Annotated in this window: 52 protein-coding genes and 2 pseudogenes (2 of these 54 running past the window's edge); 29 read left to right on the plus strand and 25 right to left on the minus strand. The window is 70.7% G+C overall.

All coding sequences use genetic code 11. The features are described from left to right. On the plus strand, positions 1-888 hold the 3' portion of the coding sequence (locus ACIBK4_RS30180) for a homoserine O-acetyltransferase (protein WP_399000081.1). The gene continues 258 nt to the left of window position 1, outside the view; the window shows 888 of its 1,146 coding nt (coding positions 259-1,146); its start codon lies off the left edge, out of view; the stop codon is at positions 886-888. Positions 889-909: 21 nt separating this feature from the next. Here the strand turns inward: ACIBK4_RS30180 and ACIBK4_RS30185 are convergent, their stop codons facing one another. Beyond that, positions 910-1,416 carry a MarR family winged helix-turn-helix transcriptional regulator gene (locus tag ACIBK4_RS30185; RefSeq protein WP_398999586.1) on the minus strand — a complete coding sequence of 169 codons (507 nt, stop codon included), beginning with the start codon at positions 1,414-1,416 and terminating at the stop codon, positions 910-912. A 31-nt stretch (positions 1,417-1,447) separates the two neighbouring features. Beyond that, positions 1,448-1,924, minus strand: coding sequence for a hypothetical protein (locus ACIBK4_RS30190; protein WP_398999588.1), 477 nt, complete (start codon positions 1,922-1,924; stop codon positions 1,448-1,450). A gap of 137 nt (positions 1,925-2,061) precedes the next feature. Between ACIBK4_RS30190 and ACIBK4_RS30195 the strand changes: the two genes are divergently transcribed. Then, the gene (locus tag ACIBK4_RS30195) at positions 2,062-2,616 is read left to right on the plus strand and encodes a VOC family protein (RefSeq protein WP_398999590.1); all 555 of its coding nucleotides are present in this window, start codon (positions 2,062-2,064) and stop codon (positions 2,614-2,616) included. Between the two features lie 40 nt (positions 2,617-2,656). Beyond that, positions 2,657-4,246: an FAD-dependent oxidoreductase gene (locus ACIBK4_RS30200; protein ID WP_398999592.1), complete on the plus strand. Its 1,590-nt coding sequence runs from the start codon at positions 2,657-2,659 to the stop codon at positions 4,244-4,246. Positions 4,247-4,303: 57 nt separating this feature from the next. On the opposite strand, the gene ACIBK4_RS30205 is transcribed toward ACIBK4_RS30200, so the two are convergent. Beyond that, the gene (locus tag ACIBK4_RS30205; protein WP_398999594.1) at positions 4,304-5,287 is read right to left on the minus strand and encodes an NAD(P)/FAD-dependent oxidoreductase; all 984 of its coding nucleotides are present in this window, start codon (positions 5,285-5,287) and stop codon (positions 4,304-4,306) included. Between the two features lie 240 nt (positions 5,288-5,527). Here ACIBK4_RS30205 and ACIBK4_RS30210 point away from each other — a divergent pair, with 240 nt between their 5' ends. Together ACIBK4_RS30210 and ACIBK4_RS30215 are read left to right on the plus strand one after the other, a co-directional pair. Continuing rightward, positions 5,528-5,833, plus strand: a complete 306-nt coding sequence (locus tag ACIBK4_RS30210) for a ferredoxin (RefSeq protein WP_398999596.1) — start codon at positions 5,528-5,530, stop codon at positions 5,831-5,833. Between the two features lie 58 nt (positions 5,834-5,891). Beyond that, the gene (locus ACIBK4_RS30215; protein ID WP_398999598.1) at positions 5,892-7,319 is read left to right on the plus strand and encodes an SRPBCC family protein; all 1,428 of its coding nucleotides are present in this window, start codon (positions 5,892-5,894) and stop codon (positions 7,317-7,319) included. A 55-nt stretch (positions 7,320-7,374) separates the two neighbouring features. Here ACIBK4_RS30215 and ACIBK4_RS30220 read toward each other — a convergent pair whose 3' ends face one another. Continuing rightward, complete coding sequence (locus ACIBK4_RS30220; protein ID WP_398999600.1) at positions 7,375-7,845, minus strand: cupin domain-containing protein; 471 nt, start codon at positions 7,843-7,845, stop codon at positions 7,375-7,377. Between the two features lie 99 nt (positions 7,846-7,944). Here ACIBK4_RS30220 and ACIBK4_RS30225 point away from each other — a divergent pair, with 99 nt between their 5' ends. The 4 genes from ACIBK4_RS30225 (at position 7,945) to ACIBK4_RS30240 (ending at position 13,600) form a co-directional block, all read left to right on the plus strand. After that, positions 7,945-8,412: a hypothetical protein gene (locus ACIBK4_RS30225; RefSeq protein ID WP_398999602.1), complete on the plus strand. Its 468-nt coding sequence runs from the start codon at positions 7,945-7,947 to the stop codon at positions 8,410-8,412. Positions 8,413-8,792: 380 nt separating this feature from the next. Next, the gene (locus tag ACIBK4_RS30230; protein WP_398999604.1) at positions 8,793-10,064 is read left to right on the plus strand and encodes an ABC transporter substrate-binding protein; all 1,272 of its coding nucleotides are present in this window, start codon (positions 8,793-8,795) and stop codon (positions 10,062-10,064) included. Between the two features lie 30 nt (positions 10,065-10,094). Beyond that, the gene (locus ACIBK4_RS30235) at positions 10,095-12,872 is read left to right on the plus strand and encodes an ATP-binding cassette domain-containing protein (protein WP_398999607.1); all 2,778 of its coding nucleotides are present in this window, start codon (positions 10,095-10,097) and stop codon (positions 12,870-12,872) included. Further along, a complete protein-coding gene (locus ACIBK4_RS30240) occupies positions 12,869-13,600 on the plus strand; it encodes an ABC transporter ATP-binding protein (protein WP_398999609.1) in 732 nt (243 codons plus the stop codon). Before ACIBK4_RS30235 ends, ACIBK4_RS30240 begins: the two co-directional genes overlap by 4 nt. Here the strand turns inward: ACIBK4_RS30240 and ACIBK4_RS30245 are convergent. Continuing rightward, on the minus strand, positions 13,564-16,503 hold the full coding sequence (locus tag ACIBK4_RS30245; RefSeq protein ID WP_398999611.1) for an AAA family ATPase: 2,940 nt from the start codon (positions 16,501-16,503) through the stop codon (positions 13,564-13,566). The two genes, ACIBK4_RS30240 and ACIBK4_RS30245, sit on opposite strands and share 37 nt — an antisense overlap. Before the next feature lie 223 nt (positions 16,504-16,726). Between ACIBK4_RS30245 and ACIBK4_RS30250 the strand changes: the two genes are divergently transcribed. Beyond that, a complete protein-coding gene (locus tag ACIBK4_RS30250; RefSeq protein ID WP_398999613.1) occupies positions 16,727-19,585 on the plus strand; it encodes an AAA family ATPase in 2,859 nt (952 codons plus the stop codon). 45 nt (positions 19,586-19,630) lie between these two features. On the opposite strand, the gene ACIBK4_RS30255 is transcribed toward ACIBK4_RS30250, so the two are convergent. Next, entirely contained in the window at positions 19,631-20,566 is a 936-nt protein-coding gene (locus ACIBK4_RS30255; protein ID WP_398999615.1) for a hypothetical protein, read from the minus strand. 379 nt (positions 20,567-20,945) lie between these two features. On the opposite strand from ACIBK4_RS30255, the gene ACIBK4_RS30260 reads away from it, so the two are divergent. Together ACIBK4_RS30260 and ACIBK4_RS30265 are read left to right on the plus strand one after the other, a co-directional pair. Further along, entirely contained in the window at positions 20,946-21,545 is a 600-nt protein-coding gene (locus tag ACIBK4_RS30260; protein WP_398999617.1) for a response regulator transcription factor, read from the plus strand. Between the two features lie 49 nt (positions 21,546-21,594). Continuing rightward, positions 21,595-23,280 (plus strand): CocE/NonD family hydrolase, encoded by a 1,686-nt coding sequence (locus ACIBK4_RS30265; protein ID WP_398999619.1) that lies wholly within the window; start codon positions 21,595-21,597, stop codon positions 23,278-23,280. Between the two features lie 128 nt (positions 23,281-23,408). On the opposite strand, the gene ACIBK4_RS30270 is transcribed toward ACIBK4_RS30265, so the two are convergent. Then, positions 23,409-23,774, minus strand: a complete 366-nt coding sequence (locus ACIBK4_RS30270) for a hypothetical protein (protein WP_398999621.1) — start codon at positions 23,772-23,774, stop codon at positions 23,409-23,411. A 161-nt stretch (positions 23,775-23,935) separates the two neighbouring features. Between ACIBK4_RS30270 and ACIBK4_RS30275 the strand changes: the two genes are divergently transcribed. The 4 genes from ACIBK4_RS30275 (at position 23,936) to ACIBK4_RS30290 (ending at position 26,282) form a co-directional block, all read left to right on the plus strand. Continuing rightward, positions 23,936-24,286 (plus strand): hypothetical protein, encoded by a 351-nt coding sequence (locus ACIBK4_RS30275; protein WP_398999623.1) that lies wholly within the window; start codon positions 23,936-23,938, stop codon positions 24,284-24,286. Beyond that, positions 24,283-25,125, plus strand: coding sequence for a hypothetical protein (locus ACIBK4_RS30280; protein WP_398999625.1), 843 nt, complete (start codon positions 24,283-24,285; stop codon positions 25,123-25,125). The genes ACIBK4_RS30275 and ACIBK4_RS30280 overlap by 4 nt, the downstream gene beginning before the upstream one ends. Positions 25,126-25,210: 85 nt before the next feature. After that, complete coding sequence (locus ACIBK4_RS30285) at positions 25,211-25,579, plus strand: roadblock/LC7 domain-containing protein (protein ID WP_366432822.1); 369 nt, start codon at positions 25,211-25,213, stop codon at positions 25,577-25,579. Between the two features lie 79 nt (positions 25,580-25,658). Next, entirely contained in the window at positions 25,659-26,282 is a 624-nt protein-coding gene (locus ACIBK4_RS30290; RefSeq protein ID WP_398999628.1) for a dihydrofolate reductase family protein, read from the plus strand. Positions 26,283-26,300: 18 nt separating this feature from the next. Here the strand turns inward: ACIBK4_RS30290 and ACIBK4_RS30295 are convergent, their stop codons facing one another. From ACIBK4_RS30295 to ACIBK4_RS30310, 4 genes and pseudogenes are all read right to left on the minus strand, one after another. Next, entirely contained in the window at positions 26,301-27,149 is an 849-nt protein-coding gene (locus ACIBK4_RS30295) for an MOSC domain-containing protein (RefSeq protein WP_398999630.1), read from the minus strand. Between the two features lie 28 nt (positions 27,150-27,177). Then, complete coding sequence (locus tag ACIBK4_RS30300) at positions 27,178-27,867, minus strand: M24 family metallopeptidase (RefSeq protein ID WP_398999632.1); 690 nt, start codon at positions 27,865-27,867, stop codon at positions 27,178-27,180. Positions 27,868-27,876: 9 nt separating this feature from the next. Continuing rightward, positions 27,877-28,558, minus strand: a pseudogene (locus tag ACIBK4_RS30305) (class I SAM-dependent methyltransferase). Positions 28,559-28,732: 174 nt separating this feature from the next. Then, a pseudogene (locus ACIBK4_RS30310) lies at positions 28,733-29,053 on the minus strand (gamma-glutamyl-gamma-aminobutyrate hydrolase family protein); the annotation flags it as partial. A gap of 467 nt (positions 29,054-29,520) precedes the next feature. Between ACIBK4_RS30310 and ACIBK4_RS30315 the strand changes: the two are divergent. From ACIBK4_RS30315 to ACIBK4_RS30330, 4 genes are all read left to right on the plus strand, one after another. Further along, the gene (locus tag ACIBK4_RS30315) at positions 29,521-29,940 is read left to right on the plus strand and encodes a molybdopterin-binding protein (protein ID WP_398999634.1); all 420 of its coding nucleotides are present in this window, start codon (positions 29,521-29,523) and stop codon (positions 29,938-29,940) included. Positions 29,941-30,074: 134 nt separating this feature from the next. Next, the gene (locus ACIBK4_RS30320; RefSeq protein WP_398999636.1) at positions 30,075-30,719 is read left to right on the plus strand and encodes a molybdopterin-dependent oxidoreductase; all 645 of its coding nucleotides are present in this window, start codon (positions 30,075-30,077) and stop codon (positions 30,717-30,719) included. Between the two features lie 50 nt (positions 30,720-30,769). Further along, entirely contained in the window at positions 30,770-31,741 is a 972-nt protein-coding gene (locus tag ACIBK4_RS30325; protein ID WP_398999638.1) for an alpha/beta fold hydrolase, read from the plus strand. Positions 31,742-31,825: 84 nt separating this feature from the next. After that, positions 31,826-32,371: a YciI family protein gene (locus ACIBK4_RS30330; RefSeq protein ID WP_398999640.1), complete on the plus strand. Its 546-nt coding sequence runs from the start codon at positions 31,826-31,828 to the stop codon at positions 32,369-32,371. A gap of 73 nt (positions 32,372-32,444) precedes the next feature. On the opposite strand, the gene ACIBK4_RS30335 is transcribed toward ACIBK4_RS30330, so the two are convergent. The 5 genes from ACIBK4_RS30335 to ACIBK4_RS30355 are packed head-to-tail and all read right to left on the minus strand — an operon-like array spanning position 32,445 to position 35,892. After that, positions 32,445-33,452, minus strand: coding sequence for a toluene hydroxylase (locus ACIBK4_RS30335; protein ID WP_398999642.1), 1,008 nt, complete (start codon positions 33,450-33,452; stop codon positions 32,445-32,447). A gap of 32 nt (positions 33,453-33,484) precedes the next feature. Continuing rightward, positions 33,485-33,799, minus strand: coding sequence for an MmoB/DmpM family protein (locus tag ACIBK4_RS30340; protein WP_398999644.1), 315 nt, complete (start codon positions 33,797-33,799; stop codon positions 33,485-33,487). Then, on the minus strand, positions 33,796-34,146 hold the full coding sequence (locus ACIBK4_RS30345; protein WP_398999646.1) for a Rieske 2Fe-2S domain-containing protein: 351 nt from the start codon (positions 34,144-34,146) through the stop codon (positions 33,796-33,798). Before ACIBK4_RS30345 ends, ACIBK4_RS30340 begins: the two co-directional genes overlap by 4 nt. Then, on the minus strand, positions 34,139-34,393 hold the full coding sequence (locus ACIBK4_RS30350) for a toluene-4-monooxygenase system B family protein (RefSeq protein WP_398999648.1): 255 nt from the start codon (positions 34,391-34,393) through the stop codon (positions 34,139-34,141). The genes ACIBK4_RS30345 and ACIBK4_RS30350 overlap by 8 nt, the downstream gene beginning before the upstream one ends. A 14-nt stretch (positions 34,394-34,407) precedes the next feature. After that, complete coding sequence (locus ACIBK4_RS30355; RefSeq protein ID WP_398999651.1) at positions 34,408-35,892, minus strand: toluene monooxygenase; 1,485 nt, start codon at positions 35,890-35,892, stop codon at positions 34,408-34,410. A gap of 277 nt (positions 35,893-36,169) precedes the next feature. Here ACIBK4_RS30355 and ACIBK4_RS30360 point away from each other — a divergent pair, with 277 nt between their 5' ends. Both ACIBK4_RS30360 and ACIBK4_RS30365 read left to right on the plus strand, forming a co-directional pair. Continuing rightward, the gene (locus tag ACIBK4_RS30360; protein ID WP_399000083.1) at positions 36,170-38,062 is read left to right on the plus strand and encodes a Xaa-Pro dipeptidyl-peptidase; all 1,893 of its coding nucleotides are present in this window, start codon (positions 36,170-36,172) and stop codon (positions 38,060-38,062) included. A 201-nt stretch (positions 38,063-38,263) separates the two neighbouring features. Next, positions 38,264-38,812 (plus strand): DUF6884 domain-containing protein, encoded by a 549-nt coding sequence (locus ACIBK4_RS30365; RefSeq protein ID WP_398999653.1) that lies wholly within the window; start codon positions 38,264-38,266, stop codon positions 38,810-38,812. On the opposite strand, the gene ACIBK4_RS30370 is transcribed toward ACIBK4_RS30365, so the two are convergent. From ACIBK4_RS30370 to ACIBK4_RS30385, 4 genes are all read right to left on the minus strand, one after another. After that, positions 38,719-39,150 carry a hypothetical protein gene (locus ACIBK4_RS30370; protein WP_398999655.1) on the minus strand — a complete coding sequence of 144 codons (432 nt, stop codon included), beginning with the start codon at positions 39,148-39,150 and terminating at the stop codon, positions 38,719-38,721. The two genes, ACIBK4_RS30365 and ACIBK4_RS30370, sit on opposite strands and share 94 nt — an antisense overlap. Positions 39,151-39,226: 76 nt before the next feature. Then, a complete protein-coding gene (locus ACIBK4_RS30375; RefSeq protein WP_398999657.1) occupies positions 39,227-40,366 on the minus strand; it encodes an AAA family ATPase in 1,140 nt (379 codons plus the stop codon). Beyond that, positions 40,363-41,346, minus strand: coding sequence for an NAD-dependent epimerase/dehydratase family protein (locus tag ACIBK4_RS30380; RefSeq protein WP_398999659.1), 984 nt, complete (start codon positions 41,344-41,346; stop codon positions 40,363-40,365). Before ACIBK4_RS30380 ends, ACIBK4_RS30375 begins: the two co-directional genes overlap by 4 nt. After that, a complete protein-coding gene (locus ACIBK4_RS30385; protein WP_398999661.1) occupies positions 41,343-43,532 on the minus strand; it encodes an ATP-binding protein in 2,190 nt (729 codons plus the stop codon). The genes ACIBK4_RS30380 and ACIBK4_RS30385 overlap by 4 nt, the downstream gene beginning before the upstream one ends. A gap of 322 nt (positions 43,533-43,854) precedes the next feature. Here ACIBK4_RS30385 and ACIBK4_RS30390 point away from each other — a divergent pair, with 322 nt between their 5' ends. Next, the gene (locus tag ACIBK4_RS30390) at positions 43,855-44,223 is read left to right on the plus strand and encodes an NUDIX hydrolase (protein ID WP_398999663.1); all 369 of its coding nucleotides are present in this window, start codon (positions 43,855-43,857) and stop codon (positions 44,221-44,223) included. A 91-nt stretch (positions 44,224-44,314) separates the two neighbouring features. Here the strand turns inward: ACIBK4_RS30390 and ACIBK4_RS30395 are convergent, their stop codons facing one another. Further along, the gene (locus ACIBK4_RS30395; RefSeq protein WP_398999666.1) at positions 44,315-44,746 is read right to left on the minus strand and encodes a MarR family winged helix-turn-helix transcriptional regulator; all 432 of its coding nucleotides are present in this window, start codon (positions 44,744-44,746) and stop codon (positions 44,315-44,317) included. Between the two features lie 184 nt (positions 44,747-44,930). Here ACIBK4_RS30395 and ACIBK4_RS30400 point away from each other — a divergent pair, with 184 nt between their 5' ends. The 5 genes from ACIBK4_RS30400 (at position 44,931) to ACIBK4_RS30420 (ending at position 50,544) form a co-directional block, all read left to right on the plus strand. After that, on the plus strand, positions 44,931-46,337 hold the full coding sequence (locus ACIBK4_RS30400; RefSeq protein ID WP_399000085.1) for a DHA2 family efflux MFS transporter permease subunit: 1,407 nt from the start codon (positions 44,931-44,933) through the stop codon (positions 46,335-46,337). 227 nt (positions 46,338-46,564) lie between these two features. Next, entirely contained in the window at positions 46,565-47,989 is a 1,425-nt protein-coding gene (gene dctA, locus ACIBK4_RS30405) for a C4-dicarboxylate transporter DctA (RefSeq protein WP_398999669.1), read from the plus strand. Continuing rightward, positions 47,989-48,405, plus strand: a complete 417-nt coding sequence (locus ACIBK4_RS30410) for a glycerate kinase (RefSeq protein ID WP_398999672.1) — start codon at positions 47,989-47,991, stop codon at positions 48,403-48,405. The genes dctA and ACIBK4_RS30410 overlap by 1 nt, the downstream gene beginning before the upstream one ends. A 38-nt stretch (positions 48,406-48,443) precedes the next feature. After that, entirely contained in the window at positions 48,444-49,346 is a 903-nt protein-coding gene (locus ACIBK4_RS30415; RefSeq protein WP_398999674.1) for a LysR family transcriptional regulator, read from the plus strand. A 112-nt stretch (positions 49,347-49,458) separates the two neighbouring features. Further along, positions 49,459-50,544 carry a tartrate dehydrogenase gene (locus ACIBK4_RS30420; RefSeq protein ID WP_398999676.1) on the plus strand — a complete coding sequence of 362 codons (1,086 nt, stop codon included), beginning with the start codon at positions 49,459-49,461 and terminating at the stop codon, positions 50,542-50,544. Between the two features lie 227 nt (positions 50,545-50,771). Here the strand turns inward: ACIBK4_RS30420 and ACIBK4_RS30425 are convergent, their stop codons facing one another. From ACIBK4_RS30425 to ACIBK4_RS30440, 4 genes are all read right to left on the minus strand, one after another. After that, positions 50,772-52,151, minus strand: a complete 1,380-nt coding sequence (locus ACIBK4_RS30425; RefSeq protein ID WP_398999678.1) for an acyl-CoA reductase — start codon at positions 52,149-52,151, stop codon at positions 50,772-50,774. Further along, complete coding sequence (locus tag ACIBK4_RS30430; protein WP_398999680.1) at positions 52,148-53,491, minus strand: hypothetical protein; 1,344 nt, start codon at positions 53,489-53,491, stop codon at positions 52,148-52,150. Before ACIBK4_RS30430 ends, ACIBK4_RS30425 begins: the two co-directional genes overlap by 4 nt. Positions 53,492-53,509: 18 nt before the next feature. Further along, positions 53,510-54,214, minus strand: a complete 705-nt coding sequence (locus ACIBK4_RS30435) for an ABC transporter ATP-binding protein (protein ID WP_398999682.1) — start codon at positions 54,212-54,214, stop codon at positions 53,510-53,512. Positions 54,215-54,285: 71 nt separating this feature from the next. Next, positions 54,286-55,521, minus strand: coding sequence for an ABC transporter substrate-binding protein (locus ACIBK4_RS30440; protein ID WP_398999684.1), 1,236 nt, complete (start codon positions 55,519-55,521; stop codon positions 54,286-54,288). A gap of 142 nt (positions 55,522-55,663) precedes the next feature. On the opposite strand from ACIBK4_RS30440, the gene ACIBK4_RS30445 reads away from it, so the two are divergent. Then, a protein-coding gene (locus ACIBK4_RS30445; RefSeq protein ID WP_398999686.1) for an ATP-binding cassette domain-containing protein crosses the window boundary here: on the plus strand, positions 55,664-56,435 show its start. 1,925 nt of this gene lie beyond the right edge of the window; only the first 772 of its 2,697 coding nucleotides appear in the window; it begins with the start codon at positions 55,664-55,666; its stop codon lies beyond the right edge, outside the window.

The following is a 56,435-nucleotide window of genomic DNA, read 5'->3' on the forward strand; positions in this document are numbered from 1 at the left end:
CCCACCGCCGGCTGGTGGGACGCGCTCGTCGGCCCCGGCCAAGTCCTCGACACGGAACGGTGGTTCGTCGTCGCGCCGAACGTCCTCGGCGGCTGCCAGGGCAGCACCGGGCCCTCCTCGCTCCGCCCGGGCGGGCGGCGGTGGGGCGGGGGCTTCCCGTTTCTGACACAGCGCGACCAGGTCGCCGTAGAAGCCGGTCTCGCGGATGAACTCGGCGTCGAGCGTTGGGCGTTGGTGGTCGGTGGGTCCATGGGTGGGATGCGGGCGCTGGAGTGGGCCGTGATGTATCCGGAGCGGACGGGGGCGCTGCTGCTGCTCGCCACGACCGCCGCGGCGAGCGCCGAACAGATCGCGTGGGCCAACGTCCAGCTCCACGCCGTCCGTTCGGACCCGCACTGGTACGGCGGCGACTATCACGACACCGGCCGGGGTCCGCACGCCGGACTCGGGCTCGCCCGGCGACTGGCTCATGTCACCTACCGCAGCGAGCCGGAGTTGGCGGTCCGCTTCGGGCGTGCGGCACAGGGATCCGAGGAACCGTGGAACGGCGGCCGGTACCAGGTCGAGTCGTATCTCGACCATCACGCCGCCAAGTTGGTGCGCCGTTTCGACGCGGGCAGCTATGTCACCCTCTCCGAGGCCATGAACAGTCACGACGTCGGCCGCGAAAGGGGTGGCACGCGTGCCGCGCTGCGCCGGGTGACGGCCCGCACCCTGGTCGCCGGGGTCGACTCCGACCGGCTCTATCCGCCGTACCAGCAGGCCGAGTTGGCGGCGGGGATCCCGGCCGCGGACCGTCCCCGGGTGATCGAGTCGCCGTACGGGCACGACGGGTTTCTGATCGAGACGGAGCAGGTGGCCGGGCTCGTGCGTGAACTGGTTGGCTAGCGGCCCGAGTTCACAGCCGCCCTATCGTCGACGCCACGGCAACGACTCCTGGTCGTCCCCGGCGTCCTCCTCGCGATGGAGCGCCGCGTTGATGGCCTCGCCGATCTCCGCGAACTGGCGTACCTGCTCGGGTGTGAGCGCGTCGAAGACGGCGCGGCGGACGGCCTCGACGTGGCCGGGGGCCGCGCGTTCCAGGAACTCGCGTCCTTGTGCGGTGAGCACGGCGAGTTGGCTGCGCCGGTTCTCGGGGTCCTCGTGGCGGTCCAGGTAGCCGGCCTCCTGGAGGCGGGTCACGGCGTGGGTCAGCCGGCTGCGGGTGATCTTGAGGCGCTCGGCCAGCTCCGACATGGTCAGCCTGCCCTGCGGAATCGAGGAGAGGTGCGCCAGCAGGATGTAGTCGGCGTGCGTCATTCCCGCGTCGCGCCGCAGCTGACGGTTCAGGTGGTCGGACAGGAGCGTGGAGAACTCGACGTAGGCGAGCCAGGCCCGCATCTCCTCGGCATCCAGCCAGCGTGGCGTCGTGGTCATGGTCGCACTTTAGTCACCGCCGTTTGAACCTTCATACCGCCCGGCCGGGCGTGCCCGCGCTGATCCAGTCGGTGACCTGCCGCACGTACTCCCGGTAGCCGGACCGCGCGGCGGCCACGACGGCGGCGACCTCCTCGGGTTCCGCGTCCAGACACAGCTGCACCAGGACGTGGTGCGGTCCGTCCTCCGGCGCGAGGGCGGCCGCCAGTTCGGCGTCGATCAGCCCGGCCCGCTCGGCCACGCCGAACGAGGCGGCGGGTGTCTGCGGCGGCGCTTCGCCCAACTCCCCTTCGCAGACATGCCGGTTGATGGCGAAGGCGAGGTCGTTGAGAAGGGCCAGCACGCGCTCGACGGCCAGTCCGGTGCCCGGGTCGTCCGCCAGGCGCGCGCTGTCCAGCCGTCCGAGCGAGTCGAGTTGGACGACCGACTTGCGCATCGTGATCACCCGGTGCTCGATCGCCGCCCGGTCCACGGTCACCGGCACCGCCCCCGCACTCGATGTGGTCATCGCCGCAGCGTGCCACTCCGCAGCCGTGCCCACGCGGCCGATTCCGTCTGGTGGGACACGCGATGGACGACCGCCAAGGGCGGCGGGACAGTCGTTCCCCGTGGCCCATCGGCCCGATCAGGACAAGGGGGTGCCGAGTGCGATCGTTGAGTGACCTCTTCCGCAACTTCATGCAGCTCGGATACGTGACCGACGACATCGACGCCGCGGCCGCGTTCCTGGAGTCGAGGCTGGGGACGGTCGAGTGCGTCAAGCACTTCAAGTCCTCGCTCGGCGGCGGTCTGCCGCCCACCGGTGCCGACGACCCGCGCGGCACCTTCGTCGTGGTGGACGGGGTGCCCGCCGACGAGTGGGTCATCGACGTCGCCCTGGTCAACGCCGGTCCGACCAACCTGGAGATCATCCGCCCGGTCGGCGGCATGGTCGACCTCTATCGCGGCGCCGTCAGGCCCGGGGAGCCGGCGACGCTGCATCATCTGGGCTTCCGCGTCGACGACTTCGACGAGGCGTCCGCGATCGTCGCCGCGAGCGGCAGGTCGTGGAAGCAGTACGGGGACAGCGGTGCCATCCGGTTCGGATACCTCGACATGACGGCCGAGTTGGGGCACTTCGTCGAGGTCATGGAGCTCGACGAGGAGGCCGCCCGGGGGTTCGCGCACCTTGAGGCGGCGTCGAACGCGGCCCGGCACTGAGCATGCGCGCGATGCCCGACACTTCACGAGAGGGACCCTCATGAGCGGCGAAGGCACAGCTGATTCCTACGACGTCATCGTCGTCGGCTCGGGCGCGGGGCTGGTCGGCGCGTACGCCGCGGCCTCCCGTGGGCTGCGCACGCTGGTGATCGAGAAGACGGAGTACGTCGGCGGGACCACGGCCTATTCGGGCGCCGGGATCTGGCTGCCCGGCAACGCGGCCGAGCTGAGGGCCGGTGTGGAGGACGGCCCCGACGTCGCCCGCCCCTACCTCGACGCGATCGTTGGCGACGACTCACCGGCCGCGCTGCGGGAGGCATTCCTCCAGGCCGGTCCCACCCTGATCGACGAGTTGGAGAAGAACCCGCGGTTCGGCCGCTTCTTCTGGCAGGGCGTGCCCGACTACTTCGCGGGGCGCCCCGGGAGTCTGCCCCAGGGCCGCACGATCTTCCCCGAGAACCTCGACCGGTCCGAACTAGGCGACCTGGAACCGCTGGTGCGCAGGCCGCTGTGGACGGAGCGCTGGGGAGTGGGGGTCCCGGCGGAGATGATCGGCGGGCAGGCCCTCATCGGCCGCGCCCTGCTTGCGTTCATGGAGACCGGCAACGGCACCGTGCGCACGAACACCGCGCTGAAGCGCCTGCTCGTCGAGGACGGCGCGGTCGTCGGGGTCGAGGCTCTGAGCGAGGGCGAGCCGGTGACCTTCCGTGCCGGACGGGGCGTCCTGCTCGCCGCCGGCGGCTACGAGCGGAACGGCGCGCTGCGTCAGCAGTTCCAGCCCGGAGTCACCGACGAGTGGACCCAGGGCTGCGAAGGCAACACCGGCGACGCCCTCACCGCGGGCATCGACATCGGCGCCGCGACGGACCTGCTCGACGAGTCGTGGTTCGCGCCGGGCCTCGTCGTACCCGACACGCGCCCGGTGTTCTACACGTCGGTGTGGAGCGGCATCTGGGTCAATGCCGCCGGACAGCGCTACCTCAACGAACGTCTCCCCTACGACCGCGCCGGTCACGAGATGCTCAGGGCGCACCGGTCCTCGCACGTGTCGCACCTGCCCACGCACTGGGTGTTCGACCAGCGCCAGCTCGACAACAAGCGGGCGTTCGCGGGGCTGCCGGTCGCACCGCAGGTGCCCGGCTGGTTCGACGTGGAGAAGTTCCTCGCCGCCGGTGTGCTGAAGCGGGCCGACACGCTGGAGGAACTGGCGGAGCTGATCGGCCTGCCCAAGGGCGCGCTGACGGAGAGCGTCGAGCAGTTCAACGGGTACGCCCGCAACGGCAAGGACGAGCAGTTCGGCCGGGGTGAGGATCCCTGGGACCTGATGATCACGCACATGGCGGGGACCCACACCGACGGGCCCAACCCCTGCCTGGGTGTGATCGACAAGCCGCCGTTCTACGCGGCCACGATCGTGCTGTCCGACCTGGGGACCAAGGGGGGCCTGAAGACGGACGAGCACGCGCGCGTGCTGCGGCCCGACGGTTCGGTGATCTCCGGTCTGTACGCGTCGGGGAACACGATGGCGCCGATGTCCGGCCGGATCTACCCGGGCGCGGGCGGTCCCGTGGGTTCGTCGATGGCGTTCTCCTACATCGCCGTCGTCGACATGGCCGACGCGAGCCGGTAGGTCCAACGCTCCTCAACTCCCTCTCGGAGAAAGCCTCTTCGAGAGGGACCCGGGCGTTCAGGCGGACTCGGTCGAGTGACCGGGGAACAGGGACAGCGCGGGGTCCAGGGCGACGGCGGCGTTGTTGACGGCGGTCGCCACCTCGCCGAAGCCGACGGACATCAGACGGACCTTGCCGGGGTACGCGGTGACGTCGCCGGCCGCGTAGACCCGGTCGACCGTGGTGCGCATCCTCGTGTCGACGACGATCGTGCGCCGCTCCAGTTCGACGCCCCAGTCGGCCAATGGTCCGAGGTTGCTGATGAAGCCGAGCGCGGCCACGACCGCGTCCACCTTCACCACCCGGGGCTCGTCCTCCCCGTCGACCCGCAGGTGCGCTTGGCGCAGCAGATCGTCGCCGACCAGGGTCGCCACCTGCGCGTTGGTGACGATGTCGACTCCGCGGGCGCGCAGTTCGCGCACGCTCGCCGCGTGGGCCCGGAACGTGCCGCGCCGGTGCACGAGGGTCACCGAGCGGGCGATCGGGTGCAGGGCGAGGGCCCAGTCGACGGCGCTGTCCCCGCCGCCGACGACGAGGACGTCACGGTCGGCGTGCTCGGCCGGGTCCGGGACGAAGTAGCTCAGCCCGCGCCCCAGGAACTCCTCCCCCGCCGGGAGGGTGCGCGGGGTGAACGTGCCGATCCCGGCGGTCAGTACGACCGCTCCGGCGTCGACCGTGATGCCGTCGGAGAGGGTGACCTGGGGGCGTCCCTCGGGCGAGTGGGTGAGATCGACGGCCTGGCGGCCCAGGAGGTAGGCCGGGTCGAACGCGTCGGCCTGGTCCTTGAGAGCGGTGACGACGTCACGGCCACGCGTACCGGGGACGGCCGCGATGTCGCGGATCTCCTTCTCCGGGTAGAGCGCGGTGATCTGGCCGCCGCACTGCGGCAACGCGTCGACCAGGACGGTCCGCAGTCCGCGGAAGCCCGCGCAGTAGGCGCCGTAGAGCCCGATCGGGCCGGCGCCGACGATGAGGATGTCTGTGGTCACGGTCTCGGCCACGGGCCGGCCTCCTGGGGAGAGTGGATCGGGGCGTGCCGCCTGCGGTTCCGTCCCGCCGTGGCGCACGGATGAGGGCGGCACGGCGATGGGCACGGCTCGGCGGGGGCGGCCGGCCGAGTGTAGGGCCGGTCCGAGCAGGGCTGTTGGCGCAGGTCCCGGCTGATGGGACGGCCGGTGGACGACCCCGGACGCCGAGTGGAGAGTCGTTCTCACCGCCACCGCGATGACGGCACGGCGTCCATGGGGACGAGGAGGGTGACACGCGTGAGCGATGAGGTGCGGGTGTGGATCGATCAGAAACTGTGCACGGGTGACGGTCTGTGCACCCAGTACGCCCCCGATGTCTTCGAGTTCGGCGACGACGGACTGGCCTACGTCAAGAACGGCGAGGACGGCGAACTGCTGACGCCCGAGGGCGCGCAGGCCGATGTGGCGGACCGGCTGCGTCTCGACGTGATCGACGCCGCCGACGAGTGCCCGGGCAACTGCATCCACGTGGTGCGGCGCGCCGACGGGACCGAGGTCGCCGGCCCCGACGCCGGCTGACCTCACCTTGCGGCCGCCTGGAGCCGTACCCGCATGTCGAGTGGAGGAGTGGTTGTCGGTGTCTGCAGTGGTTGAGCCCCGAGTGGACCGTCGAGTGCCCTGGTTCGAGGGCGATGTGCCCGCCGAGAAGGTGCCGGAGAAGTACCGGCTTTCGCGTGCGTTCGTGCCCAAGGGCCGTTATCTGGATGCCGAGTTCCTCAAGCTGGAACTGGAAAAGGTGTTCACGCGCACGTGGTTGCTGGCCTGCCGCCTTGAAGAACTGCCGGGTGTCGGGTGTTTCGTCGAGTACGAGATCGGTGGTCATTCGATCCTGATCGTGCGGGAGGGCAAGGACTCGATCCGCGCCTACTTCAACGCGTGCCGGCATCGCGGTACCCGGCTGGCGCGGGGCCGGGGGCGGGTCGGCTCGCTCATCTGCCCCTTCCACGGCTGGCGTTGGAACCTGGACGGTTCGATCAGGCTGGTGCTCGACCGTGAGGAGTTCGTGCCGCGCTCGGACGACGACCTCGGTCTGGTGCAGGTGCGGGCGGAGCAGTGGGGCGGGTTCGTGTTCATCAACATGGACCCGGACGCGAAGCCGCTCCTCGAATATCTCGACCCGATCCCGCGGATCTTCGCGCCGTTCCAGTTCGAGAACATGCGCTACCGATGGCACAAGAGCGTGCTGCTGCCGTGCAACTGGAAGACCGCGCTGGACGGATTCCTCGAGGCCTATCACGTGGCGGGAACGCATCCGCAGCTCTACCGCTTCGACAAGTCGAACACGAACATCGCCTCGATGAAGGAACTCGAGAACCGGATGTGGGCTCCCACGACGGTGTACGAGCGGCACGCCCACTATTCGAGCGTCGGCCCGAAGAAGAAGGACACCGCCAAGGACCCGGCCAACCGGGGCACGGGAGGCGTCACCGACGAACGGCTCAGCGTGGCGCTGAGCGTGCAGTACATCGCCGACGACATGCGGGGCCTGGAGAACGAGCGGAGCTGGCGGGCCGCCGAGGCGCTGAAGACGGCGGAGGTGCCGGAGGGGATGACCGCCGGTCAGTACTACCTCCAGCTGTACAAGGAGTTGTCGCTCGCGGAGGGCTACGACTGGCCGGACATCACGCCCCAGCAGTGGGCGGAGGCCGGTACGGCGTGGAACGTGTTCCCGAACACGATCCTGCTGCCCAACCAGGGTTCGGTCTTCGGCTACCGGGCGCGGCCCGACGGCCTGGACCCGGACAGCTGCCTGTTCGAGATCTTCAGCCTGGACCAGGTCCCCGTCGCCGACTACGACAAGAAGCGGGACTTCCAGCCCCAGTTCTTCGAGGACTTCCGTGAGGCCGACCTGGGCGAGATCTTCACCCAGGACCTGACGAACGCCAAGGAGGTGACCGTGGGCATGCACTCCCCCAGCTTCGACGGCCACCGGCTGAGCGAGGAGCAGGAGATGACCGTCTACAACCACCACCGGGTCGCCGACCGGTACCTCTGGACCGACTGACCCGTCCGATCCGTGTCCCGGCCCCCAGGGGCCGGGACACGATCGTGTCGAGGCCCTACCGCCGGACCCAGCCGACGTCGTGCCAGTGCGTCTCCAGCTCCCGCACCGGCTTCGGCCAGGTCTCGATGTAGGTGACACCCTCGGGCCCCGCCGTCATCGTGTACGGCGTGCCGGCCCGGCTGAGGAAGATGTCCCCCGGGCCGACCCGCACGGTCTGCGGCTCGCCCGACTCGTAGTGCTCGATGTGGTATTCGCCGGCGAAGACGAACAGCATCTCGTCGACGTTGTGATGGTGCCGGGGCACCGTGAAGTCCGGGCGCACGCGCAGCGGGTTGCGGTTGAAGCGCGCCACCTCGATCGGCTTGGTGGTCACCCACATCGCCCCGTCGAACGTCGCCGCGAAGTCCACGGGCGCGTCCCGCAGCAGGCCGCCGTCGTTCCAGAAGTACTGGGGATGGCCCTGCTGCTCCAGGCCCATCGGAACCCAGTCCGCGTCTTCCACCAGATCACCGAATGTAAGAGTCACGCGGCGACGGTACGCACGGCCGGACACCGTGTCGTCGAGAGGTTCCGCTCATCGGGATTCACGCATGACACGTCCCGGCCCGGTCCCCACTATCGGGGCATGGGAATCGAGTTCTTCAATCTGCTGTCGGACGAGGGCTGGATCGAGCTGCCGGTCGACCAGTCCGCTCCCACGTATCTGTGGCACGAGGGCGGTCTCCTGGCCGACGCTCCGGTCGACATGGAGCAGACCTTCAAAGGGAACATGTGGTGGTCGACGAAGGTGGACCCGTCGTTCAACCTGAACGGCCTGCGGTGCGCGCCGAACTTCGCGGTCCCCCGCCACCATCACAACCTCGACGAGTTGATCATCGTCTTCGGCGGCGCGTTCCATGTCACCTGGGGCAAGGACGGGGAGGAGGGCAGCCGGACTGTCGGTCCGGGCGAGTTCTGGATCAGCGAGGCGGGGACCCCCTACCTCATGACGGCCGGACCGGAGGGCGTCACCTACGTCGAGACCTGGCCCGAGCCGATGGAGAACCTTGAGACCTACTGGCACGACGCGGGCTGGATCCATCGCGATCACTGACCGGACCGCCTCTAAATTTCGGCCCCTCATTCCAGGCGCGATGCCGAATGAGGGGCTTTCATCATGGACAGATCGCGCACGACCCATTCCAGGGTGCCTCAATTACGTATACTCTTCTTCCTTGCGGGCCACTGCTTCCGGGGATCGGCTGCCCCTCTCCCTTCGTCGGAGCAGGTCCGTCTCGTCGCCGGTCGTGAAGTCCTCGGCAAGCCCTCGGCACGCCGGCCGGCATGGTCTGCCGCGGCGCCCGGCCCTCGTGCCGTTCGACCTCCACGCGCGGCTCTCTCCTCACTTTCTCGGACGGCAGCGTCGCCGCACGGCGCCGCCGGTCGCTGATCGCAGCGAGTGCCGGGCACTCGCCGACACGTTGGGACGCAGACATGATCGAGTCGGTCGGACGAGCCCTCTCCTCACCCCGGTCGCGCGCGGCGGTCGCGCTGGTGTCGACCACGGTCCTGCTCGCGGGATGCGGCGGCAGCGGGGGTGGTTCAACCACCGCTGCCGGCACGGAAGTACCGGCCGCCCTGGCGAGCTCGTTCCCCGGCACGAAAGCCACCGGCGCGCCGGTGAAGATAGGCCTCATCACCAATGAGGGCGGCTCCGCGATCAGCCAGCCCGAGACCAGGGAATCCGCCCAGGCGGCCATGAAGTACGCCAACGCCAACCTCGGCGGAATCGCCGGCAGACCGATCGAGTTGGTCATCTGCAAGACCAAGGAGGAGCCGGCGACGGCACGGGACTGCGCGAACCAGATGGTCGAGCAGAAGGTCGACGCGGTCGTCCTGACCAGCAGCGGCCTGGGTGACTCCATGGTGCCGATCGTGACCGGGGCCGGGATTCCCTGGACGACCTCCATCGCCGCCAGCAACTCCGAGGGCACCACCGCCAACGCCTTCTCCTGGACGGGAGGATTCCCGACGACCATGACGTCGATGGCCGCGTACGCCAAGGAGAAGGGCTACAAGAAGGTCGCCGCTTTCGTGATCGACGCGCCCGCCGCGGTCAGCGGTGTCGAGGCCATCGGCAAGCCCGTCTTCGCCAAGGCCGGTGTCGGCCTGCAGATCGTGACCATAGCGGCGGGCACACCGGACGCGTCACCTCAGGTGAGTGCCGCGCTGCGGAACAAGCCCGACGCCGTCGCCATCGTCGGAGAGTCGACCGTGTGCACCTCCGTGCTCCAGGCGATGGGCACGCTCGGGGCCGGCATCGCGCGGATGTCCGTCCAGTCGTGCGTGGCCCCCGAGGTCGTCGACGCGGTGGGCCCGGGCATGGACGGACTCCAGGTGTTCAGCAGCTTCGACGTGGCGAGCGACGACATCGAGGCCCAGCTGTACCGCCAGGTGATGAAGGAGTACAGCCCCAGCACACCGACCCAGGGGTACGCGGCCATCGGCTACCAGGGCGTGCTCGGTCTGGTGCGCGCCCTGCACGGTCTGACGGGCACGGTCTCGTCGAAGACGATCACCGCGGCTCTGCACTCGGCGAAGAACGTCGTCCTGCCCGCCGGCCACGGCATCACCTTCACCTGTGACTCCAAGGCGGTACCGGGGCTGCCGTCGGCCTGCTCGGCGAAGGAGGTCACCGGCACCATGTCCGGCGGAAAGCTGGGCAAAATGGGGGTCGTCGATCCCAGCCCGTTGTTCGCACGGTAGTCGGAGCAACCGGAAGGGACGGTCTCGCCGATGAGCCAGTACGTCGTGTTTCTGTTGCTGGGGCTGGGAAGCGGTGCGGTGTTCGGTGCCCTCGCGCTGGCACTCGTGCTCACCTTCCGCAGTTCCGGGGTCGTCAACTTCGCCACCGGGGCGACCGCGTTGTACAGCGCGTACACCTACGCGTTCCTGCGCCAGGGCGAGTTGCTGGTGCCGCTGCCCGGTGTGCCGAAGAAGGTCGGCCTCGGCGGTCCGCTCGGCCTCTTCCCGGCAATGGTCATCTCCGTTGCCCTGACTGCCGTGTTGGGGATCGCGCTGTACGGGCTGGTGTTCCGGCCGCTGCGGACCGCGCCGCCGGTGGCCAAGGCCGTCGCCTCGATCGGGGTGATGCTGGTGATCCAGGCCGTGCTCGCCGCGGCGGTGGGCACGGGGGCCGTTTCGGTCAAGGCCATCCTGCCCAACGACCCGGTGTCCTGGGGCGGTTCGCTCATCCCCGGCGACCGGCTGTGGTTCGCGGCGGTGATCGTCGTACTGACCGTCGTCCTGGCCCTGGTGTTCCGGCTGACCCGCTTCGGTCTCACGGCCCGGGCGGCGGCGGAGTCGGAGAAGGGCGCGCTGGTCAGCGGGTTGTCGCCGGAGCGGATCGCGGTGGCGAACTGGGCGCTCAGCTCGGCCGTCGCCGGGCTGTCCGGCATCCTGATCGCCCCGATCGTGCCGTTGGTCCCGGTCTCCTACACCCTGTTCATCGTGCCGGCCCTGGCAGCAGCCCTGGTCGGCAACTTCACCGCGCTGATCCCCGCCGTGGGAGCGGGTCTGGTCATCGGGATGCTTCAGTCGGAACTGCAGTTCCTTCAGGGGAAGTGGTCGTGGCTGCCCCAGGCCGGTCTGGCCCAACTCGTGCCGCTGGCCGTCATTTTGGCCTACCTCGTAGTCCGCGGCCGGCCGCTGCCCAGCCGCGGCTCGCTGATCCAGCAGGCGTTGGGCCGGGCACCGCGACCCGACCGCGTCCTGGTCCCGGCGGTCGTGAGTACGGCCCTGGCCGTCGTCGTCCTCTTCGCCACCACCGGGAGCATCCGCGCGGCCGTGATCACCTCGCTGACCCTGGCGGTGATCTCGCTGTCACTGGTGGTCGTCACCGGGTTCGCCGGCCAGGTCTCACTGGCTCAGCTGACCCTGGCCGGGGTCGGCGCGTTCAGCCTGAGCAGGCTGAGCGTCGAGTGGGGTGTCCCCTTTCCGTTCGCTCCGTTGCTGGCGGCCTTGGCGGCGACGGTGATCGGGGTGGTGATCGGGCTGCCCGCGCTGCGGATCCGTGGCCTGCCGGCGGCTGTGGTCACGGTCGCGCTGGCCGTGGCCCTGGAGGCCTTCTGGTTCCGCAACACCCAGCTCAACGGCGGCCTGGGCGGCTCGAAGGTGCCCTCGCCCCGCCTGTTCGGGATCGACCTGGGCATCGGAGCGGGCGACGACTATCCACGCATCCCGTTCGCGTTGCTGTGTCTGGTGGTGCTGCTGCTCGTCGGCCTGGGTGTGGCGTGGCTGCGCCGCAGCAGGCTCGGCGCCGCGATGCTCGCCGTGCGTGCCAACGAACGGTCGGCCGCGGCGGCGGGCATCGACGTCGCCCGTACGAAGATCGTCGCCTTCGCGATCGGGGCGTTCATCGCCGGGCTCGGGGGCGCCCTGCTGGGCTACCAACAGACCGTCGCCGACGCCGAGATGTTCACCGCGATCGGAGGCCTGGGCCTGTTCGCCACCGCGTACCTGGCGGGCATCACCGCCCTGTCCGGCGGCCTCGTGGCCGGGGTGATGGGAGCCGGGGGCCTGCTGCCCGTCCTCCTGGACCGGGCCCTGTCCCTGGGCGAGTGGTACGACGTGATCATGGGCATCGGTCTCGTCCTCACCGTGATCACGAACCCGGAAGGCCTTGTCGGCCCGGCGCACGAACTGTCGGCCCGGCTTCGGCGCAAGCGCCGCCCCTCCGCCCTCGGCCAGGACGCCGACATCCTGGCCGAGTCGGCGCCGTCCTCCCGCCCACCCGTTCCCGAGCCGGGCGAGGTGCTCCTCGCGGTACGCGATGTCGGGGTCCGCTACGGCGGCGTGGTCGCCGTCGACGCGGTCTCCTTCGACGTGCGCTCGGGCGAGATCGTCGGCGTGATCGGCCCGAACGGTGCCGGGAAGACCACCCTCCTCGACGCGATCAGCGGATACAACCGCAGTACGGGAACAGTCGAGTTCGACGGCCGGACGATCTCCTCGCTGAAGCCGCACCAGCGGGGCCGGGCGGGCCTGGGACGCACCTTCCAGGGCATCGAGCTCTACGAAGACCTCAGCGTGGAGGAGAACGTGCTCGTCGGGGAGGCGGCCGCCCTGCACGGCGGCGACCATGTCGGCTCCGCGCAGGGGCTGGAGCTGCGGAACCGGCTGTTCGAGACGCTGCACCTGAGCCGGTTCCGGAACCAGCCGGCACGTGAACTGTCCCAGGGCAGACGGCAGTTGGTGTCCATCGCACGCGCCCTGGCCGGCCGCCCCCGGATGCTGCTGCTCGACGAGCCCGCGGCCGGCCTGGACAGCGCCGAGAGCCGCTGGCTGGGCGACCGGCTGCGGGCCGTGCGGGCCGACGGCGTGACGGTCCTGCTCATCGACCACGACATGGGGCTGGTGCTCGACGTGTGCGACCGCATCGTGGTACTGGACATCGGGAAGGTGATCGCGGACGGAACTCCCGCCGAGATCAAGGCGGATCCGCGGGTCACGACCGCCTACCTCGGTGCGACGCACGTCGATATGGACCAGGTGCGCGGGGAGGTTGTCCAGTGACCGGGCGGGAACTGCTGACGTGCGAGGGCGTGGACGCGGGCTACACGAAGGGCCGGCCGGTGGTACGCGGCTTCGACCTGAAGCTGCCGCCCGGTGAGGTCACGGCCCTGCTGGGGCCCAACGGGGCGGGAAAGACAACGCTGTTGATGACGCTCGCCGGGCTGCTGCCGCGCCTGGGCGGGGCGGTCGCCCTGGGCGGGCGGGAGATCCGTGGCGGGCGGGCGCGTGAGGTCGCCAGGCGGGGACTGGTCCTGGTACCCGACGACCGGTCCCTGTTCACCCAGCTCACCGTGCGGGACAACCTGACCCTCGCACGGCGGCGTCGGGGCAGCAGTGTGGACCAGGTGCTCGACTTCTTCCCGGCGCTGGGAAAACGGCTGAAGGTCGCGGCCGGGCTGCTCTCCGGTGGGGAGCAGCAGATGCTGGCGCTGGGGCGGGCCATGATCCAGGACCCCCGGGTGCTGCTCGTCGACGAGTTGAGCATGGGGCTGGCGCCGGTGATCGTCGAGGAGTTGCTGCCGGTCGTCCGGCGGATCGCCGAGGACACCGGCACGGCGGTCGTGCTGGTCGAGCAGCACGTCCGGCTGGCCCTCGGCGTGGCGGACCGGGCGGTGGTCCTGGTGCACGGCGAAACGGTGTTGAGCGGGTCCGCCGCGCGGCTCGCGGCGGACCCCGGTCTGCTGGAGCGCGCTTACCTCGGCGAGCAGGCACCGGAGCCTGTCTCGTGACTGTGCTCGTGGTCCTCCCTGATCGGGACGACGAATGGGCCTGCGGACCCGTCCGGCCGCCTCACGCCCCGGTGGCGAGCCCCGTACCCGGTGAGGACGGCCGTGACCACTTCCGTGCGAGACCGCAGCCCGGTGCGGGCGAACAGCCGGGACAGCCGGTTGGCGACCGCGTCCTCGCTGAGCCGCAGGACCGCGGCGATCTGCCGGTTGGTCAGGCCTTCGGCGATCAGGGTCGCGAGCAACTGTTCGCTTTCGACGGTGGCTTGCCTGCGGCCGGGCACGGCGATCCCGGCCGCGCGCAGGGCGGCCCGGGCGTGGAACCGCTCCAGTACGGCACCGCACTCCCCGAAGAGTTCGTACGCCTCGCGCAGGAGCGTGGTCGGGGCGCCACCTGTGTCTGCGGCGGCTACGAAGGTCACTGCCATCTCGAACGGCTGGTTGCGCGAGCGTGCCAGTGCTACGGCCTCTCGCACGTTCTCCCCGACGGTGACGGGACTGTCCAGCCGTAGCACCTGGGCCGACGCCAGCAGGTATCTCAGCCGGGTCCTTCCGGTGTCCATCCGGTCGGAGATCCGTTCCAGGCGTCCCAGGCAGCTCATCGCCTCGGCCGTGCGTCCCGCGTCCGCGAGCAACTCGGCGAGGGCGGCCCAGAGTTCATCGGTTCCGGCGATCTGGTCGTGTGCGTCCGCCGCGTCCAGGCCGCGCCGCAGTGTCTTCTCGGCGCCGGCCGGATCGCCGAGAGTCCGCAGCAGCTCGGCTTCGCAGGCGTCCAGTGAGTACTCCGGCGGACCCTCTCCCTCGGCGCGCACGCTGTCGATCAGGCGACGGGCGCTGGTGACGCGGCCCCGGGCGAGCAGGATCGCGGCGGTCCGTGCGGGAACGACATAGTGGTCGATCGCCGCCGTATGGATGCCGTTGTTCGCCAGCATCCAGCGCGCGGGTTCCAGTGCCGCGTCCCACTCGCCCCGGAGGTGGTGGTGGAGGAACTGGCTGTGCCGGGGCAGCAGTTGGGGCGCCAGGCGCTGAGTCGCCAGGAGGGTCTCGCCCGCGTGCAGGTCACCGGCGTTGAGCAACTCGTCGAACTTGGCGACGGTCAGTGTGTACGCGTGGTCGGGGCCGATGTGCGGTGCTTCCGGAAGGGCCAGTGAGTGCCGGAACCGCTCCGGTCGACCGAGGGCCAGTTCCGCGGCGGCCCGGAAGCAACCGGGGTTGGCGGCCGCGCGGACGTCGGTGCTCCATACCGGTTCCGTCCGCACCAGGAGGTCCAGTGCCTCACGCCATCTCGCCAGCAGACACAGGGCCAGCGCCCGGCCGGTGGTGGCGGCCAGGACGGGCAACCGCAGCTCCTCCCACCACTGTTCCGTGGCCAGTCGCGAAAGTGCCCGCCAGTCAAGGGCGTTGGCCGTCGCGACCGTGAACAGGGTGGCGGTCTCCTGCAGTTCAAGTCGGCCGAGGATGTCCGGACGGTCGCGCAGGATCGACTCGGCGATGGTCCGCGCGGTCCGGAAGTCCCCCGCGAAATAGGCGGCGACGGCGTACCGCTGAAGCGCCGGAACACGGTCGGCGGGACGCTCGACGAGATGGCCGGCCGCCCGGCACCACCGGAGCATTCCCCTGCCCTCGGAATCGGGATGCAGACGCTCCGCCGCAGCCGTCAACTCCCTTACCGCACGCTCCCGTTCGACCAGGGTCCCCGCTTCCGCGATCCGGTCCGCGAGGTAGACCACCGCGTCCACGTCGTCGAGCGCGGACGTCGCCGACCGTGTCGCCCCGGACGCGGGGACCGCCGCATCCGCGTCCGCCCACAGTGTCCGCACGGCGGTTGCGGAGAGCCGGCTGCGTTCCAGCGGCCCGAGCCGCTCACGCACGGCATGTGCCGCCAGCGGAACACGGAACGTCCAGCCTCCCGCCGTACCGCCCGGCCCCGTCAACTCTTCGACGATCTCGGCGTCGATCAGCTCGCGGATAGCGTCGCGGACCTCGTCGGCGGACAGTCCGACCGACGCCGTGATCAGCTCTACGACCTGCTCGCCGAGCGGCCACAGGATGCTCAGCGCCCCCGCCACCGCACGACACGGCTCGCTCAGCACGTCAAAAGCCCGCATGAACCGGTCGCTCTCCGGCAAGACCGGTGTCGGCGTCCGCACCCCGACGAAGGCGTGACCGTCCGCGACCTTGATCGCTCCTTGCCGTGACCACGCGGCGAGCAGGGCGTCGACCGCCCCGGGCACTCCACGTGTCAGTTCGTGCACGCGCCGGGCCAGACCGGTGTCGGGAGTCGCCCCCAACTGCCGTGCCATCAGGGCGATTACCTGCTCCGGCCCGAGGCGGGGCAACACGATCGCGCGGGCTCCCCGAACCTCCTCCAACCCTTCCACAGCCGCACCGGCACCGGCACCGGCACCAGACCGCCGTAACGTCGGGCTGTCCGCCTCCCGCCCGCCGCGCCCCACCACCGACGCCACCAGCCGGACCCCGGACGGCACCCCTGCGAAGTCGGTTCCGCCGAGCAGCGCAAGCGATTCGGCGTCGGCGTGCTGGAGGTCGTCCAGCACCAGGACCACGGACGCGGACCGGGCCAGAGCGACGCGCAGCAGTCCGGCCATCGCCGTCCCGTCACCCCGCCCGGCCGCCCGCAGCGCCTCCGCGGACCGGCGTTCCTCCAGCACCATGACCAGCCGCAGCGCGAGGAGGAACGGCCGTGTGCCGTCACCCGGGACACAGCCCATCGTGCGGACCAACATCCCCTCAGCGCGCAGCCGTTCACTGACGCCACGCATGAACTCGGTTCGCCCTACGCCCAGTTCACCTCGCACCAGCACCAGACGCGGCCCACCGGGATCCCGCAACCAGCCATGAACCTCGCCCAACTCCCTTTCACGACCGGTTAGATGAGCAGTCACAGTCCCCCGCGCTCTCCTCGACGACTTGTGCTGGGCGAACGGTGACGAGCCCGCAAATTCTCGGCGTCCCCGGTCGGCTCTGTGTCCGGAACCTGGACGCGCATCCACATTATGATCACATTCACACCGCCCTTTCCGTCGGACAGCAGGAACGGGAAGGAACGTGCGGGAACGGGAAGCACACCGCCACCCGGAAGGGGTGAACATGCGGGAAGGGGGACCTGTGATCGGCAGGGACAACGAGATCCGGGTCGTGGCGGAGACCCTGCTCTCCACCGGCACCTCGGCCCGCACCCTGCTGGTCGTCGGAGGCCCCGGCTCGGGCAAGACCGCCGTGGTGGAACAGGCCCGGCGCGAAGCGACCGAGCAAGGCGCCCGGGTCCTACGGATGCGCTGTCACGACGGCGAGAACCCGCCCGGTGCGGCCGCGCTGGCCGACGGGGTCCATTCGGTGCTGGCCAAGTTCCATGACCGTCGCAGCCCGGTCCGGGTCGGTGCGGTGCGTCGGATCCGGCTCCAAAGCAGCGGCCAGGACGGCGAGTTGGCCCTGTTGTCCGTGCTGGGCGAGATACTCACGGACGCGGCGGCGCACATCCCCTTTGCCGTGGTGGTCGACGACGTCGAACGGATGCCGCGCCCGACGGCATCCGCCCTCGGCCTGCTGCTGCGCGTCTTCCGCCCGGCCGGGGTGCCGATGGTGCTGGCCGGACGACCGATCCGGCCCGGAGCCGACGGCTCCTCGCCGCTGACGGCGGCAGCCGACCGGCTGCTCGAACTGCCGCCACTGCGGCCTTCCGACATCGAGGCCCTCGTCGTACGGCGGCTCGGCCGCCCGGTCGAACCCGCCCTCGTGACAGCGGTGTTGGGCGCGCTGGGCCCGATGGCGGGCACCCCCGAGGCCGTGCTGTCGGTGCTCGACGCGCTGCGCGAACAGGGCGACCTCCTGGAACTCGACGGCCATGTCTGCCTGACCGAACCGGAGTTGGCCCTGCGCCTTACCACCGACGTGACCGAACTGACCCGGCTCTGCTGGCCGGGTCCGCCGCCGGACGCCGCCGGTCTGGACGCCGCCGCAGCGGTGGCCCGCAACCTCGAACACGCGGAGATACGGCTGGACGAGCTGCTCCGGCTGAAGCCGGGCGGCCCGCGCCGGGCCGGCCTCGTCGACCGGGCGCTCACCCCGCTGGTCAGGGACGGAATTCTGACCGTCGACGGGGACGGCCGGATCGCGTTCGCCGTTCCGGCCCTCGCGGCGGCACTGCGCGCCCTGCCCACCCACCATGACGTGTCGTCGCTGCACGCCCTGATCACCAGGTCGTTGACCGATCGGCTCGGCGCGGTGACGGCGGGCAGCTGCTACCCGCGCCTGGCCGAACACGTGACGGCCGCCGGGGCCGAACTCGACGACGCCCTCGCGGTCGACGTGCTCCTCGCGGCGGCGCGCACGGACGCCAGATCGGACTGGCCCCGATCGGTGCGCGCCTACTCCTCGGCCCTCGGGCGCCTCACCCCGCACGATCGCCGGACGCCTGAAGTGCTGCGCGAGTCAGCCGAGTTGAGCCTGCGCCACGCCGACCACACCGGTGCGCTGGCACTGGGCGCACCACTGCTCGCCCGACTGACCGCGTCCCCGGCCGAGGAGCGGGACCGGGAGTGCCTGGACTTCGTCGCCGGGGTGTGGGCGCTGGCGTCCCTGCACGAGCACCGGCCGCCCGACCTCCGCGACGCCGACGCCCAGGCCGGTGAGGTCGGCGATCCGCTGCCCGTCGTAACCCAATGCGCGGAGCTGGTCGGCCCGTTCGGGCTCGGTCCGGTAATGCCCCGGCCGGAAGGCGATAGCCGGCGGGCGTCGGACGCCGAGTGCCGGACGGAGTCCGGGCCGCTGCCCTCCGTAGCGGAACTGCGGGTGCTGGCCACGGCTACGGGCAGCCGGGCCGATCTGTCGGCCGCGATGCGCACCCTGCCGCCCGATGGGGACGGCGCGCCGAAGGTGGACCGGCTGCGGATCGCGGCCGCCCACGCGGACCTCGCCGATGCCCTGGCCGCCGTGCTCGGGGACCGGTACACCGGGGCCGGGGACAGCACCGCCGCCTGGTACCACGCCATGGTCCGCGACTATCTTGACGGCGACTGGGACCGGGCCCTGGTGTCCGCCCGTCGGATCGAGGCGCGCAGCCGGACCCGGGGTGCGACGGCGGGCGCGGCGCATCCCGCTCGGGCGCTCGCGGCCGACATCCATTGCACCCGTGGGGAGTTGGGGCTCGCCCGGACCTGGCTGGAGTTGGTTCCGGACACCGTGTCGCACCCGCTGGTCGCGTGGGCCAGGCTGGGGCTGCGGTTCTGGTCCGGCCAGAAGGAGGCGGCGCTGACGGCGGCCCTCAGGGACGTACGACGGGCGCGCGAGCACGGTCTGCACTCGGGTACGGAGAAGGTGCTGGTGCGGTACGTGTCCTTCGCTCTGGTGGCGGGCCTGCCGCAGGTCATGCCGGCGGCGCTGGACGAACTGGAGGCGCTGCACGCGCTGGTGGGTTCTCCCATGACGCACGAGGCGCTGCTCTTCGGCCGCGGCCTGGTGCACGGCGACACGGACAGCGCGCTGGCCGCGCTCCGGTCGGTCCGTCGGCGCGGCGACGCCTACCTGGGCCTGCTGTGTTGCCTGTGCCTGATGGAGATCGGCGACGAGTCCGAGCCGTGGCTGGCCGAGGCGTCGCGGATCGCGCAGTCGCTGGGGATCGGGCGGGCCACCCGCACGACACTCGGCCACATGACACGGCGGCGGACCTTGGGGCTACCGAGAACGCGTCCGGCCTACGACGGGTTCGGCGAGGACGAGGTCCGGCTGACCACGTTGGTCAGCGAGGGGGCGACCAACCGGCAGATCGCGGCGCGGCTCGCGTGGAGCGAGAAGACCGTGGAACGGCGGCTCAGCCGGCTCTTCCGGCGCACGGGATGCCGCTCCCGGGTGGAACTCGCCGCGGCCTGGCTGGACGGCAGCCTCGCCCGCCGCGTGCCAGCACCGGACGGCACACCCGCAGGGGCCGGTGGTGCCGGGCCGGGCCCGGGCGGAGCGAGGCGGCCGTGACGGACGTATCGGCGGACCGTCAGCCCAAGTACCGTACCCGGCAGGTCAGTTGAGGCGCGCGGCGTGGGTGTCGACGGGCACACCGAGTCGGCCGGTGAGCAGCGAGCCGTCCGGTTTCACCTGAAGGTTCCACTCCAGGGCGGGGATGTAGCCGAGGACCAGCAGCGCGTCGGTCCCGCGCAACGGGGTGTCGCCCCAGCGCTCGTTGCGGTACTGGGCCGCGGTGACCACGAAGAGCCGACGGGCGCAGGTCCGGGAGTTGGCGGCGCCGCGGTCCCTGCCCATGTGCAGGGTCTGCAGGGCCGACGGTCCCCCGCGCTGTCCGGGCACCATGTTCTCCCCTACGGCCAGCGCCTCGCCCCGGGTCGTCGCGGTGTGCAGACGGGACGATCGCGCGGACAGCCCGTCGGTCACCGAGGGAGTGGCCGCCGAGCCCACCAGGACGACCGTGGCGTGGATTCCGACCGGCCCCGAGACCACCTCGGAGATGAGGGCCTGCGCCAGGAGCAGGACATCGTTGTCGTCTCCGGTCAGGGCGATCGGCCCGCTCAGCCGGGAGAGGTCGACCAGCATGCGCTCGCCCCGGTGGAGGCCGAGGGTGACGGTCAGGGAGTACGGGTGGATGAGCCCGTCTCCCGCGTTGGCTCCGCGCCGCAGCGTCGCCGAGTCGACGGACCACTCCTTCCCGGAGACGTCCGCGGTCCACGGCGGCGGCGCGTCGTCGTCCGCCTCGGCGAGCCGCAGGGTCAGTTTCTCCTTCGCGTGGACGACGACGTGGATGTCCGGCAGCGGGCGCCCGCCCTGCGGACGTCCCGCTGCCACGGCGCGCAGGCCCAGCGCGACCGTTTCGAGCGCCTTGCGATGGGCCCCCGACAGCGCCGAACGGGCCTGCGCCGAGAAGGAGTTGCGCCTCCGCCGGAGTAACACGGCCCCGAGCAGGAACAGGCCGAGCCCCACGCACAGGGCAATGGACGCGATCATGCGGCCACCTTTGTTGCTAGAAGTTGCTGGGAGTTGTCAGAGACGGACACCGGCCCATGGGGGCGCCGGCCGTCGGCGTGTACGCCGACGGCGAGGCGGACCGGTGTCCTGAGGGCGCGAGAACGCGCTTCCCTCCGCATCGTCGCGCGCCCGCCGTTTCCGACGAAAGGCGAAACCGCCAACCTTGCCGGTCCGTACAGGGAGTTGGGCGGATCCTCCGCCCGGGACCGTCGTGACGATCAGCACTCCCCGGCAACTCGCGCCAGATTTCCCTCCCCTCGCGCGCGAGAGGCCGGTGACGCGCGTGCGGGGTCCTGGCCGGTGGCAGCATCGTCCTCCCGAACCACATGAACGACCTCAGTCGCGAGTTGGGGGGCACATGCCTCAGCAAGTACTCGGCGAGAGCCTGCGCGTGGCGATCCACGCCCCCGCCCCCTTGATCCGCGCCGGACTGGCCGGCTTCGTCGCCATGGAGCCGAGGCTGCGCGAAGTGCCCCGGGACCGGATCCGGGAGGCCGACGCGATCGTGGTCGCCGTGGACGTGGCGGACGCCTCCGTCCTCGACTTGCTCCCCAGCCTGAGCGACCACCCGGGCGCGCGCTTCCTCGTGGTCGTCAGCGAGCGCTGGCAGGCCGACGTGTCCGCGGCCCGGCACCGGGGCGTCCGCGCCGTCGTGTGGTGGGACTTCTGCAGCCCGGACGTCTTCGTCCGCACCGTGCGCGCCGTGGCGGGCGAGGACGAAAACGCGGCACAGGCCACGGAGACCGCCGCCCCGCCACGGAACCGGGCTCCGCTGAGCACACGCGAAGTGGCCGTCCTGCGCCTGATCGCCGAGGGCAGACAGTGCGACGAGATCGCGACGGAACTCTCCTACTCCGAACGCACGGTGCGCTACATCCTCTACGGCGCGATGAAGCGCCTGCGGGCACGCAACCGCGCTCATGCCGTCTCGTACGCCATCAGGGCCGGATTGATCTGAACCGCCGTAACATCGGCCTCCTGCACCGGAGTTGACGGAGGAGACACCGATGAACCTGGGCAGCCACCTCACTCAGCGCCTCCTGCGTCTTCCCCCACCCCTCACCCGTGACGTGGCCGTCGACCACGATCTCCGGGTGCCGATGCGGGACGGTGCCGTCCTGCTGGCCGACCGCTGGAGGCCGAGGTCCGGTGGCGACGGTCTGCCGACCGTGCTCCTGCGGATTCCCTACGGCAGGGCGGGCATGGCCGCCGGGCCGATGGTCCGGCCGTTGGCCGAGCGGGGGTTCCAGGTGCTGATCCAGAGCACGCGCGGGACGTTCGGCTCCGGCGGCACCTTCGACCCGATGCGCGGCGAGCGCGAGGACGGGCTCGACACCGTGGACTGGGTGATCGGTCAGCCCTGGTTCGGCGAGTCGATGGTGCTGTACGGCATGAGCTATCTCGGCTTCGTCCAGTGGGCCATGGCCGACCAACTGCCGCCGCAGGTAAGGGCGATGATCCCGGCGGTGTCGGAATCGGCCCTCAGCCTGGAGTTCCTCCGCGAGGACGGGTTCTCCCTGGAGACACCGTTCGGCTGGGGCGTCATGGTCGCCGGACAGGAGCGCCGGTGGGCGATACCGCGCCAGCTCCTGGAGGCAAGGCGGGTGCGCCGCGCCATGTCGACGCTGCCGCTCGGCGAGGCCGATGTCGCCGCCATGGGGCAGCGGTCCGCCTACATCCAGGACGTCCTCGCCCACGACGCCGATGCCCCGCGATGGGCGCAGCTGGACCACAGTCACCGGGTGGCCGACGTCGCCGTCCCGGTGAGTTCGGTCGGCGGCTGGTACGACATCGCCCTGCCCGGCCAACTCCGGGACCACCAGGCCCTCCAGGCGGCCGGGCGGCAGGCCCGGCTCACGGTCGGTCCGTGGACGCACACCGCCCGGGGTGTGGGCGTCACGGCAGTCGGCGAGGCCCTCGGCTTCGGTCTCGCCCACGCGCGCGGCGAGCAGCCCGCAGAGCGGGCGCCGGTGCGTCTGTTCGTCATGGGCGAGGAGGCCTGGCGCGACTTCCCCTCCTGGCCGCCGCCCGGCTACACCCCTCAGCGCTTCCACCTCCACCCGGGCGGCGTCCTCTCCACCGACACGCCGGGCGAGTCCGCGCCGGACGGCTACCGCTACGACCCGGCGGACCCGACTCCGGCCGTCGGCGGGGTGCGTCTGGCCGTCGGCGTGAAGGGCGGCCGCGTCGACAACTCCGGCCTCGAAGCCCGGCCGGACGTGCTGACCTACACAACTCCCGTACTCGACACGGACGTCGAGGTGATCGGCGAGGTCGGCGCCGAGATCTGGTTCCGCTCCAGCCTGGCCCACGCCGATGTGTTCGTCCGGCTGTGCGACGTGGACGCCAAGGGCCGCTCGACGAACGTGTGCGACGGCCTGGTCGGGCTGACCGGCGCCGACCGGACCTCCCGCGCGACGGTACGGCTGTGGCCGACGGCCCACAGCTTCCGGCGCGGTCACCGCATCCGGGTCCAGGTGTCCAGCGGGGCCTTCCCGCGCTACAACCGCAATCCGGGCACCGGCGAACCCAGGGCGACGGCCACGACTCTCCGCGCCGGGAACCAGGAGGTGTTCCACGACCCGGAACATCCGTCCGCGGTACTCCTGCCGGTCGGCCCGGTGATACGGAGAAACGGTTCGGCCGAGCGGGAGCTCGATAATGGACTAGACATGAGTGGACTAGACAATTAAGCCGCTTCAACTCCCCTGTGATGTCACGGAAAAGGGCGTATCGAAGACCCGGCCGGTCTCGGCATATATTGCCCCACCGAGACCGGTCCGACATCACGACTACTCAATTGTCATATGCCTCAAGGTGTTTATACCTCCAGGCCGGCCTCAAGACGCTTGAGGTTATGCCGCGCCAGCGCCAGATTGCTGCGCTCCCGGTCCAGCGCGAGATACAGGAACAGCGAGCCGCGGGTGGTCGAAAGCGGCCTGATCAGGTGGTACTGCTGGCCGAGCGTGATCAGGATGTCCTCGATGCGGTCGTCCACGTTGATGGCCTTCAGCGTGCGCTGCTTGGCCCGTACGACCTCGGTGTTGCCCGCCCCCGCGACCTCCAGGTCCAGATGCGGGCCGCCGCCCAGCGCCCCCAGCGTCATGCCGCTCTCGTAGTCGACCAGGGACGCCCCCAGGGCCCCGTCGATAGTCATCGCTTCCTTGAGTGTCGCCTCAATGTTCACGTGGTGCCTCGTTCCCCTCACCCCGGCAAGATTCAGCATCTCGCCACGAAAACGGTCTCAATGCGAACCGTGCGGGTAACAGACAACACCATCTTTGGTCAGAGTTGCGATAGTTGGCAAATAAAGTAGTCTGCTCGCCGGAGTGACTGAAGGGGGGACCTTTGTCATCGCTCGACGCCGTACTGGGCCGCGCCCTGACCACGCCCGGCATCAGCGGAGCCGCGGTACTCGATGCCGTCACCGGCCTCTCCTATGCGGAGTCGGGGGATATGAGTGCCGGTCAGGACTCCTGCGAAATAGCGGAATTGGCCCGCACCCGCCTCGTACGGGCAGGCGCGTCAGGTGAGTTGGAGAGCGTCATCGTGACGACCTCCACCCGGCATCTAGTGACGATCCAACTCCCCCGGCAGGGCGATCCCTTGCTGCTGTGCGCGACGGTCGACCGCGACCGCACCAACCTCAGCTCGGCGCTGCGCGAACTGCGGCTGCACGCCGACGAGTTGCTGGCATGACGGCAGGCACCGAGGAACCGCTCGCCGACTCCCGCAACGTTCCCGCCCTGTTGGCGGCACTCCGGACCCAACGGCGGTCCTGCACCGTGGTCGTGACCGGTACCCCGGGCGGCTCGATCCATGTGCGCGAAGGACTCGTGGTGGCGATGGAGACCCCCGGCGCCCCCGGCGTCGAGGGCCTGCTGCTCCGGTCGGGCCGGATCGGTGAGCCGGAGTGGTCGGCGGTTCGCGCCTCCGACACCACCCATGAACACCTCGCCGCCGAACTCGTGGACCGCGGGCTCGTCGGCGCCGGCGAGCTGGAGGTCATCAGCCTCGGCGCGCTCTTCGACGCGGCCTTCGCGCTCTCCCTCGCCGTACCCGACAGCTGGGAAGTGACCGACCCCGTACCGACGTTGTACCGCAACGCCGGTGTCACCCCCGAGCGACTCCTCGGCGAGGTGTCCCGACGTATCAACTTCCTTGCCGGTGAGCCGGGTTCGGTCGCCGCCCTCGCCCGCACCCGGATGCAACCTGCGCCCACCACGCACAACCCCGGAACCGTCGAAAGGCTCCCGGCCCGGCACCGGAACGTCCTGGCGGCCACCGCGGACGGACGCCGGACGGCGAGGGACATCGCCTTCGCCCTCGGCCGGGGTCTTTTCGCCGTGATGGTCGACCTACGACACCTGCTGGACCTCGGTCTCGTCCGACCGCACACAGCCTCGACGGACCGCCGCCCGAGCACGGCGCCACGCATCGCACCCTCCGCCGACGCCCCCTCCGCCCTCGACTCCGCATCGCTCCCGCGTCGCATCCCCGGCCGGAACTCCGCGCCGGCTCCCCGGCCCCACGACTGATCCGCCCTTCCCGCAGCCACGTCCCCACCGGGCTCCCCTCCTGCCTCGTTCTGCCACCGCCTGCACGCAACAGGAAGAAGACGCCATGAGCGACCCCGTGACCGACCTCCTCATCGCCCTGCGGGACAACGTAATGGGAGTCACCGAGACCACGCTGGCCACCAGCGACGGGCTCGTCGTGGCGAGCGACACGACCAAGACCCACCCCGAGTCCATGGCCGCGGTGGCGGCGGCGACCCTCGCCCTGGGCCACCGCCTCGCCGATCAGGGCGGCACCGGGCACCTCCGCGAGATCAGCGCGCGCTGCAGCACGGGCCACGTGATCGTGACGGCCGTAGGAGAGCGCGCGCTGCTGGCCGTGGTCGCGGACGACGGCCTGGACCAGGCTGCTTTCCGCCGTGAGATGCCGGCGGTCGCGGCGAAACTGCGGCGGCATCTCGACGAGGACGTGTAGCCGGGCCTGTCGAATGCGCCGGTCCCCGATCGACGGGAGAGTGGAAGCAGCAGTACCTCCACGACTCAGGAGCACCCTCGTGACCGTGACCGCGGATCTCGCCATCTCCCTCGACGGCTACATCGCCGGCACCGACGTGACCCTCGACAACCCGGGCGGCGACGGCGCCGAGCAGCTCTTCGAGTGGATCCACAGTCTGGCGAGCTGGCGGGAGCGCCAGGGCATGACCGGTGGGGAGGAGAACCGCGACTCCGAGTTGATGCGCGAGTGGTTCGACGCGACCGGAGCGGTCGTGATGGGCCGGATGATGTACGACACCGGTGAGGAGTTCTGGGGCGACAACCCGCCGTTCCGGACCCCGGTCTTCGTCCTCACCCACCGCCCCCGGCCGACCCTGGTCAAGGAGGGCGGCACCACCTTCACGTTCGTCAGCGACGGCATCCACAGCGCGCTCGACCGGGCGAAGGCCGTCGCCGGGGACCGGAACGTCGACATCGCGGGCGGCGCGAGCACCCTGCGGCAGTACCTCGCGGAGGGCCTCATCGACGAACTCCAGCTGCATGTGGTGCCCGCGTTGCTCGGCGCGGGCCTGCGGCTCTTCGACGGCCCGGGCGCGGGACCGCAGCGCGTCGAGACGGTGAGGGTGGTCGAGACTCCGCTCGCCACGCACCTGAAGTACCGCTTCGGCAAGACCGAGGAATGACCTCTCGCGGGAGGGGTGTCACGCGGCCGTCTCCTCCAACGCGATCGGGTCGCCCACCCGCACCGTCCCCGCCTCCAGTACGTCCAGGTACACGCCGAGGCACGACAGTCGGCCCAGGTCGAACACCGGGATGCGGTGCTCGCGGGCGACCGCGCGCATGAGGCCGGGGTCCGGCGGGAGTTCGTCGTGGCCGAGGGTGGGGATCACACAGCGCGGTGTGGGCACCAGGACGCGGAACAGCGCCTCTCCCACCCGCAGGCGCAAGCCCACCCAGTCGTCCTCCGGAAACCCGGGCCCGCCAAGGGTGTTGACGACCAGGTTCGGCCGGAAGCGGCGCGCGTCGAAGTCGCCGGTGGGGTACGCGCTCCGCATCCGGTCCAGGGCGGCCGTGGTGACGAGATGGACCCGGCCGAAGTCGAAGAACGTCCCCGGCGCGACACCGCCGGTCGTGATGCTCTCACCGGTCTCGTCTACGGTCGCCGACTCCCGTACGACGTCCGGGACCCCGCCCTCGTACGCGGGCACGGCGCGCTCCAGCCGACTGTGCTCCGATACGACGCCGGAGACGGACACCTGTCGGCCCAGCAGCTTGGACAACTCGGCGTCCAGGTCCGGGTCTTGGACCGCCAGCGCGGTGCCGTCCGGCAGGACGACCCGGACCACGCCGGAGTCGTCGAGGCGGCTGCGGCAGCGCAGCAACTCGCCCCACTTGCGCGGGTGTTTGGCGCTGCCCACCGCGCCCGTCCCGTCGAGGACGGCGTACACCCGGTCCCCCGACAGCCCGTTCTCCGTGACCGCCGCGGCGGTCACGGCCTCGCCCAGCATCGACTTCACCGGATACCGGTACAGCGCCGTCACAGTCCCCATGGATCAACTATCGCCCAGCCAACTGCCGTCAGAGGGTGAGGAGTTCCTCGTAGAAACCGCCGAACCCCCGCTCACGGTCGATGAGATGAACCTCCAGGATCCAGTGGCAGGTCCGGCCGGTCTTGTCGGCGCGGCGCATGCGCGTGTCGTTGTCGGGGGTGACGTACGACTCGACGTGCGCGCCCTCGATCGTCTCGTGCGGGAACTCGCCGACGAGGTGCCCGGCGTGCCAGCCGCCCAGCTCCCAACCCGCCTTCTCCGCAAGGCGGGTGACCTCGGTGTGCAGGCGGGCGCCGGTGATGTCCGGGGTGTTGTCGAAGAAGCGCCGGCCGGCCGTGAACACCGTGGGGAGGTCGTCGCGCAGCCGGTGCTTGACCGGGTCGTCGCCCAGCACGAAGGTACGGCCGAAGTCGGCCTCGTACTCCTCGAAGATCGGTCCGAAGTCGGCGAACACGATGTCGTCCGCGCCGATCACCCGGTCCGGCGGGTTCTCCTTGTACGGCGCGAGCGTGTTCGGTCCCGAGCGCACGATCCGCTTGTGCCAGTGCCGGGTCGTGCCGAACATCTCGTTCGCGAGGTCGCGCACCCGGTCGCTGACGGCCCGCTCCCCCTCACCGGGCGCCACGAGCCCGCGCTCCTCGACCTCCGTGAAGAGCAGTGCGGCCTTGGCCTGGGCATCGAGCAGGCGTGCGGCCCGCGTGGGTTCGTCATCAGCCATGGGGCGAACCTAGCCAGCTAGATCGTTCTCGGCAATGTGATTCTCTACGGCGGGCTCGCTCCACCCGGCGACGCGTGACGCGCGGGCCAGGAAGTGGTGCTCGGCGTCCTCGTAGCGGGACAGTTCCCAGCCGGCCGTTCGCAGGGTGGGGCGGAGGTGCTCCTCGGCGAGGGGGTCGTCCGGGTCGAGGGGGGCCGTGGCGGGCGGCGCGCTCGGCGCGGCCGGAGGGGTGGAACAGGAGCAGGGTGCCGCCGGGGGCGGTGACCCGGGCCCATTCGCGCAGGGCCGTCGCCGGATCGGGGACATGGTTGATCAGGCCGGCGCTGAAGACCGCGTCCACCGCCCCCGTCGGCAGGGGCAGTCGGCAGGCGTCGGCCAGGATCAGGCAGCCGTCCTTGTCGCGGCCCTCGCGGAGCGCGGCGGTGAGCATCGCGGGCGTGAGGTCGACGCCGACGACGAGACCCGCGTCGCCGACCTGCGCGCGCAGTGCGGGCAACTCGCGGCCGGTGCCGCAGCCCAGGTCCAACACCCGTCGGCCGGGCCGGAGTTCCATCCGCTCAACAGCCGCCGCGTACCGGGGGCCGTCGTCCGCGAACCGTTCCTCCCAAGTGGCCGCCCGCCGGGTGAAGAAGGCGCGGGTCACCGTCTGCTGGGCGCGCTGCGCGACGAAGGCGGCGAAGCGCTGGAACACGCCGTCGCGGTGAGGAGCCAGGACGGCCAGTTCGGCGGGCGCGTCGTCCACGACTCCGGGAGCGGTGGCCGCTTCCTCCGGGAACGCGTCGGCGAAGGCGCCGACCGTCACCTCGTCCGCCTCCAGGTGGAACTGCGTTCCCCACGCCGAACCGCCGATCCGGAAGGCCTGCACCGGGTACCGGTCGCAGGAGGCCAGCAGGGTCGCCCCGGCCGGCAGGTCCATCGTGTCGCCGTGCCAGTGCAGCACCCGCAGCCGCTCGGGAACGGCACCGAACAGCGCGTCGGCGCGCGCCGCCTCCGTCATCCGTACACCGGCCCAGCCGACCTGCGTGCCGTTGCCGGGCCGGGCGACACCACCGGCCGCGACCGCGAGCAGCTGCGCGCCGAGACACACGCCGAGCACGGGCACCTCGGCGTCCAACGCGGCCCGCAGCAGGGCGAGTTCGGCGCTACGACTGGGAAAGTCCTCGTAGGCGGCCATCGCCCCGCCCATCACCACCAGGCCCACCAGGTCGTCGGCCGTGTCCGGCACCGGGTCGCCCGCCCAGGTCCGGCAGACCCGCGTCGGAAGCCCGGCGGCCTCGATCGCGGCGCCGATGGCGTAGGGGCCTTCCTGCGGTGCGTGCTCCACGATCTGGATCACGGGCCATCACCTCCCGCTCGACCGTACCCGGGCGGCGGTGGGACCGAAACGCGGATGCGAGGTCGCAGGCCCAGGTCACCTCGTATGTGCCAGCCCCTTTTCCGTATCGCATCGGCATGCGCGGAACTCCTCGCCGGAGCAGCGCTTATGTCGGCGTCGGGCGGGTTCCTCGGATTTGCCAGGCCGGAGCAAACTCCCAGGTGGCGCATGCGACGGGGTCTGTGACGGGCGCGGCGGGAGCGACTAGCTTGTGGACGCACAGTCGGTAAGAAATCCGGCAATCCAGACCTTTCTTCTTCTCTGTGAGGCGTTCCGTCATGAGCTTGAGCATCCGCAACCAGATCCCCGGCACCGTCACGGCCGTCACGCCCGGCGCGGTGATGGCGACCGTGAAGGTGCGCCTCGACGGCGGCCAGGACCTCACCGCGGCGATCACGTTGGAGGCCGTGAAGGACCTCGGGCTCGCCGAGGGCACGGCCGTACGCGCGATGATGAAGTCCACGGAGGTCGCGCTCGCCACGAGCCGGGTGGAGGGCGTGTCCATCCGCAACCAGCTGCCCGGCACGGTCAGCGATGTCGCCACCGGCGGGGCGATGGCCGTCGTCAAGGTCACGATCGACGGGGGCGAGCTGACCGCGGCGATCACGAAGGACGCGGTCGGCGACCTGGGCCTGCGGACCGGTTCGCCGGTAGTCGCGCTGATCAAGTCGACCGAGGTGTCCCTGGCGACCGTCTGACGCGGGGACTCCGCGGTCGGGCGCCGTGCTCACGCGCCACCGGGACCCGGCGTCGGTCCCGTCGCGCGTGAGCGCCTACGCTGCTCGGGGAAGGCAGCCGTAACCAGGAGACCAGCGGAGAAGGGACGTCACCCGTGGCAAGCGACCGACACAGTACGGCCGAGGCCGCCGACGCGTCCCCTCCCGTTCCGCCCGGGCAGCGGCATGTGCACGGCTGGCCGGTCTCGCACTACGGGCCCGTCCCCCGTTTCCGCCCCGAGCGCTGGAACCTGCGCGTCCACGGCGCGACCGCCGACGGCGCCGAGCACACCTGGACGTTCGACGACCTCGCGCCGCTGCCGCACGTCACGGTCGTCGCCGATCTGCACTGCGCGTCCGGCCCGACCTCCACCGACCACGAGTGGTACGGCATCCCCGCGACCACCGTCCTGGACCTGGTCCCGCCGGCGCCGGAGGTCACGCACGTCATGGCGTGGGCGGAGTACGGCTACTCCACCAACCTCCGCCTCGCCGACTTCACCGCCCCGCAGACCCTGCTGGCCACCCACCACAACGGCGAGCCCCTCACCGCCGAACACGGTTTCCCGCTGCGGCTGGTGGTGCCGCATCTCTACGGCTACAAGAGCCCCAAGTGGCTGCGCGCCATCGAGTACCTCACCGAGGACCGGCGCGGGTTCTGGGAGGAGCGCGGCTACCACAACATCGCCGACCCGTGGAAAGAGCAGCGGTACTCCTACCAGGAGCAGGACGACGACGAGGCGCGGCCGCCCGGCCGATAGTCCGAAACCCGCCACGCGGCTGACCGGGCACGACACGTAGCCTCGTCCGCATGGTTACGCATCGTTTTGTTGACGTGAACGGCATCCGGCTGCACATCGCCGAACAGGGCGAAGGCCCCCTGGTGATCCTCCTGCACGGCTTCCCGGAGTCATGGCACTCCTGGCACCGTCAGATCGGCGCGCTGGCCGACGCGGGGTTCCGGGTGGTCGCCCCCGACCAGCGGGGATACGGCACCAGCGATCATCCGGACAATGTCGACGCGTACACAATCCTTCATCTGGTCGGCGATGTGGTGGGCCTGATACGGGAGTTGGGCGAGGAGAAGGCGTACGTCGTCGGGCACGACTGGGGTGCGCCGGTCGCCTGGCACACCGCGCTGCTGCGGCCGGACATGGTGCTCGGGGTGGCCGGTCTGAGCGTGCCGCCGCCGTACCGGGGGCCGTACCGTCCGATGGCCATGATGGAGGAGATCTTCCAGGGCCGCTTCTACTGGAACTACTTCAACCGACCGGGCGTCGCCGACGCCGAGTTCGGAAGGGACACCCGCACCACACTGCGCAAGTTCCTCTACTCGGCATCCGCTTCGGCCTCTCCCTCCGGCGAGATCATGCAGCCGCTGGTCGACCCCGAGAAGGGCTGGCTCGTCGCCATGGAGGATCCCGAGGTGCTGCCGGAGTGGCTCACCGAGGAGGATCTCGACGCGCTCACCGAGAGTTTCGCCAAGGGCTTCACCGGCGCCCTGAACTGGTACCGCAACCTCGACCGCAACTGGGACCTGACCGCGCCCTGGGACAACGCCGTCATCACCCGGCCCGCCCTCTACATCTTCGGCGACCGCGACCTCGTCCCCGCCTTCCCCGGCGCACGCGACATCATCGCCCAACTCCCGACCTTCATGCCCAGCCTGGTCCGCCCGCCCATCGAGCTGTCCGGCTGCGGCCACTGGACCCAGCAGGAACGCCCGGACGAGGTGAACGCGGCGCTCATCGACTTCCTCACGACCTGCGAGGACGAGTTGTGATCATCCGAGCCGAGTGAGCCGATCGGAAGGTCGGGCGGGGAAACCCGCTCGACCCGGTCACCTCCGCGAGGAGATCCTTCGGGCATGGAGTTCCTCTGCTACCACCGCGACCGGCCGGGTTCCCTCGCACTGCGCGAGGAACTGGTGGAAAAACACTGGTCCTACATGGACCGGTACGCGAAGGAGATGATCGCCCGGGGCCCGACCTTCGCCGGCGACACCCCCACCGGAAGCGTGCACATCCTCGATCTGCCGGATCCGGCCGCCGCCCGCGCGTTCGCCTTCGACGAGCCGAACTACCAGGCGGGCGTGTACCGGGACGTCCTGCTGCGCCGGTGGCGCAACGTCCTGGGGCGCACCATGTGGGACTTCCCGGGCGGCCGGACCGGCGGCAACCGGTACCTGGTGCTCGGCCTCGGCGCGGGGCAGGCCGTGGACCTGGCGGTGCCGACCGCGCGGGACCAACTCATCGCGTACGGGCCGCTGTTGTCCGACGACGGTTCCGGCTGGCTGGGCACGGCGGTACTCCTCCGGGCACCGGACCCGGAGTCGGCACGTGATGTGCTGACCCGGGACCGGTATGCCGACATCGAGGTGCACGACTGGCAGTTCGGCGGGCGTCCGACCTGAGTGACTGAACACCACTGCCATTGCCGAGCTCCGACGCCTCGTCAACTCTCCCTGTAATCAGGCGCGTTCATGCCTACGGCGTCCGACGGCGGGTCAGTCCGCCGGCCGACAGGATTTCGTCCCACGCCTCCAGAGCCGTGGCCTCGATGTCCGGCGTACCCAGCAGTCGGGCGCCCGCGGCGGCCATGGCGGTGCCGTGTGCGGACCAGGTGTCGAGGTGACCCTGGAGGACGGCCCGGTTTCCGGGGTCGGCGTCGGTCAGGAAGGTCAACAGGGCCCGGGTCCAGCGGGACGCGCGGTCCGCGTCCCGGCACAGGTCGTCGGTGATGAGGGAGTCGAGGGGGATGCCGACGGTGTCGAGGCGGCGGGCCAGGCCGTGCAGGAGTACGGCGTCGGCGACCGGTTTGACGACGAGTTGGAAGGCGACGAGAGCCACGTCCCAGTCGTAGGCGACCAGGGCTTCCTCGACGGACCGGCGGAACGGCTGCCAGTCCGGTTGGTGCTCCCAGGTGGTGCGTTCGGCGAGGCCGAAGGCGCGGTCGGGGTGGGTGCGGGCGAGTTGGGTGGTGCGGTAGGCGAGGAGCTGGACGCGGCGGAGCTGGTCGGCGGTCTGGAAGGCGGCGCAGGTGGCGATGTAGCTGCCGGGGGCGAGTTGCTGGAGGTAGGCGGAGAGCATCTGCTGGCCGTGGACGAGATAGCGGGCCGGGGTCACGGCCAGTGCCAGCAGGTCGAGTTGACGGGCCGTCAGGCGTTCGTCGTGCTGTTCCTTGTCGAAGCGTTCGAGCAGTCCCTCGACGTAGGTCTCGCGGTCGTCCTGCATGGCGACATAGCTGCCGTACGTCACCCGGTCGGGATCGCGGAACGCGTCCCAGTCGGGCACGGTCAGGGCCATGCCGTCGCGGTGTTCGCGCAGCCAGCGGTTGCCGTGCGCCTCGGGCGGGAGTTCCAGCGGGGTGACGCCCGTGGTGTGGTTCATGCCGTGGGTGAGGACCTCGTACTCGCTGGGACGACGGCCCAGGTCACCGAAGGCGCTCCAAGTGCGCAGACGGGTCGCGCGCTGCCGGTCACGCTGCTGTGCCATGGCTTCTCCAGACCTCGTCACTGACGAACACGTCACTCGCTGTTGAACCACATGTATTCCTGCGACCGGGAGCGCATCCGTCCCTTGAAAGAGGGCATCTCGATCTCCAGGGCGGCGAGTTGGAAGGTTCCGCCGAGGTGCGCCTCCAGGCTGCGCCGGGTCAGCCGGCACTCGTGCGGGGTGTGCACGCGGACGTAGTCGTCGCGGTCGACGACGTACACGTCCCGGTCGGGGTTGTCGTCGCACACCGCCTCGATGACGGCGTCCGCGAGCGGTCCGGAGCGCAGCACCGGGCCGACGAGGACGGGGTCGAGCGGGGCGTCGCTGTCCAGTTCGTAGACGGTCATGGGGTGGGTGCCTGCCTTTCGTCGGACGGGCGGCGGCTGACGCACACCTGGCCGTCGGCGATGCGGGTGTCGTGGCGTACGAGGCAGGAGCCGCGCGGGTTGATGCCCCGTCCGGTGCGCACGTCGAACTCCCAGAGGTGGAAGGCGCAGGTCAGAACGGTGCCGTCGAGATCGCCCTCGGCGAGGGACTGCCGTTGGTGCGGGCAAGTCCCCTGGTACGCGAGGTAGTTGCCCTCGACGCGGATCAGCAGGATCTCCGTGCCGTTGACCTCGAAGGGCTCCATCTCGCCGTCCCACAGGGCGTCCTGGGGCGCCACCGGCACATAGTCGGCGGCCTCCTCAGTCACGGAACCGCACGTCCAGCCATTGCAGGGGCAGCAGGGACAGTTCGCCGAGTGTCACGGTCGGGTCGATCTTCCGGTCGTCGAGATACACGTCGTACGACGGCACGCCGGGCGGAGCCGCCACCCGGCGCCCGACGCTGTGCACGGCCACCTTCTCCGCGACCGTGTCCATGGTGTCGTCGGTGTCGACGGCCACCAGGTGCGGGATGAAGTCGCCGACCAGTCTGCCGACGATGGGGAACAGTGCCATGTGGGTGAATCCCCTTACGCCTTGGGGTCGTTGGCGTACTCGCGCGCCCAGCGGTAGCCATCCGTGTCGTCGCCCATGACGTCCGGGGTGAGGCCCATCCAGGCGAGTGCTCCGGGCAGGTCCATGGGCTGGATCTCGCCGCCGATGAACCGGTCGACGACCGTGCGGTGGCCCGCGTACCGCTCGGGTTCCTGCTCGAAGCACCACTTGGAGATCTCGCTGTCGAAGTGGTGGATGCGGCCGTCGCGGACGAGGGAGACGGGGTTGAGCCGCTCACGCGACATCGCGGTACCGAGGGGCAGTTGGGTGACGCTGCACAGCGCGGGGAGCGTCTCGGGGAGGGTGCGCTCGATGTGTCCGGCGTTGATGTTGCGGATGATCTCGTCCCACAGGACGCCCCAATTCTCCTCCCACTGGGGGTACTTGTCGTTCAGCCAGGCCCGCTCGTCCTTCGAGACACCGGCGCTGGTGTTCCAGAAGAGGGTGGGCCGGTAGAACCACAGCCCGAGTTGCATCGCGTGCTGGCCGTTGTCGAGGGAGTGGAGGAAGTCGTCCCAGTACCAGGGGCGCTTCAACCCGTAGTCCTCCAGCACCCGTTCGTGCTGGTCGACGATCCATTCCAGCATGAACTCCTTGTAGGACATCTTCCGTTTGTCGAGCGGCGTGTAGTAGTCCATCGCCGGTCCGGTGAGGGTCTGGAAGATCCGGGAGGCGCGCCAGAACGCCACGTCGACGATCCGCTGGGCGCGCTGCGGGTCGTGGGCCATCACCACTTCCAGGGTGGGGAAGCCCTGTTGGGCGTGGCGGGCCTCGTCGGTCTGGATGGAGGAGAGCAGGTTCGACCAGTTGACGTCGCCGGCGGCCATCGCGTCGGAGGCGAGGGCGACGAACTGGATGTTGCTGAAGCCGTGTTCGAGGGTCAGGTTGGAGGCGAGGCACGCCTCCACGCAGTCGGCATTGAGCATGATGTCGTCGAAGAGGCTCTTCGCCGCGATGACGGCCCACTGATTGGTGTGGTACGCCTTCTGTGCCCAGTCGAAACGGGTGTCGTACTTGAGCAGGGCGTGTGAGAAGCGCAGGCTGAGTTGGGTGTGCCGGGTCTCGTCGAGCAGTCCGAACACGCCGAGGTTGCGCCACTTCGGGGAGGGGGCGAAGCGGCAGAAGCGGCTCTGCATGGTGACGGCCATGTACTCGACCATCGTGATCAGTCCCATGTGCATCTGCGAGGCGGCGACATGGGAGGCCGGTAACTGGTCGTAACTCCCGGCCCGTTGAAGGGCGTTGCTCACCGCCTTGACCCCGGACTCCTTCTCCCGCTGGACGCGCACATAGTCCCGGTACGAGACACGGAAGGGCTCCTCCCAGGCGTCCCACGCGTCCTCGGGGATGCCTTCGGCGCCGGTCCACTCCGCGGGGAAGGCGTCGGCACGGTCCACGTACGAGAAGGTCCAGTCGAGGTCGCGCGAGGTCTCGTACCAGTCGTCCTGGGTGAGAAGCATGCGGATCACATCCTGACGGAATGGGGCGCGGGCTGCCTCGTAGCCGCATTTTCCACCGGCATACCACCCACTGCCAGCAGAACGGGACACATGTCCGACAATCGCCCATTGCACTGACGCTGCGTCAAAGGCGCTCACCGCAGAGCAACTTGGCAACTCGCACCGTCACCACGACAACCTCCGGCAAGGGCCGACCCGTTCCCTGTGCGTGCACTCCAACATTTCCACGACCTCATCCCATGCACGCCCTCCCCGGAGGCCGTTCGCCCTGGTGGCCCTGGTCGCGACGGCGGTCGCCGCCCTGCTGGCCGGCTGCTCCTCCGCCACGAGTCCCACGGTCTCGAAGGCGATCGGCGCGGCCTCGACGGCGGCGGGGGCGGGGGCGTCGAGATCGGCGGGGCCTTCCGGAGAGAGCAAACCGGTCTACTCGTACAAGAAGGCCGTCCGGGAGACGGTCTGGGTCGACACCGGGCGCGACGACGACCGCGACGGGAAGAGCGACCGGGTGGCGGTCGACATCGTGCGCCCCGCCGAACCCGCCGCCCAGGGCCGGAAGATACCGGTCATCATGGAGGCCAGCCCGTACTACTCCTGCTGCGGCCGCGGCAACGAGAACCAGAAGAAGACCTACGACGCCCAGGGACAGCCGGCCCGCATCCCGCTCTTCTACGACAACTACTTCGTCCCACGCGGCTACGCCTTCGTCGCCGTCGACCTCCCCGGCACCGGCCGCTCCGACGGCTGCACGGACGCCGGCGGCCCCATCGACATCCAGTCCACGAAGACCGTCATCGACTGGCTCAACGGCCGCGCCCACGCCTACACCACGCACACCGGCACCACCCCCGCGAAGGCCGACTGGTCCAACGGCAACACCGGGATGATCGGCAAGAGTTGGGACGGCTCCATCGCCAACGGGGTCGCCGCGACCGGCGTTAAGGGCCTGAAGACGATCGTCCCGATCAGCTCCATCTCCTCCTGGTACGACGCCTACTTCTCCCAGGGCGCCGGGCTGGTCGGCAACGCGCCCACCCCCGCCGTCCTGATCCGCACGGTCGAGAGCGACGCGACCGGCACCCACTGCGCCGCCGTGAACAAGCAGCTCGGCGACGCCGCCGCCAAGTCCGGCGACTGGTCGGCGATGTGGGCCGAGCGCGACTATGTGGCGGACGCGAAGAAGGTGACGGCGAGCGTCTTCGTCGTGCACGGTCAGCAGGACCTCACCGTCCGCAGCAAGAACTTCGGCCAGTGGTGGGACGCCCTCGCCAAGAGCGGCGTGGAACGCAAGATCTGGCTCTCCCAGACCGGGCACGTCGACCCCTTCGACTACCGCCGTACGCAGTGGGTTGTCACCCTGCACCACTGGTTCGACCATGCGCTTCTGGGCTACGACAACGGGATCGACCGCGCGCCGATGGCGGACATCGAGCGGACCCCGGACCACTGGACCACGGACGCGATCTGGCCGCCGAAGTCTACAACTCCCGTGACTCTCCGCCCCGTTCAGGGCACCCAGGCGGGCGTGGGCACGCTGAACACCACGTCCGGAAGCGGGACGGAGACCTTCACCGACACCACGGAGAAGTCCGAGCTCGACTGGGCCGCGCACATCGACCAGTCGACCGGCGAGAAGGCCGGCTTCGTCACCGGCCCCCTCACGAAACCGCTGCGCGTCTCCGGGGCCGCGAAGGTGACCGTCACCGCCACCTCGACGACCGCGTCCGCCAACCTCTCGGCGGTCCTCGTCGATCTGGGCCCGGCCACCGTCCGTGACTACAGCCCGGCCGCCGGACTCGGCATCTCGACGGTCTCCGGAACGTCCTGCTGGGGTGAGAACTCGGCTCAGGACAGCGCCTGTTACAAGAAGACCGCGGCCCACACCACACACGTCACGAGCACCGTCTTCAGCCGGGACTGGGCCGCACTCGGCACCGCCGCCGACGCACACAAGGTCCAGCCGCTGACCCCCGGCAAGCCGTACACCCTCTCCCTGACACTCGCGAGCGTCGACCACGTCCTCCCGGCCGGGCACCGGCTGGCCCTGATCCTCGCGGGCACCGACTGGGGCATCGCCCAGCAGGCGGCCGACCGTCCCACGATCACCCTGGACCTGGCGCACACGTCCCTCAGCCTGCCGGTCGTCGGGCCATCGGGTCTGCCCGCTTCCTAGCGCATACGGGCCGGAGCCGGGCGGAGGGCCTGCTGGGAGGCACCGCCTCCCAGCAGAGAGGAAACCGGTCGTGGCACGAGCACGGCTCGCCGCCGCATGCTGGCTGATCGGCGCACCACAACCGTCCCGGAACGGGCCCTCTCACCGTCATCGTCCTCGTCCTCCCGGGTGGTCACCGAGGACAGAACAGGACAGCCGAGCATGACCGAGTACGAGCATCTCGCTCCCTTGAAGCCGGAGCTCGTCGTCATCCCGTGCGGCAGCCGCAAACTGGACCGTCCTGCGCGTGCGGCGGACCTGTACATCGGCTCGTACCACCGCGCGTGCCGGAGGGCGGCCGAGGCGCTACGGCCCGACCGGCTGCTGATCCTCTCCGCGCGGTACGGCCTGGTCGACCTCGACGACGTCGTGGAGCCGTACGACACCCCGCACGGTACGAAGGACGCCGTGGCGGCCCGACTCGTCCTGGAACAGGCGACGTTGCGTGGCATCGTGCGACTCGACCCTGTCGTCGCCCTCGGGGGCGCCCGGCACGTCGGCCTGGTCCATTCCGTGTGGCCGCACGCCCTGACCCCGCTGGCCGGGACACGCGGCATGGGTGAGCAGATGGCCCGTCTCGCCGCACTGCGCGAGAGCTCGGTCACCCAGCCCCGGCATCACTCCCCCGCGTCCGCCTCGTCGGGCCGCGGGAGCGGTCCGGCGTTGAACGTGGTGTGCGAGAAGTCGCGGCCCTGGAGGACCGGGGCGTAGTAATTGCCGCCGCTGATCGAGTTGTTGACCGGGCCGTCGCCGGTGCGGACCAGCTTGGCCTGTTCGTGCCAGGCGGTGAGGGCGGTGGCGAAGTCGGGGTCCAGGGCCGCGCGTACGGCGAGGGCTGTGCTCAGTGCGTGGGCCCGGGTTCCGTCACCGGGGGCCTGCTGGAGGCGCATCAGTTCGTCCTCGCCCGGGACCGGGCCGCCCGCGCTGTCGTCGGCGCGGTGGAACGGGCGCCGTACGAGAGTCGTGAGGCCTGTCCATACCTGTCGTCCCACTTCGCCGCCCGCGCCGCCGGCCAGCGAGGCGAGCAGTCCTACCGACACCGGGTCCATGCAGCACCCTCCTTGACGGGGCGTCACCACTCCTGTGGTGGGGAACGCTCGGCGGGGGTGTTCCGGTTCCCGCCGCTCACGGAGTGGCGGGTCTGGCTCGTACGTAGAGGCGCAGGAGTTCGCGCATGCGCCAACTGTCGGGCGCCGTACCGGACTCGATCAGGTGGAGGAGCGACGTGAGCCGGTCGCGGACCGTGTCCTCGGGTTCGGCGCAGAGTGCGGCGAGGGTCGCGGTGGTCGTCTCCGGTGTGTCGCTGAGGGCGAGCAGGCGCAGCAGCCGGGCCTGCGGCGGGTCCAGGCGGGCGTGGCAGGCGTCGAGTCGGGTGCGCAAGTCGCGGTCGGGGTGGGCGAGTTCGGCGAGGCGTGTGTGCGGGTCGGCGAGGTCGGCGGCCAGTGCGGCGAGGGGGCGGTGCGGGTTCTCGGCGAGCAGGACGGCGGCGGTGCGCAGGGCGAGCGGCAGTCCGTCGCAGAGGTCGGCGACGCGTGCGGCGTCCTCGGGGTGGTCGAGGATCCGGGTGTCGTCGGGGTCGGCCGTCGTCACGGCGCGGTGGAGGAGCCAGGTCGCGTCGGCCGTGGGCAGCGGGCGCAGGAGCATGCGGTGTGTGCCCAGGCCGCCCAGGTGGACCGGTGTCGTGACGATGGTGGTCGCCGGCGCCGTGGCGGGCAGTAGTCCGGCGAGTTGGGCGGGGTGCGTCACGTCGTCGAGGACGATGAGCAACGGGCTGTCGTGGCGGGCGAGTTGGGTGAGGATCAGGGCGTGGAGCGCGGACCGTGCCGCGCCCGAGGGTGGTACGCGGTCGGCGGGCAGGCCCATCGCCCGCAGGAATCCGCCGAGCAGGGCGGAGCCGTGCAGCCGTGACACGTCGGCGAACAGCACGCCACCGGGGAACCGGCCCTGGGCGAGGGCCTGGTGAGCGGCGGTCAGGACCAGTTCCGTCTTGCCACTGCCCGTCGGGCCGCCGACGACGACCACGGGACCTCCCCGGCGCGTGTCGCGCGCGAAGAGGTCGGTCAGGATGGCCAGTTCGTCGCCGAACCCAGCGAACGCCGGGGTCGGTACGGGCAACGCGTCGAGGGCGGGCGGGAGTTCGTAGGGCATGCGGAAGGTGAGATCGCGGCCCTGCAGCACCGAGGACAGGAACAGGCCGCCCGAAATGGCGTTGTCCACGGGCCAGTTGTCGAGAGGCTCGTCGTCACCGAGCGGGTCGTCCGTCACGGGGTGGCTTCGGGTCTTCGGGCGGTGCGCCACTGGTCGTGGACCAGGTCGTCCAGGCCTTCCGTCGTCGGCGTCCAGCCCAGTGCCGTTCGGATCGCGGTGGTGTCGGCGATCAGCACCCGGGCCTCCTGGGCGACGGCAGGCCGGTGGCGCAGCGGCAGCGGGCGCCCGGCCAGCCGTTCGACCGACTCGACCACGTCCCGGACGCTCGCCGGATGCGCGCCGAGGTTGTAAACGGCGTGCCGTCCGGGCGAGTTGGCGCACAGCGCCCGCGTGAAGGCCGCCGCCACGTCCCTGACGTGGACGAAGTCGCGCACGGCCGTGCCGTCGCCGTTGATCTCCAGCGGGGACGTGGGCCGGGTCGCCACGGCGACGGCGCGCGGGATGATCCGCGTCAGGTCCTGGTCGGCGCGGCCCGCCGAGGCGCCGGCCGCGTTGAAGATCCGCAGCGTGGTGGCGCCGAGGGCTCCTGTGGCAGCCCGGCTGCCGATGAGGTCCTCGGCTTCGGCTTTCGTCGCGGCGTAGGGGTGGATGGGGTCGCGAGGGGTCGCCTCGTCGACGGGGTGGTGGGCGGGACGGCCGTAGACCGAGCTGGTGGAGGCGAAGACGAGGTTGGCGGGGCGTCCTGTGCGCTCGGTCTCGGCTGTCAGCGCGTCGAGGAGATGGGCCGTGCCTGTCACGTTCACGGCGTGGTGGCGCGTGGGCGGGCGGGAGCCGAGGCGGGCGCGGGCGAGGCCCGCGAGGTGGCAGACGCCGTGCGTGCCGCGTACCGCGGCCGACGTGGCGGCGCGGTCCGTCAGGTCCGCGTGCCGTGTCTCGACGCCGTCGGGGAGGTCGGGCACGTGCTCGTGCACGAGGGCGACGACCTCTGCGCCGTGGGCGAGGAGCTCGTGCACCACGGCCCGGCCGACGTAGCCGGCCGCACCGGTGACCAGGATCCTCATGGGCTCGGCGCACGGGCGGGCGGCCGTATCCGTCACGCCTCCTCGTCGGACGCGCCGTCGGGTCCCGGCAGGTTCGCGAGGTCGCGGGTCAGCGCCTCGACGGCGACGGTGTCGCCCAGTCGCTCGAACAGTTCGGCCGCCCGTTGCCAGTGGACCCGTGCCGATGCCGGGTCGTCCGTCGCCGCGTACAACTCGCCCAGGGTGCGCAGGACTTCGGCCTCGTCGCGGGTGTCGTTGATGCGCTCGAAGACCTCGCGTGCCTCCAGGCAGTGGCCGATCGCCTGCCCGTACTCCGCCCGGCCCCGCGCGATGCCCGCGTGCAGGAGCTTGCAGCGGGCCCAGGCTCGGTCGTCGCGCCTGCCGTCGAGGTCCTCCCAGATGGCCAGGGCGCCGGCGGCCGCTTCGGCGGCCTCGTCGAGCCGGTCGAGGTGGGCCAGGGAGATCGCGATGGTGTCGAGGGCGGCCGCGTTGCCGGAGCGGTCGGGCACGGTGAGCCGGGCCATGACGTCGAGCGCCTCGTAGGAGAGCCGCAGGGCCTCGTCCCAGTCCTCCCAGACCCGCGCGGTCATGGCCATGTCCTTGAGGGAGTCCGCCTGTCCGTGCAGGTCGCCCAGGCCGCGCCGGACCTCCAGCCCGGCGGCGAACGCGGCACGGGCGCGCTCCGGTTGGTCGATGGCGCGGTAGCCGGTGCCGAGGTTGTTCAGCAGCCAGCCCTGGCCCGAGTGGGCACCGCACCGGGCTGCCGCGTCGGCGGCGACCTGGTGCGCGTCGATCCACTGGTCCCAGGACAGCGTCTGGGTGAGGAAGCCCCACATGCTGAGCGGGATGGTCCACACGAGGTGGCCCATGCCCTCGTGGACGCCGTTGTGCACGACCGCCACGAGGTTGGGCTGCTCGGCCTCGCACCAGGCGAGCGCCCCGTTCCGGTCGGGGAAGGCGGCGGGTGCCGGTCCGGACGGTTCGCCGAGGTCGGGCCGGATCCGTCCGGGGCGCATGACCTGGTCGGCGGCGTTCACGGAGTGCGTGTACCAGGTGAACAGGTTCTCCAGCACCGGTCGCCGCTCCTCGTCCTCGGCCGCGAGCCGGTCGCTGAAGGAACGGACCAGGTCGTGCATGCGCCACCGCCCGTACGGCGTACCGGCGGCCTCCACCAGGTGGGCGCGGGCCAGGTTCTGGAGCTCCCTGCGGGCCGCGTCACGGTCCGTGCCGGCGAGCACGGCGACGGCGTCCGTGGAGGCGTCCGGTCCCGGGTTCAGCGACAGCAGCCGGAACAACCGCGCCTGTTCCACGGGCAGTTGGCGGTACGACAGCTCGAACGCGGCGCCCACGGCGACGTCGTCGTACCGCAGCGCCTCCAACCGTGCCTTCTCGTCGGCCAGTTCGGCCGCCATCCGGGCGAGCGGTGTACGGGGTCTGCCGATCAGCACGGCGCCGACGATGCGCAGCGCCAGGGGCAGTCCCGCGCACAACTCGGCGATACGGAGGGCGTCTTCGGGCGAGTCCGTGACACGGGTGTCGTCGGGACGAGCCATTCGCAGGGTGCTGTCGAGGAGCCTGACCGCGTCATTCATGAGGAGGATGTCCAGGTCCAGCAGACGGGCGTTCAGCATACCGAGGGTGTGCCGGGACGTCACGATGGCGCCCGTCGAACCGTCCGCCGGCAGCAGTGCTCTGGCCTGTTCGTGGGTGGCCGCGTTGTCGATCACGACGAGGATGCGGCGGCCCTCCCGCGCGTAGGAGGCGAGGATCGAGGTGTACAGCCGCTGCCGGTCCTGCACGCCGTGCGGGATGTGTTCGCCGGGTACGCCGAGCGCTCTCAGGAATCCCTCCAGTGCCTGTGCGGGCCCGACGCGGCGGGCGTCGTCGTAGCCGAACAGGTCGACGAAGAGGACTCCGCCGGGGAACCAGCCCTTGTCCCGGGCGGTGCGGGCCGACTGGAGTGCGAGTTCGGTCTTGCCGACGCCGGCCAGGCCGCCGACCGCGGTGACGATCACGACCGGTCCGCCCGCGCCGGCGGCGGACGCCTTGGCGGCCGGGTCCAACCGGCCCAGCAGGACGCCGAGATGGGGGTCGCGGCCGACGAACACGGGGGACGCGGGCGGGAGTCCGTGCAGCGCGGGCGATACCTGCGGTGGTAACTCGATGGTGATGTGACGGCCCTGGACGACGGCGGAGAAGAACACTCCGTCGGAAATGTTGTTGCTGGTTCCGGTCACGCTCATCGTGCAGGCCGCCCTTGCGGATTCCGATGGTCCGTTGCTCGCGCTTCGCGTCGGCCGTCGACGGCGGCCGGGCCGCGCGTGTCCCCCGACTGCGCGAGGGTGCCGTGTTCCACGTGATGCCCAGGCTGAGAATGCCCCCTGGAGTGTGGCCGGAACCGTGCGGGACACATCCGATGCACGAGCCGTCGGTGCCGCCGCGGGACCCGTGGGGCGGCGCGGTCCTTCCGTACCGCGTGAACCGATCGGTCCCGGGTAGGAAACGGGCTCGGACGTGGCCGAACGAACGGGTCACTCCCGGTGCGAACGAAGGGACGGTTGGGACATGACGTTGGAGCAGGCCGCCGAGGATGCGGTGGGCGCGGTCGTCGTGAACGACGGGCGGGTGCTGCTGGTGGACGTGCAGGGTGGCTGGAGTCTGCCGTCCGGTGTTCCCGAGGAGGCCGAGACACCGCAGGCCGCCGCCGCGCGGGCCGTGTACGAACTCACCGGCTATCTCGTGGACGGAACAAGCCTTCTGGAGTCCGAGTCAGGAGGCGGTTCGGCCGTGGTGTGCCAACTGTTGAGCGACGACCCGTCGGGGGAAGCTCAGCTCACGGCGGGGCAGTTGCGCTGGGCACCGTTCGCCGATGCCATCGCCGCCGGGGTGCCGACGCCCGTGCGTACGTACCTGGAGGGCCATACGCCTGTGTAGGGAACCCCGGCCTAGGAGTTGGGCCGGACCCGCGGGTCACCCGTCGGCTGCGGGACCGGACCACCGCCTGGCCACACGAGGCCGTCGATGCTCAGGCCGTCGCCTTCCGGATGCGGGCGAGCAGGGTTCGCAGCTGCGCCCGCTCCTCCGCGTCCAGCTCGGCCGTCGCCTCCGCGAGCGCGAGGCCGTCGACCTCTTCCCCTTCCCGGTGGCACTCCCGGCCCTTGTCGGTGAGGCGCAGCAGGAACGCGCGACGGTCCTGCGGATGGCGTACGCGCTCCACCAGTCCGTCGCGTTCCAGGCTGTCGACGATGCTGGTCGTGGTCCGCGCCGCGACGCCCGTCATCTCGCTCAAGTCCCGCATCCGCAGCGGCTGTTCGGCCCGGGCGAGCATCCGCATGGCGCGCAGCCGGGCGACCGAGGCCCCGTGGGCGCGCAGCCGGGTCTCGACGAACTGGCGCAGCTGGTGCGTCGTCTCGTAGAGCTCGTCGACCAGGACGTCGCTGCTGCCGTGCACTGTCATGGCGTTCCCCGTTCCGTGGTGAGGGCCGATTGTACGAGCCGAAAACGGTGACAGTGAGCACCCACATAGTGAGTATGCTCAGCATGTGCTGCCGTTCCGACGCCCTCCCGTCCCCCTCGCCCCTCGCCTCCGCTCCCTGGACCTGCGCCGCCTCCGCCCCGGCCAGCGTCTCGTCGTCCCCGTCATGTGCGTCTGCGTGACGTTCATAGCCATCGTCGACGGAGCGATCACGACCGTGGCGCTCCCGTCGATCGCCCGCCAGTTCCAGCTGACGACGGCCGCCCTGGACGGGGTCGTCGTGGTCTACCCGGTCTGTCTGGCCATGGCCATCCCCGCCTCGGCCTGGCTGGTCGAACGGTTCGGCGCCAAGCGGGTGTTGCTCACCGCCCTCGGCGCCTTCCTCGGCTCGTCACTGCTGTGCGGCACGGCGGCCGGCCTCGGCCAGCTCGTCGCGGCCCGCGCGGTGCAGGGCCTCTCCGCCGGACTGCTCTTCCCGGCCGCGTCCTCGCTGCTCTTCAGCACCTTCAACTCCTGGGAGCAGGTGCGGATTTCGCGGTACATGATCATCCCGCAGCAGATCGCCCCGGCCGCCGCCCCGATGCTCGGCGGCCTGCTGGTGGACCATCTGTCCTGGCGTTGGGTGTTCTACGTCAACCTGCCGCTCGGCCTGCCCGCCATGGTGTTCGGGGCGCTGTTCCTCGCCGGGCACCGCGGGCACCGGCCGGGCCGCTTCGACCTCACCGGGCTGCTGCTGAGCGCTGCGGCGCTGGGCGGCGTGATGTTCGGCGTCTGCGAGGGCCCCAACCAGGGCTGGACCTCCCCCGCCGTCGTCACGGCACTCGCGCTGGGCGCGGTCCTGCTCACCGCCGCCATCGTCTTCGAACTGCGCGTCACCGAGCCGCTGTTGAAGCTCCGGCTCTTCGCGGACCGGCTCTTCCGGGACACCAACCTGATCAATCTGGTGGGCCTGGTGCCGATCCTCGGCGCGATGTACCTCGGCCCGCTCTTCCTCCAGCAGGGCCAGGGCCGTTCCGCGCTGGAGTCCGGCACGAGCACCTTCCCGGAGGCCTTCGGCGTCCTGCTGACCGTCCAGGTCGCCGGGATCCTCTACTCCAGGGTCGGCCCCCGCATCATCATCGGCTCGGGCCTGGCGATGGTGAGCGCGGTCCTGCTGCTCCTCGCCACCTGCGACCAGGACACCGGCCTGTGGACCTTCCGCGGCTACATGTTCCTGCTCGGCATCGGCATGGGCGGCGTCTTCATGCCGACCACGGTGGCCTCCCTGGCCACCCTCTCCCGCAAGGACCTGGCCCAGGCCTCCACACTCAACACGGTCGTACGGCAGACCGGCGGCGCCTTCGCACCGGCGGCGGTGACCACGGCCCTGGTCCTGAGCACCCCGACGGCAGCCGCGGCGAATCCGCCCATCTCCGCCTACCAGCATGCCTACTTGGCCCTGGCCGCCCTCGCCGCGGCGACCGCCGTCTTCGCCTTCACGATCCCCGACGGCCCGGCCCGCACAGCTGCCGCGCGGGGCACCACGGCGTCCGGCGGCACGGCTCCGGCGCGGCGGCGTGAGGAGGCGCACTAGGGCGCTTGTTCGTGAGGTACGGCTCTCCGTCTCACCGAGGGCCAGTCCCGCGAGTTCTCCGGCGTCGACGTCGCGCCCAGGGCGGCGCCCGGAGGGGAAACCCATAGGCCCCGCCTATACGGGGCATCGATTTTTGGTCGTGGACCCCTGATCGGGGGCCCGGTTCACTGTCGCCCAAGCCAGCGGGTGCCGATCGGGCTCGGCATCGCGTGATCAGGGAGGCTGCAATGACGCATACCCCGGGCAATGAGCGAGCCGTGACGACGACCAAACCGTGGTACCGGCAGTTGTACGTCCAGGTGCTGATCGCGATCGTGATCGGTGTCGCCCTGGGCTGGAGGTGGCCGGATCTCGCCACCTCCATGGAGCCGATCGGCACGACGTTCATCACCGCGATGAAGATGCTGATCGGGCCGATCGTGTTCCTGACCGTCATCGGAGGCATCGCGGGGGTCGCGGACCTGAAGAAGGTCGGACTGACCGGCATCAAGGCGCTGACCTACTTCCAGCTCGGCACGATCGTCGCCCTGGCCACCGGACTCGTCGCGATCAACGTCTTCCGCCTCGGCGACGGCGTGCACGCCGACCCCTCGACACTCGACACGTCGGGCGACGCGGGCCAGTACATCTCCCAGGGCGAGCACCAGCACTGGTGGGAGTTCCTCACCGGCATCGTGCCGAACAGCTTCTTCGGCCCGTTCGTCGAGGGCGACATCCTCCAAGTCATCTTCCTGGCCGTGGTGTTCGGCATCGCCCTGAAGTCCGTCGGCGCAGCGGGCGAGCCCCTCATCGCGGGCGTCACCCGGCTGACCGACGTCGTCTTCAAGGTGCTCTCCTACGTCATGAAGGTCGCCCCGCTCGGCGCGTTCGGCGCGATGTCGTACGCGATCGGCAAGTTCGGGCTCTCCACCCTCACCAGCCTCGGCTCACTGATCCTCCTCTTCTACGTCACCTCCGCCCTGTTCGTCGTGGTGGTGCTCGGCGGGGTGCTCGGCGCGTACGTGAAGCTGAACATCTTCCAGCTCTTCCGGTACTTCAAGGAGGAGTTCTGGCTGATCCTCGGGACGTCGACGGCCGAGCCCGCGCTGCCGGGCCTGATGCGCAAGCTGCGGTTCATGGGTGTCGAGCGGTCCACGGTGGGTCTGGTGGTCCCGACCGGCTACAGCTTCAACCTCGACGGCGCCGCGATCTATCTCTCCCTCGCCACCCTCTACATCGCCCAGGCCACCGACACCTCTCTGTCCATCGGGCAGCAACTCGGGCTGCTGGCCGTCATGTTGCTGACGTCGAAGGGCGCGGCGGGCGTCGCCGGCGGCGGCTTCATCGCGCTCACCGCGACGCTGTCGACGGTCGGCCACGTACCGGCCGCAGGCATCATGCTGGTCTTCGGGATCGACAAGTTCATGTCGGAGTGCCGGGCGCTGGTGAACTTCTTCGGGAACGCCGTCGCCACCTTGTTCGTCGCCCGCTGGGAGAACGGCCTGGATCTGGCACGGGCGCGGGCGGTACTGGCCGGAGAGGCCGGCGAGCCCCCCACGTCCATTGAGGCGGAGAAGGAGACACCGACGGGGGACACGTCCGGGACGGAGGCCGGCGCGAGCCGTCCGACCACGGTCACGCTCACCGCTCAGATCGCCGAGGTGACGCCCTGATGGTGTCCGTCCTGATCGCCCCGGACAAGTTCAAGGGCTCCCTCAGCGCCGAGGACGTGTCCCGCGCCCTGGAGCGCGGAGTGCTGAGGGGCGCCCCGGACGCCCGGATCCGCCGCCTCGCGTCGGCCTACGGCGGCGAAGGAAGCGTCGACGAGCAGTCGCTGTCGGGCAAACTGCCGGTCGCGCTCGCTCGCAGGGCCCGTAGGCACGGCACCGAGGTCCACGCGGTCGTCGGCCGCTGCACTCTGCCCGAGGGCACGACCGCCGCGCACTTCCGCTCCGTTCAGGCACTGACCGACCTCACCGACCAGGACTGCGCGCACGACAGCACCCTGTCCGCGCGGCTGCTCACCCGGTGCGGGCAGATCCTCGCCGACCGCTGGTCGGGCCAGGGAAGCACGATCCCCGGCGGATAGGCTCCGTCTGCCGCACCAGCACTGAACGGAGGGGCGCCGTGGACGCCCGGCAGCTTGAGTACTTCCTCGCCATCGTGGAGCACGGCGGCTTCAGCAAGGCCGCCGCCGCGCTTCATGTGGCGCAGCCCTCGCTGTCGCAGGCCATGGCGAACCTGGAGGCCGACCTCGGGGTGGCCCTCTTCCACCGGGTGGGCCGGGGTGTCGTACTGAGCGAGGCAGGACGGGAGTTGCTGGAGCCGAGCCGTCGCGTGCTGCGGGACCTGACGGCCGTACGCGACACCGCTTCCGCGCTCGCCGGGCTGCACGGCGGGGCCGTGGAGGTGGCCACCATGCCCTCCCCCGGCATCGAGCCGCTGACCACGCTGATCCACCGGTTCGCCGAGCTGCATCCGTCCGTGACGGTGAGCACGCAGGCCGCGTTCACTCCGGACGAGGTCGTGTCCCTGGTCCGCAGCGGGGCCTGTGAGTTGGGACTGCTCGGGTCGGAGAGTCCTGTGCATCCGACCGGGCTCGACGTCCTGCACGTCGAGGACCAGCCGTTCGTGGTCGTCGCCGCGCCCGGCGGGACGATCGAGGACGGGGCCGCGATCCGGCCCGAGGACCTGCGCGGGCACAAGCTCATCGCCTCCCGGACCGGCAGCCTGATGCGGACCATCGTGGACGACATCACGGCGGGCGGTACGGACACGCAGGTGGTGACGGTCGTCGACCATCGCACGTCGATCCTGCCCCTGGTCCTGACCGGGGTCGGGGTCGCCGTGCTGCCCTCGTCCTGGACCCGGCTGGCCCGGCGCTGCGGTGCCGTGGTCGCGACCGTCGAACCGACCGCCCACCTCCACGTGGCAATGATCAGCCTGCCCGCGCACCTCACCCCGGCCGCCCGCGCCTTCCTCTCCCTCACCCGGTCGCTGGCCGAGCGGCGGGCACGCGACACCGCCTGACCGCGAACCGATCGGCTGCGCCTATGGGTCGTATCGAAAGCCGGTCTTGGACGGTCCAGGACCTCCCTGTGTTGACTCGGACCGACCGCACCACAGCGAGCCGGAGGCCCCCATGACGACCGCACCCCGCACGTTCCGCATCGCCGCGATCCCCGCCGACGGCGTCGGCAAGGAGGTCGTCGCCGCGGGGCGCGCGGTCCTCGACTCACTGGCCGACGACTCGCAGGGCGCCTTCGCGTTCGGGTGGGAGGAGTTCCCCTGGGGCTGCGACTTCTACGAGCGCACCGGCAAGATGATCGACGACGACGGCCTGGACCGCCTCAAGGAGTTCGACGCGATCTACTTCGGCGCCGTCGGCTGGCCCACCGTCCCCGACCACATCAGCCTGTGGGGCCTGCGCCTGAAGATCTGCCAGAACTTCGACCAGTGGGCCAACGTCCGCCCCGTGCACTTCCTGCCCGGCGTCACCAGCCCCCTGCGCAAGGCCGACGACACCGAACTCGACTGGGTCGTCGTGCGCGAGAACAGCGAGGGCGAGTACGCCGGGCTCGGTGGCCGCAACCTCTCCGGGCGCGGCCCGGGCGGTGAAGTCGCCGTCCAGTCGGCCCTGTTCACCGAGGTCGGCTGCGAACGCATCATGCGCTTCGCCTTCGACCTGGCCCGTACCCGCTCCCGCCGCAAGGTCTCCTCGGTCACCAAGAGCAATGCCCAGCAGTACGGCATGGTGCTGTGGGACGACGTCTTCCAGCGGGTCGCGCTCGACTACCCGGACGTGGAGACGGAGAGCGTGCTGGTCGACGCGATGTCGGCGAAGTTCGTGCTGAGGCCGGAGGACCTCTCCGTCGTCGTCGCCTCCAACCTCAACGCCGACATCCTCTCCGACCTCGGCAGTGCCCTGGCCGGCAGCCTCGGTCTGGCCGCGAGCGCCAACCTCAATCCCGAGCGCCGTTTCCCCAGCATGTTCGAGCCCGTCCACGGCTCCGCGCCGGACATCGCGGGCCAGGGCCTGGCCAACCCCATCGGCGCGGTCGGCAGCGCGGCCCTGATGCTGGAGCACTTCGGCCTCCCCGACCAGGCGGCCCGCCTGAACAAGGCCATCGAAATCACGACCGCCGCGGGCGTCCTCACCCGCGACGTCGGCGGCAGCGCGTCCACCGACGAGGTCACCAAGGCGCTGATCGACGCCCTGAACGCCTGAACTGCCAGTCCCCCGACGCCGGTTGAAGCCGCACGGGATCGCCCCGCCCAGCAAGACATAGGTGGCCCGCCAGGCTCGCCACCGTACCGACCGAGGCGAGCCCGATGCCTCTGTGGTCAGCACGGTCAAGTGCGGCCGGATTCCTGAGCCATTGCGAGCGGGCCCCTGTTCCACGGGCAGGGGCCGCTACCGGCGCACGGCGCTCACCTGCCCGAAGTACCGCCGTGTCACTCGTCGTTCACCCAGCGCATGAGCCGTTGCAGCGGATAGAAGCCGTCGTGGGAGAGGCCCGGCGGCATTCCGCCCGCCCTGCCGAGGGAGACCACACGCTGGACCCCGGCGCAGGCGAGGGCGTCGCGCAGTTCCGCCTTGCGGGCGTCCGGGTACACGCCGACCGTCTGCGTGGCGACTCCGGCATGTGCAACCGCTTCCGTCAAGTCGGCGACCGGGACTACGTCGACGATCTTTCCGTCGGGGTGGAAGTCCACCGGTTCGGGCGAGCGGATGACCAGGCCCCGGCCGTCGTAGCCGCCCCACACCCGGTAGTCGGGGGTCAGGGAGCGCAGGACGTCGATCTCCTCGCGGAGTCCCGCGGCGACCCGCGGACCGTCCGCGGAGCTGAACTCCCTTGCCACGCCCAGGCGTTCGCACAGCAGGGCGGCGTAGCGGTCGGCGTCCTCCCAGGAGCCCTCGACGAACTGGAAACGGCTGGCCACGCAGGCCTGTTGGTTGAAGAACGTGGCGTCGGCGGCGCCCGCGTCCGCGGCCCGGACAAGAGCCTCGGGGGACTCGAACGCCTCGCGGCCGATCAGCGAGATGGAGGTCTTGGGGTCGAAGGAGACGAGCTCGAATCCCGGACCGACGTACCGCAGCGCCCCGCGGATCGTGGCCTCGCCGCCCCAGGCAACAAGCTTGTCGAAGAACTGCGGGCGGAACAGCACGCTCTCCACGGCCTCGTCGCCGCCGCGCCAGTACACCGCGGAGAACGAGCGCACCACGGGGTGGCCGGGGGCCACCGCCGCCATCGTGCGCAGGATGGCGGTCGCGGTGAAGAGGTCGTTCGAGGGCAGTTTCAGCAGGTTGACACCCTTGGTCAGGGCGCCGCGCACGACGGACATCGCGGCGACGCCGGGCGCGTTGCCCGCGATGATGTGCACCAGGCGCGGCGGGAACGCGCGGGTGGCCGCGGTCCGGTTCTCGGGCAGGCGCACCTCGCGCCATCCGTCGAGCACGTCCGCTCCGCCGAGTTCGTGGTCGATCTGGGCGTACAGGCCCGGCCGTTGGAAGCTGCGCCACAGCACGGCGTAGGCGCGTTCGAGGACCTCCGCGGGCAGCGGGCTGACCGGGATCATCCGGTCGAGGGCCTCGGCGAGCAGGCCCTCGCGGTCGGCCTTGAGGGCCTCGCCGGTCTCCACCAGCAGGTCGACGATCTCCGCGACGGGCACGTGGAAAGCGGGGCCGGGTTCGGTGCGGGGCCATACGAGGCGGTCCAGGTCGAGGGCCGGTGCGGTGAAGGACGAGCCGGCTCGGCCGTACGGGACGGGTGAACCGTGGTCGACCTCGCCGCGCACCACGTGCACGACCTCGGTGTCGGTCGTGGTGCTCATCCGTGGATCATCCCCCGCACATAGGAGTCGAGTGTCGCGGCGCAGGTGATCTTGTCCTCGCCGCCGAGGTCGCCGTAGCGCCTGATGTCGGGCAGGACGGTCGGCCCCGGCCTGCCGCAGTCGCACGGCGCGAAGTCGACGAAGACTCGGTCCCCGCTGATCAGCCCGCCCCACCGGCCCTCCAGCGAGACGTCCAGGAAGGCGAACCGGCCCTCCACCACGCCCTGTTCAGTGTTCAGCAGCTTCTCGCCCGGCTCGTCCAGGACCAGGGGTATCACCCACGGCGGCACGTGGTAGTTGCCCGACTCGCAGGCCAGGCAGGAGCCCTGAAGCTCCGTCATGCCGTAACTGCGCACGCGCCGTACGCCGTCGTAGAAGGCGGCGAACTGCTCCTGGTAGTCGTCGGGCAGGACCCCGTTCTTGTTGCCGCCGCCGCTGAGGACCAGCGTGTCCGGGTGCAGGCTCCCGTCGGGTACCCCCTGGGCGCGCAGCGCCTGGATCAGGGTGAACTGCTGGTTGTTCATCCCGGCGATCAGCAGCGGCTCGGTCCGGTGTGCGGCAATGTCGTCGACGATCTCAGCGACGGCCGAGCCGAGTTCCTGTTCGCGGGTTCCGGACGCGGCCTCGAAGGAGCTGATCTCCTGCGGGGTCGCGGTGCCCTCCGCCATCCGGCGGCGCAGCAGGGCGCTGCTCATCAACTCCGAGACCCGCATGGGGTCTTCGGTCAGCAGTCGGGTCTCACCGGGCCGGACGAAGACCTCGGCATGCCAGCGGTAACCGTCGATGGAGCGCATCGGACCGCTCGCCGGTGCCAGGAGGTAGCCGCGGCGGGTCTGCGCGGGCGGCAGCGGGTCGGGCCAGCAGGTGAGGTTCTCCAGGATGTCGTGCAGGAAACTCAGGTCGCTCGCGGCGCAGTTGAGGAAGGAGACCTTTCCCGAGGTGCCGCTGGTGATGTACGGGCGGTGGCCGGCGGCGGTGACGCGGTCGGTCCAGTCGTCGATGTCGGTCACGCCCTCGACGTCGACGTCGCCCGGCTCGACCACCGACACCGTGCTGTACCAGCGCAGGAGCCGGTCCCACCGGCCCCCGGTGATGAGGGACAGGGGGTACGACTTGTAGCTGGTGTGGGAGAAGAGCAGGGGGACGAGGTCGTCGGGGCTCTCGATCCCCCGTACCCCGCTCTCCTCCGCCCGGGTGCGCAGCAGCGGGATGCGTTCGCGGTGGGTGGCGAAGGCCTCGCGTGCCGCGTCGAGCTGCAACTCCCGCAGCTCCCGGGCGGGTTGGTCGAATGTGTCACCGGACCGGACCATGGCCCGGATCTGCTCACGTGCGCTGGGCACGGCAACCACCTCCATCAGTCATGAGGACGGGTTCTTCGCGAGATAGGAGGACTCGATGGCGTCGAGGTCTCCGCGCAGTTCCATCGGGGTGCCGGTCATGACGACGCGGCCTCGGCGCAGTACGTAGACGCGGTCGGCGATGTCGAGCACCTTGCGGACGTGCTGTTCGACCAGCAGGGCGCCCAGGCCCTGGTCGGCCGCCTCGCGGACCGCGCGCAGAAGGCGGTCGACGACCAACGGGGCAAGGCCCAGGGAGAGTTCGTCGGCCAGGAGGAGCCGGGGGGTACGGCAGAGGGCGCGCGCCAGCGAGAGCATCTGCTGCTCGCCGCCGGACAGCATGCCCGCGCCGGTCCTGAGGCGTTTTTCGAGTTCGGGGAAGAGTGCGACGGCCCGGTGCGGCGGTACGCGCCCGACCCGTAGGTTGTCGGTGGTGTCGAGGCGGGTGAAGACCGCGCGTTCACCGACGTAGGCGAGGCCCTCTCGGGCGCGGCGGTGCAGAGGTGCGTGGCCGGGGGTGCCCAGCCAGCGGACCTCGCCGCTCATCGGGGTCAGGTCGCCGGACAGCGCCCTGAGGGTGGTGGTCTTGCCAGCGCCGTTGGGGCCGAGCAGGGCGACGACCTCACCCGGCCGGACCTCCAGGTCGAGGTCGCTCACAACGGGTCGGCTGCCGTATCCGGCGGACAGGGCGCGGGTCGCTATCAGGGGCACATCTGTGTCGTGCACGAGGTCTCTCCTCAACCGGAGTCGGCCGAAGTCAGGCGGAATGAGCCGGAGTCGGCCGGGCCGAAGGTGGCTCAGCCGGACGACGCGGCCGTCAGCACCTTCCGGACGTCGACGAAGGTCGATCCGGCCTTGGCCCACTCGATCTTCCCGTCGCGGATGGTGAGTTCGGTGGCGGTCGTGTTGTGGATGCGGTCAAGTCCCTTGATCGGCAGAGCCGTCGACGCCTTCCAGTTCAGGGGCGGGGTCAGGCCTCCGGTGTCGATGCCGGAGGTGGTGTTCAGCTCCTTCACCAGTGCCTCGGCCGAGATCGTCGGCAGCTTCTTGGCGGCCTCGGTGAAGACCTTGAAGGCGACCCAGGTCGTGGCGTTGGCGCCGTTGGTGGTGTCGATGTCCTTGCCCTTGGCCGCCGCGACGAAGTCCTTCCAGACGGCGTCGGAGGTCGGCGGGTAGTAGCCGGTGATCGCGGCGCCCTCCAGGGGGCTGCCGCTGCCGCCGGTGCTCGCGGCCAGTTGCGGGGTGAGGTTGCCGACGACGCTGGCCAGCTTGGTCTTGTCGCCGGACTGGACGTACGACTTCACGAACAGGTCGGAGGCGGTGCCCAGGATGACGCTCACGCAGTCGCTGCCCTTGGTCGCGGCGACCTGCGGGGCGAGGTCGGTCGCGGTGAGCGGCACCTTGAGGTCCTTGGGTGCCGCCCCTCCGGCGGAGGTCACGCCCAGGGTGAGGAACTGCGAGACGACGGCCGCTGCGGCCACGTCGTACCGGACGCCGGTGATCTTCTTGCAGCCCTGCTCCACCAGTTGTCGGCCGTGCGCGGCGAACACCACCGGGGTGCCGCCGTTGACCGGGAAGGACAGCGGGTTGGAGAACTCCGCCGCGGAGACGCCGGTACCACCGATGTAGGGGATGCCGGCCTTCTGGAGGATGGGCATGTAGCGGTCCCCGGCCAAGCTGTAGGAGCCCACGACCGCGGCGACCTTGTCGGCGACGGCCTGCTGGGCGCACTTCTCGGCCTCGTCGGGGTCGCCCTTCTCGTTGCAGAACTCGACCTTGAGGGGTCCGCCCTTGATCCCGCCGTTGGCGTTGATCCACTTCTCGTAGGCAGTGGCGGTGAGGTGAATTCCCGGCTGGGCGCTGCCCTGGGTGTTCTCCGGCGCCCAGACCATCACCTTGACCGGGGTGCCCTTCAGCGAGGAGGTCTCGGCCGAACTGCTTGCCGCCTCTCCCCCGCACCCTGCGGCGAGCAGGGCTCCTGTCACCGCGAGACAGCTGGCTACGGCGCTTCTGCGTCGGCGTGAGTCGTTCATGGTCCCTCCGGGGCTCGCGCCCAAAGTGGGCGACGTCGAGATGCCGAACAGCATGGGGCGCATTTTTGGGTTAGTGAAGTACTCTCGGCACAATTATTTAAATGAATGCACTGTCTCGTCCCGTGTCTGGGAGGTTCCTCGGATGGACGACGTCCTGCGTTTCGCCCTGCTCGGCCTGGGGCTGGGCGCCCTCTACGCGCTCACCGCGCACGGCATCGTGCTGGTCTACCGGGGCTCCGGCGTCCTGAACTTCGCGCACGGCGCGATCGGGATGGCCGGCGCCTACGTCCAGTGGGAACTGGCCGTCAACCACGGTGTGCCGTACTGGCCCGCCACCGCGTGCGGCGTGCTCACCTCCGCCGTACTGGGCGTGCTCACCCACCTGTTGGTGATCCGCCCGCTGCGCAGGGCGTCCACCCTGGCCCGGCTGGTCGGCACCCTCGCGGTGTTCATCGTGCTCACCGCGATCGCGGTCAAGCGCTACGGCGACAGCCTGCAGCTGGTGCCGGGGAAGCTGCCCACCCGGCTGCTGACGATCGCCGGGGCGACGGTCTCCGAGGACCGCGTCTGGCTGCTCGGCATCGCGATCGCCGTGACGGCCGTGCTCCATCTCCTGTACCGGCGCACCCTGTTCGGCCTGGGCACCACCGCGGTCGCCGAGAACGAGGGTGCCGCCGCCGCGCTCGGCTGGTCCCCGGACGTGATCGCCGCCGGCAACTGGGCACTGGGCTCCGCGCTCGCGGGCCTCACCGCCATCCTGATCGTGCCGGTGATCGGCCTGTCGGTGACCGGGCTGACCACGCTGCTGCTGAGCGCACTGGCCGCCGCCCTGGTCGGCAGGTTCTCGTCGTTCCCGATCACCCTGGCGGGCGGTATCGTCATCGGGGTCGCACAGTCCGAACTCACCCGCTTCG

The organism is Streptomyces sp. NPDC050528, assembly GCF_044457795.1.
Taxonomy (GTDB): Bacteria; Actinomycetota; Actinomycetes; order Streptomycetales; family Streptomycetaceae; genus Streptomyces.

Coding starts and splice junctions, on each gene's coding strand:
- ACIBK4_RS30185 (WP_398999586.1), bottom strand. CDS start 1,416: ATGACCACGACGCCACGCTGGCTGGATGCCGAGGAGATGCGGGCCTGG.
- ACIBK4_RS30190 (WP_398999588.1), bottom strand. CDS start 1,924: ATGACCACATCGAGTGCGGGGGCGGTGCCGGTGACCGTGGACCGGGCG.
- ACIBK4_RS30200 (WP_398999592.1), top strand. CDS start 2,657: ATGAGCGGCGAAGGCACAGCTGATTCCTACGACGTCATCGTCGTCGGC.
- ACIBK4_RS30210 (WP_398999596.1), top strand. CDS start 5,528: ATGGGGACGAGGAGGGTGACACGCGTGAGCGATGAGGTGCGGGTGTGG.
- ACIBK4_RS30225 (WP_398999602.1), top strand. CDS start 7,945: ATGGGAATCGAGTTCTTCAATCTGCTGTCGGACGAGGGCTGGATCGAG.
- ACIBK4_RS30230 (WP_398999604.1), top strand. CDS start 8,793: ATGATCGAGTCGGTCGGACGAGCCCTCTCCTCACCCCGGTCGCGCGCG.
- ACIBK4_RS30235 (WP_398999607.1), top strand. CDS start 10,095: ATGAGCCAGTACGTCGTGTTTCTGTTGCTGGGGCTGGGAAGCGGTGCG.
- ACIBK4_RS30255 (WP_398999615.1), bottom strand. CDS start 20,566: ATGATCGCGTCCATTGCCCTGTGCGTGGGGCTCGGCCTGTTCCTGCTC.
- ACIBK4_RS30260 (WP_398999617.1), top strand. CDS start 20,946: ATGCCTCAGCAAGTACTCGGCGAGAGCCTGCGCGTGGCGATCCACGCC.
- ACIBK4_RS30265 (WP_398999619.1), top strand. CDS start 21,595: ATGAACCTGGGCAGCCACCTCACTCAGCGCCTCCTGCGTCTTCCCCCA.
- ACIBK4_RS30280 (WP_398999625.1), top strand. CDS start 24,283: ATGACGGCAGGCACCGAGGAACCGCTCGCCGACTCCCGCAACGTTCCC.
- ACIBK4_RS30285 (WP_366432822.1), top strand. CDS start 25,211: ATGAGCGACCCCGTGACCGACCTCCTCATCGCCCTGCGGGACAACGTA.
- ACIBK4_RS30295 (WP_398999630.1), bottom strand. CDS start 27,149: ATGGGGACTGTGACGGCGCTGTACCGGTATCCGGTGAAGTCGATGCTG.
- ACIBK4_RS30300 (WP_398999632.1), bottom strand. CDS start 27,867: ATGGCTGATGACGAACCCACGCGGGCCGCACGCCTGCTCGATGCCCAG.
- ACIBK4_RS30315 (WP_398999634.1), top strand. CDS start 29,521: ATGAGCTTGAGCATCCGCAACCAGATCCCCGGCACCGTCACGGCCGTC.
- ACIBK4_RS30325 (WP_398999638.1), top strand. CDS start 30,770: ATGGTTACGCATCGTTTTGTTGACGTGAACGGCATCCGGCTGCACATC.
- ACIBK4_RS30330 (WP_398999640.1), top strand. CDS start 31,826: ATGGAGTTCCTCTGCTACCACCGCGACCGGCCGGGTTCCCTCGCACTG.
- ACIBK4_RS30335 (WP_398999642.1), bottom strand. CDS start 33,452: ATGGCACAGCAGCGTGACCGGCAGCGCGCGACCCGTCTGCGCACTTGG.
- ACIBK4_RS30340 (WP_398999644.1), bottom strand. CDS start 33,799: ATGACCGTCTACGAACTGGACAGCGACGCCCCGCTCGACCCCGTCCTC.
- ACIBK4_RS30350 (WP_398999648.1), bottom strand. CDS start 34,393: ATGGCACTGTTCCCCATCGTCGGCAGACTGGTCGGCGACTTCATCCCG.
- ACIBK4_RS30355 (WP_398999651.1), bottom strand. CDS start 35,892: ATGCTTCTCACCCAGGACGACTGGTACGAGACCTCGCGCGACCTCGAC.
- ACIBK4_RS30365 (WP_398999653.1), top strand. CDS start 38,264: ATGACCGAGTACGAGCATCTCGCTCCCTTGAAGCCGGAGCTCGTCGTC.
- ACIBK4_RS30370 (WP_398999655.1), bottom strand. CDS start 39,150: ATGGACCCGGTGTCGGTAGGACTGCTCGCCTCGCTGGCCGGCGGCGCG.
- ACIBK4_RS30385 (WP_398999661.1), bottom strand. CDS start 43,532: ATGAGCGTGACCGGAACCAGCAACAACATTTCCGACGGAGTGTTCTTC.
- ACIBK4_RS30390 (WP_398999663.1), top strand. CDS start 43,855: ATGACGTTGGAGCAGGCCGCCGAGGATGCGGTGGGCGCGGTCGTCGTG.
- ACIBK4_RS30395 (WP_398999666.1), bottom strand. CDS start 44,746: ATGACAGTGCACGGCAGCAGCGACGTCCTGGTCGACGAGCTCTACGAG.
- ACIBK4_RS30400 (WP_399000085.1), top strand. CDS start 44,931: ATGTGCGTCTGCGTGACGTTCATAGCCATCGTCGACGGAGCGATCACG.
- dctA (WP_398999669.1), top strand. CDS start 46,565: ATGACGCATACCCCGGGCAATGAGCGAGCCGTGACGACGACCAAACCG.
- ACIBK4_RS30410 (WP_398999672.1), top strand. CDS start 47,989: ATGGTGTCCGTCCTGATCGCCCCGGACAAGTTCAAGGGCTCCCTCAGC.
- ACIBK4_RS30420 (WP_398999676.1), top strand. CDS start 49,459: ATGACGACCGCACCCCGCACGTTCCGCATCGCCGCGATCCCCGCCGAC.
- ACIBK4_RS30425 (WP_398999678.1), bottom strand. CDS start 52,151: ATGAGCACCACGACCGACACCGAGGTCGTGCACGTGGTGCGCGGCGAG.
- ACIBK4_RS30440 (WP_398999684.1), bottom strand. CDS start 55,521: ATGAACGACTCACGCCGACGCAGAAGCGCCGTAGCCAGCTGTCTCGCG.